The following is a 57,671-nucleotide window of genomic DNA, read 5'->3' on the forward strand; positions in this document are numbered from 1 at the left end:
CCGGTCGGGGTCGTCGCGGGTGAACACGTAGTCCCCGCCTGCATCCAGCTCGACCCGGAGCGACGGGTCGGCTCCGAGGGCGGCGAACGCCTCACGGGAGGCCGCGCGCAGGCGCGCCGCGAGCTCGGGATCCCCGGCGCGCACGCGCTCGAAGTCGTCCGTCAGGGCGAGACCGCCTTCGCCGCGCCACTCGGGCTGCGGCGATCGGGCGAGGGCCCGCGCGGCGCGTGGCGAGTCCATGCGCCAGCGCACCTCGAAGCGGTCGCTGCGGTCGGTGCCGCTGATCGCGTCGCGGAGCTCACCGTAGAAGTCGGGCAGGAACGCCACCACCTCCGCGCCGAGCCGCACCAGGTTGAGGCGCGCGTTGCGCCGGATGAGCGGGTCGTACGTCCACCGCATCTCCGTGACGCCGTGCGCGAGGGAGACCGCCCGCTGCCGGAGCTTCAGTGCGACGCCGATGCCGCGACCCCTGGTCGCCGGGTCGACGGCGTTCATGTGCGAGTGCAGGTGCACGCCGCCCGCCCAGCCGAGGAAGCCGAGCGTCGCGCCGAGGGGCGGCTCGGCGGCATCCGGGCCGTCGTCGACGGCCACTAGCACGGTGTTCCCCGCGTGCGCGAGCGCCTGCAGCGTCGCGCGATCCGGTCCGCGGCCCTCGCCCCAGGTGGCGGCGAAGCGATCGAGGACGGCGTCGAGCTCGTCGGTGCGGGCTGCGCGGGTCCGGATGCCGGCGCGGGCGTCCGCGGCATCCGCGACGGCGATGGCGTCGGCCACGACCGGCGCCGCCACCTCGTGCGACAGGGCGGTCACGCCAGCCGATCCTCCATGCCCCACGGCTGGCCGTAGCCGCCGTCGGGCTCGGGCCTGGCCATGAGGTCGAGGAACGGAACGGCGTCGAACGCCTCGGGCCCGAGCACGCCGCTGCCGGTCCACACGCCGGTGGCGAGCAGCTCGAGGGCGACGACCGGGTTGAGCGCGGTCTGCCAGACCACGCACTGGGACTCGTACTCGGCCATGGTCCACGCGTTGTCGGCGACGTGGTACAGGTACACCTCGCGCGGGCGGCCGTGGGTGCCGATGCCCGTGACCCAGAGCCCCGCGCAGGTCTTGCCGGTCATCCGCGGGCCGATCGTCGCGGGGTCGGGCAGGGCCGCCGCCACCACGTCGCGGGGAGCGACCTCGACGGGGCCGTTCTGCGACCGCACCCGGATCGGCGTCGTCGAGTCGAGTCCCAGCAGGTGCAGCACCCGCAGCACGTTGATGAACTCCTCGCCGAGCCCGTACTTGAAGGTGACCCGCCTCGCGTCGACCCAGCGCGGCATGAGGAGAACCTCCTCGTGCTCGACGTTGACGCACTCCACCGGGCCGATCCCCTCGGGGAACTCGAACACCTCGGGCTCGCTGAACGGCGGGGTCGTGAACCATCCGGCGTCCTTCTCCCACACGACGGGCGGGTTCAGGCACTCCTCGATCGTCGTCCAGATCGAGAACGACGGCGCGAAGATCTCGTTGCCGTCGTCATCGGTGACGACGAGGTTCGCACCGTCGCGCACCCCGAGCTCGTCGACCAGCTCGAACAGGTGATCGGCCGCGTAGCGGGCGAACACGTCGGAGAGGCCCGGCTCGACGCCCATTCCCACGAGCGCGAGGCGTCCGGCGGCCTGCCAGTCGCCCGCCTGCGCGAACTGGTCGTCGCCGAGCTTCACGCCGGTCTGCGCGTGGGGGTCGGTCGGGTGGGGCTCCGACAGGCTCATCGCCATGTCGACGTAGTCCGCTCCGGCGGCCAGGGCGCCGGCGAAGATCGACGGCACGAACTTCGGCTCGACGGCGTTCATCACGTGCGTGGCGAGGTGCTCGCGGGCGACGGATGCCACGACGTCGGGGTCGGACGCGTCGATCTGCGCTGTGGCGAACCGGCCGGCGACGTCGTCCCCGTGCTTCGCCCGGATCCAGTCGACCGTGCGCGTCGCCCTCCCCTCCTCGTAGTCGCTCACGACGATGAGCTCGAAGAAGTCGCGGCGGGCCGCGATCTTGGCGATGGCATCTCCGACGCCTCCGGCGCCGACGAGGAGGATCCGCATGGGTCGACGCTATCGCGACGCACCCCCCGCGTCGATGCGCTCGCCGGCGTCGGCGGGTGCGCGGTCAGCAGAAGCCGCCGATGCCCTCCCAGGCCACGGCCGGGCTCCCGACGCCGTCGCGCTGGACCGCCGCCTCGATCAGGCCGTAGGGGCGATCGGCCGCGAAGAACACCTCGTTCGGGTTGTCCAGGCCGAAGGGCGAGAGGTCGACCACGAAGTGATGCTTGTTCGGCATCGAGAAGCGGATCTCCGCGATCTCGGGGTGGCGCTCGAGCACGCGGCGGCCCATGTCGAAGAGCGTGGCCTGCAGGCCGGCGGAGTACCCCTCGGCGAAGGCCTCGAGGAGCAGGGCGCGCACGCCGGCGTACACCGCGTCGTAGTCGACGTCGTGGCGTCCGTAGCGCCAGCGGGCCGCGACATCCGTGGCGAGGATGCGGTCGTGGGTCTCGGGCAGGGTCGTGTACCGGTCCTTCGGGTAGCCCTCGAACCCCGACTCGGTGGTCTTCAGCACCGTGAGCTCCTTGAGGCCGGCGATGACGTGCCGGTCGGCGCCGTCGGCGACCACCACCGCCGTGCGCACCTCCTGGCCGCTGCGCACGAACGCGTGGTCGTGCTCGCCGTCGCCCACCCGGATGCGCTGCCAGGCGAATCGCTCCGCTTCCCACCGCCCCCCGGAGACCCAGTCGAACGAGCCCGTGAAGTGGTCGGCGAGCCGCAGCAGGAACGCCTCGGGCGAGCCGATGCCGTCGCGGGCGAAGGCGAAGATCGTGTTCTTCTGCGTGTCGGTGGCCACGACGTGCGCGTTGTCGCCCGCGAGGTGCGCCGCGGCGAAGTCGCCGCGCAGCTGCGACGTGACGTTGAGGTCGTCGATCCCGTGCCTGGCGGCGTCGCGCGTGACCTTCACCACGCGCACCTCCGCCTTGCCGTACTGGTTCGGGCCGAGGACGATCGCGGGCTCGGACATGGGCTCAGCTCCCTCGATAGGTGGAGTAGGCGAACGGGCTCAGCAGCAGCGGGGCGTGCACGTGGCGTCCGTCGTCGGCGACGAGCACGGTGAGCACGACCTCGGGGTAGAACGTCTCGGCGCCCCGCGCGCGGAAGTACGCGCCGGTGTCGAACCGCAGCCGGTACTCCCCGGACGCCGGCTCGTCGGGTCCCAGCGTCGAGATCCGCCCGTCGGCATCCGTGGCGCCCGTGGCGATCGACGACCAGCCGTCGCCCGCGCGGACGTACAGCTCGACGGCGACGCCGGCCGCGGGGCGCCCGGTGGTGGCGTCGAGCACGTGCGTGGTGATCCGGGAGGTGCTCATGCGAAAAGTCCCTTCAGTCGGAGGACGGCGATCTGGCGCAGCTGGTCGGCGACCACGGGTTCCTCCTCGGCCGGCGTGTGCCCGAGGCGCTCGGTGAGCGCGGCGAGGATCTCGGCGGCCGAGCGTCCCGCCGCCCTGATCAGGAACACGCGGCCGAACCGCTGCTCGTAGGCGAGGTTCCCCGCGGCGAGCGCGGCCGCCGCCTCCGCGTCGCGTGGGTCGACGCCCGCCTGCTCGGCGCGCGACATGGCGGCTTCGGCAGTCGCCCCCGCGGCCCGCTCGCCGATGCGGGGGTGGTGGGCGAGGGCGCCGTCGACCTCGCGGGCGGTGAACGGGTCGGCGGCCGCCTCGGCCCACGCCACGAGCTCGACGACGGAGCCGTAGGGGCGCCCGGCGGCCAGCTCCTCGCACCAGCGCGGGATGTCGAGGCAGGGCCGGAGCGCCTCGATCGCCGCTTCGCGACCGAGGGCGTTGAACTCCTCAAGCCTCATCGCTCGCCCCACCCTCCGATTGTGCCCGTCGCAGCAGCCGCCCGCGCGGGTTCGTCGGGTCGACCGGCGTCCCGGCGAGGTAGGTGGCGCGCACCACCCCCGCGAGCACCCGGCCCTCGTAGGGCGTGATCGGATGCCGGTGCTCCAGCGCCGCGGCGTCCACCGTGAAGGTCGCGTCGGGCGCCACCACGGCGAGGTCGGCCGCGAACCCCGTGGCGATCGCGCCCTTCCCGCCGAGGCCGACCCGGCGTGCGGGCGCCGCCGACATCCACTCGACGACCCTGGCCAGCGGGATCCCGCGGCGGCGCGCCTCGGTCCAGACGACGGGCAGCCCGAGCTGCAACGATGCGATGCCGCCCCATGCCTCGGCGAAGTCGCCGTGGCCCGCCAGCTTCAGCGAGGCCGGTGCCGGCGAGTGATCGGACACGACGAAGTCGATCGTGCCGGACTCGAGTCCGGCCCACAGCCCGTCGCGGTTCACCGCACCGCGGATCGGCGGGCAGCACTTGAACGCGGTGGCCCCTGGGGCGATCTCCTCCGCGGTGAGCGTGAGGTAGTGCGGGCACGTCTCGGCGCTGAGTCGCACGCCCTCGCGGCGTGCGGCGGCGATCGGCTCGAGCGCGTCCGCCGCGCTCAGGTGCAGGATGTGCGCGCGGGCGCCGGTGCGCTCGGCGGCCGCGATGACGGCGCCGATCGCGGTGAGCTCCGCCGCGGGCGGGCGCGACGCGAGGAAGTCCGCGTAGGCACGGCTGTGCGGATGCGGCGCCGCCTCGATGACGCCGGCGTCCTCGGCGTGCACGATGAGGAGCGAGTCGGTGGCGACGAGCACCCGCATCGCGGCCTCGAGCTCCCCCACCGAGACCGCGGGGAACTCGGGAACGCCCGAGTCGACGAGGAAGCACTTGAAGCCGAACACGCCCTCGTCGACGAGCGGCCCGAGCTCGGCCCGGTTGTCGGGCACCACGCCGCCCCAGAATCCGACGTCGACGAAGACCGCCCCCTCGGCGGCCCGGCGCTTGACGCGAAGCGCCTCCGCCGACGTGGTCGGCGGGATGCTGTTGAGCGGCATGTCGATGATCGTCGTGACGCCCCCGGCCGCGGCCGCACGCGTCGCGGTCGCGAACCCCTCCCACTCGGTGCGGCCGGGCTCGTTGACGTGCACGTGGGTGTCGACGAGCCCCGGGATCAGCACCTCGTCGTCGGCGAGCCGCACCGAGCGCACCGCGGGCAGTCCCGTGCCGAGCGGCGCGACCCGCGCGATGACGCCGCCGTGAACAGCCACCTCCGCGGGGATGAACTCTCCGTCGACGAGCACCCGCTCGCCGGCGACCACGAGGTCGTGGGGTCCGGATGCCGCGGGCGCGGCCGCCTGCGGCATCCGCTCGCTCAGCCCCATCGGCTCGCGGCCCGCCCGGTGCCCGGATCGGTGAGCCGCACCTGGCGGTTCACGTCCTTGTAGAGCAGGTAGCGGAACGGGCCCGGGCCGCCCGCGTAACAGGCCTGCGGGCAGAAGGCGCGGAGCCACATGAAGTCGCCCGCCTCGACCTCGACCCAGTCGCCGTTGAGCCGGTAGACGCCCTTGCCCTCGAGCACGAAGAGCCCGTGCTCCATGACGTGCGTCTCGGCGAACGGGATGGAGCCGCCGGGCTGGAACGTCACGATGTTCACGTGCATGTCGTGCGCGAGGTCGTCGGGATCCACGAACCGGGTCGTCGCCCACGCCCCCTCCGTGTCGGGCATCGGCTCCGGCGCCACGTCGGCGTCGCTCGTGACGAACGACGTCGGCGCCGGGATGCCCTCGACGTGCTCGTACGCCTTGCGGATCCAGTGGAACGACGTGGGCTCGTCGCCCTCGTTCGCGATCGACCAGGGCGCGCCCGCGGCGAGGTAGGCGTACCCACCGGGGCCCAGCACGTCGCGTTCGCCGTCGACGTCGAGGGTGAGCTCACCGGTCGTGACGAACACGACGCCCTCGACGCCCTCCTCCCGCTCGGGTCGCTCGGCGCCTCCGCCCGGCCCGATCTCGACGATGAGCTGGGCGAAGGTCGTCGCGAAGCCCGCGATCGGCCGGGCGAGGATCCACGAGCGGGTGCCCGTGAAGCCCGGCAGCCTGCTCGTCACGATGTCACGCAGCACGCCCTTCGGGATCACCGTGTACGCCTCGGTCACGATCGCGCGGTCGGTGAGCAGTTCGGTCTGCGCAGGCAGTCCGCCCTGCGGGGTGAAGTAGCTCATGGGACCTCCTCGTCCGTGGGCGGTGCGGTGCGGCATCCGCTCATGTCGTCGTGCGCCGCTGGGTCGCGAGGGCGGCCAGCGCGCGCTCGTCGATGCCGGTGTCCGCGGCGACCTCCGCCGCGGTGATCGCGCCGCACTGCACGCCGCGGCGGACGAACCCCGCGAGTGCCCGCACCGTCGCCGGCTCGTCGAGCACCGCGCCGGAGGTGCGGTCGTGCACGTGGCGCAGGCGGGCGGATGCCTCGGGGTAGCCGTCACGGTAGTACGCGTACGTGGCGATGAACCGGGTGGGCAGCTGCGCCGGGTGCAGGTCCCACCCCTGCGGGAACCCGCGCTCGAGCGACCGGCGCACCAGCCGGGCGTGCAGCCGCCACCCCTCGGGTGCACGATCGCCGACCGGGAGGACGTTCGTCGAGCCGTCGGAGAGGCGGATGCCGGTGCCGGCCACGGCCACCTGCATGACGTTCTTCGCGTGGTCGGCCGCCGGATGGTCGAGCGATTGGTACGGCGCTGCGATCCCCACCGCGGCGCTGTAGTCGTAGGTGCCGTAGTGCAGCCCGGCGATGCGGCCGGGCGCGGCGATCGCGAGCCGCGCCACGGGTGCGACGCCGTCGGCGCCCAGCACGAGCTGCGGGGTCTCCACCTGCACCTCGAATCGGAGGCGGCCGTGCGGCAGGCCGTGTGCGCGCTCGAGCGCCTCGACGGCGTCGACCATCGCCTCCACCTGCGCGACGGTCGACACCTTCGGCAGCGTGAGCATCAGGCCGTCGGGCAGCACGCCCTGGTCCATGAGCGTCGTGAGGAACAGGTCGAGCGTGCGGATGCCGCGAGCCCGCGTCGGCGCCTCGAACGACTTGAAGCGGATCCCGATGAACGGCGGGGCGAAATTGGCGCCCGTCGCGGCCGCGACGCGCTTCGCGGCACGCACGGCGTCGGCGTCCTCGAGGTGATCGCCGCGGTCGCCGTAGCCGTCCTCGAAGTCGACGCGCAGGTCCTCGATCGGCTCCCGTGCGAGCTTCTGCTCGACGAGCGGCGCCACGGCCGCCGCGACCTCGGGGGCGATGCCGACGTCGACGGCGAGCGCCTCCACGCCGCCCGCAGCGGCCGCGGCCTGGCGCGCCGCCCTCCCCCACTGGATCGGCAGCTCGGGGGTGTAGCGGTCGGCAGGCACGTAGACGGTGTGCACCGGCTGGCGAGTGCCGTCGTCGCCGGGGTAGACGGCCGCCAGCAGCCGGTCGGTCGACGCGAGACGGGCGTCGATCGCGGCGAGCACGACGGCGGGCAGCACGGCGCGCACCCTCACTCCAACAGCTCGTACGCGGGCAGGGTGAGGAAGTCGACGTACTCGTCGGCCAGGCAGAACTCGGCCATCAACCGGGCTGCCGGCTCCGTGTAGGCGGCGAACCGCTCGGGCGTCGTCTCGGCGCGGAGCTGCGCGACCTCCTCGTCGAGCACGGTGCGCACGAGCTCGGGCGTCATCGTGCGCCCGGTGTCGGCGAGCACCACGTCGTGGCGCAGGTGCTGCCACACCTGGGAGCGGGAGATCTCCGCGGTGGCGGCGTCCTCCATGAGGCTGTGCAGCGCCACCGCCCCGCTGCCCGCGAGCCAGGCCGCGGTGTAGGCGACGCCCACGGAGAGGTTCGTGCGCAGGCCCGCCTCGGTGACCGAGCCGCCCGCGGAGGCGACGTCGAGGAGCTGCGCGGGGGTCACCTCGACCTCTGGCCGCTGCCGGTCGAGCTGGTTGGGCCGGTCGCCGAGCACGCCGTCGAAGACCTCCCTGCAGACCGGCACGAGGTCGGGGTGCGCGACCCACGAGCCGTCGAAGCCGTCGTTCGCCTCGCGGGTCTTGTCGGCACGCACCTTCTCGAAGGCGACCGCCGTGGCCTCGGGGTCGGCACGGTTGGGCACGAACGCGGCCATGCCGCCCATCGCGACGGCACCACGCCGATGGCAGGTCTTCACGAGCAGCTCGGTGTAGGCGCGCATGAAGGGGGCGGTCATCTGCACGTCGGCCCGGTCGGGCACGATGAACTCGGGGCCGGCATCGCGGAAGACCTTGATGAGGCTGAACAGGTAGTCCCAGCGTCCCGCGTTCAGCCCCGACACGTGCTCGCGCAGCTCGAACAGGATCTCGTCCATCTCGAAGGCGGCGGGGATCGTCTCGATGAGCACGGTCGCGCGCACGGTGCCCCGTGGAATGCCGAGCGCCTCCTGCGCGAACTCGAACACGTCGTTCCACAGCCGCGCCTCGAGGTGGCTCTCGAGCTTCGGCAGGTAGTAGTACGGCCCGTCGCCGTTGTCGATGAGCTGCCGGGCGGTGTGGAAGAAGTGCAGGCCGAAGTCGACGAGCGATCCCGAGCCCCGCTCGCCGTCGACGAGCACGTGCTTCTCGGGCAGGTGCCAGCCGCGCGGGCGCGTGACCACGGTCGGGCGGCGAACGTCGGAACGGAGGGCGTAGGCCTTGCCCTCGGGCGACGTGTACTCGAGCGTGCCGCCCGCCGCGTCGCGCAGGTGCCGCACGCTGCCGACCACGTTGGGCCAGGTCGGGCTCGACGCGTCCTCGAGGTCCGCGAGCCAGACGCGCGCTCCGGAGTTGAGCGCGTTGATCGCCATCTTCGCCGGCGAGGCCGGGCCGGTGATCTCCACCCGCCGGTCGGCGAGCGCCGGCGGCGGCGGCGGCACGCGCCAGTCGCCGCTGCGGATCTCCTCGGTCTCGGGGAGGAAGTCGAGGCGCTCGCCGTGGGCGATCCGTTCGCGGCGTCGTGCCCGGGCGACGAGGAGGTCGCGACGGCGGGGATCGAACCGATGGTGCAGCGCCTCCACGAAGGCGAGCGCCTCGTCGGTGAGGATCTCCTCGCCGCCCGGGACCTCGATGTCACGGGCGATCTCGATGGTCATGCGGCTGCCGCTCCCTTCCGGGCTTCACGCTCCCCACGCTGTCCTCATCTTGGCGCAGATGCGCCCACGGCGTAACCGGATCGCGGGGAAGGCGGCGGCGTAGACTCCGAATCCAAGGAGTGCGAATGGATCACATCGGCGTGATGGTCAACGGACGACGACACCCGCTGCAGGGCGTGTCGGCCCACTCGACCGCGCTCGACTGGCTGCGCGGGATCGGGCTGACCGGATGCAAGGAGGGGTGCGCCGAGGGCGAGTGCGGCGCGTGCGCGGTGCTGCTCGCGATGCCCGACGACCACGGCGGCACGCGGTGGACGGCGGTCAACGCCTGCCTGGTGCCCGTCGCGGCCCTCGACGGCCAGGAGGTCGTGACGGCCGAGGGCCTCGGCAGCCCGGAGGCGCCGCATCCCGTGCAGGCGCGCCTCGCGGAGGCCGGAGGCTCGCAGTGCGGCTACTGCACGCCCGGCTTCGCCTGCAGCATGGCGGGCGAGTTCTACCGGGCCGGACGCGCGGCGGGCGACGCGGCGGAGCCGCAGCCCGCCGACGCCGAGGACACCGTCGACGGCCGCGCCGACGCGCACCACGGCCCCAACGGCTTCGACCTGCACGCCCTGAGCGGCAACCTGTGCCGGTGCACGGGATATCGCCCGATCCGGGACGCCGCGTACGCCCTCGGCGAGCCCGAGGCCGGCGATCCGCTCGCCGACCGGCGCTCCCGCCCCGCTCCCGACGTCGTGGCGACCCGGCTCGACGGGCCCGACGGGCGGTTCGTGCGCCCGGCGTCGCTCGACGAGGCGCTCGGCCTCATGCGCGACGAGCCCGACGCCATGGTGGTCGCCGGCACGACCGACTGGGGCGTCGACGTGAACCTCCGCGGCAGGCGCGCGCCGCTCTCGATCGCCATCGAGCGGCTGCCGGAGCTGCGCACGCTCGACCTCGGCGACGCCGGCATCGAGATCGGCGCCGCACTCGCGCTGTCGGAGGTCGAACGCCGCCTCGACGGCGCAGTGCCGCTGCTCGCCGAGCTGTTCCCGCGGTTCGCGTCGCCCCTCATCCGCAACCGCGCCACGATCGGCGGCAACCTCGGCACCGCCTCGCCCATCGGCGACACCGCCCCGGCGCTGCTCGCGCTCGAGGCCCGCGTCGTGCTCGTGTCGGCCGCCGGCGAGCGCGAGGTCGACCTCGCCGACTACTTCACGGGCTATCGCGAGACCGTGCGCAGGCCCGACGAGCTCATCCGAGCGGTACGGATCCCGCTGCCGCTCGCGGGCATCTTCGCGTTCCACAAGGTCGCGAAGCGCCGATTCGACGACATCTCCAGCGTCGCCGTCGGCCTCGCGCTCGACCTCGACGACGGCGTGATCGCGGGCGCACGCATCGGGCTCGGCGGCGTCGCGGCGACCCCGATCCGCGCACGGGCGACCGAGGCGGTGCTGGTCGGGCGACCGTGGACCCTCGAGACCGCCCGCGACGCGGCATCCGTGCTCGGCACCGAGGGCACCCCGATGTCCGACCACCGGGCGAGCGCCGAGTACCGCTCGCTGATGCTCGGCACTGCGCTGCTGAAGCTGCACCGGTCCACGCCGCTCACGCCCGAGGGGGTGCCGGCATGAGCGAGCTCGCCGCACGCCCCATCGACCCCGTGGTCGGACGCCCCACGCCCCACGAGAGCGGCGCACTGCACGCCACCGGGCACGCCGTGTACACCGACGATCTCGCCGCTCGCGCGGGCGACGCGCTCACCGCGTGGCCCGTGCAGTCGGAGCAGGCGCACGCGCTCGTGACGCTCGACGTCGCGCCGGCGCTCGAGGTGCCCGGCGTCGTACGGGTGCTCACCGCGGCCGACGTGCCGGGAGTCAACGACGCGGGTGTCAAGCACGACGAGCCGCTCTTCCCCGGCGAGGCGATGTTCCACGGGCACGCCCTCGCCTGGGTGCTCGGCGAGACGGCGGAGGCCGCCCGACTCGGCGCCGCCGCGGTGCGCGTCGAGTACGAGACCCTGCCGTCGGTCATCACCGTGCCCGAGGCGATCGAGGCGGGCTCGTTCCAGGGCATCCCCCGCACGATCCGCCGCGGCGATCCCGAGGCCGCGCTCGCCACCGCGCCCCACGTCTTCGAGGGGGTCATCGAGATCGGCGGGCAGGAGCACTTCTACCTCGAGACGCACGCGTCGCTCGCCCGGGTCGACTCCGAGGGGCAGGTCTTCGTCGACTGCAGCACCCAGCACCCCTCCGAGACGCAGGAGATCGTCGCGCACGTGCTCGGACTGCCGAACAACCGGGTGACCGTGCAGGCGCTGCGCATGGGCGGGGGGTTCGGCGGCAAGGAGATGCAACCGCACGGGTTCGCGGCGATCGCCGCGCTCGGGGCCATGCTCACGGGCCGTGCGGTGCGACTGCGGCTCAACCGCACGCAGGACCTCACGATGACCGGCAAGCGGCATCCGTTCCACATCGTGTGGACCGCCGGGTTCGACGACGACGGCCGCATCGTCGCGCTCGCGACGACCCTCACCTCCGACGGGGGCTGGAGCCTCGACCTCTCGGAGCCCGTGATGGGCCGCGCCCTCTGCCACGTCGACAACGCGTACTGGATCCCCCACTTCGTGGCCCAGGGACGCGTCGCGAAGACGAACAAGACGTCCCAGACCGCGTTCCGCGGGTTCGGCGGGCCGCAGGGCATGTTCGTGATCGAGGAGGTGCTCGGGCACGCGGCGCCGGCGCTCGGCATCGATCCGGCGTCGCTCCGCGAGCGCAACCTCTACCGCCCCGGCCAGACGACGCCCTACGGACAGCCCGTGCGCCACGCCGAACGGCTCCGCACGATCTGGGAGGAGCTCCGCCGCTCGAGCGACTTCGACGCCCGCCGGGCTCGCATCGCGGCGTTCAACCACGAGCACGACGACGTGAAGCGGGCCCTCGCAATCACGCCCGTGAAGTTCGGCATCTCGTTCACCCTGACCGCCTACAACCAGGCCGGCGCCCTCGTGCACGTGTACAAGGACGGCTCGGTGCTCGTGAACCACGGCGGCACCGAGATGGGTCAGGGCCTGCACACGAAGATGCTGCAGGTCGCCGCCACGGCGCTCGGCGTGCCGCTCGAGACGGTGCGGCTCGCCCCGACGCGCACCGACAAGGTGCCCAACACCTCGGCCACCGCCGCCTCGTCGGGCGCCGACCTCAACGGCGGCGCGGTGAAGCACGCCTGCGAGCAGATCCGCGACCGCATGGCCGCCGTCGCCGGGCGGATGCTCGGGGTCGACCAGCGCGACGTGCGTTTCTCGGGCGGGCGGGTCGCCGGCCTCGGGCCGGTTCCGATGGGCACAGGCGGACCCTGGTTCACGTTCGCGCAGGTCGCGGACGCCGCCTACCACCAGCGCGTGCAGCTCTGGGCTGCGGGCTTCTACCGCACCGAGGGCCTGCACTGGGACACCGAGCGGATGCAGGGCGAGCCGTTCAAGTACTTCGCCTACGGAGCGGCCGCGACCGAGGTCGAGGTCGACGGGTTCACCGGCGCGCACCGGATGCTGCGGGTCGACATCCTGCACGACGTCGGCGACTCGCTCTCGCCGATCATCGACCTCGGCCAGGTCGAGGGCGCGTTCGTGCAGGGCGCCGGATGGCTCACGCTCGAGGAGCTGCGCTGGGACACGACCGACGGCCCCGGTCGCGGTCGGCTCCTCACCCAGTCGGCGAGCACCTACAAGCTGCCGAGCTTCTCCGAGATGCCCGAGGAGTTCAACGTACGCCTGCTCGAGCACGCCGCGGAGGACGGCGCCGTCTACGGGTCGAAGGCCGTCGGCGAACCGCCGCTCATGCTCGCGTTCAGCGTGCGCGAGGCGATCCGGGAGGCGGTCGGCGCGTTCGGGCCCGAGGGTCGCAGCGTCGAACTCGGCTCGCCCGCGACGGGCGAGGCGACGTTCCGCGCGATCCTCGCCGCTCGCCGGGACGAGGACGATCGCACGGATGCCGCGTCGGGCGCCACGACCGCGACCGGCGCCACCACCGGCGCTCCCCGACCGCTCGTGCCCTCGGACTCGTAGTCGGAGCGGACCGTGGACTGGGTCGACGCCGTGCAGCGCCTGCGCGCGTCGCGCACGGCCGCCGTGATGGTGACCGTGGCGATGGTGCGGGGGCACGCTCCCCGCAACGGCGGCGCCAAGATGGTGGTCTGGCGCGACGGGTTCTTCGGCACCGTCGGCGGGGGCAACCTCGAGGCGACGGCGACCCGCCGGGCCCGGGAGATGCTGGCGGACGCCACCGCCGAGCCCGAGCTGCTCACGCTCACGTTGAGCGACAAGGCCGTCACCGACTACGGCGTGCAGTGCTGCGGAGGAGAGGTCACCATGCTGCTGGAACCCGTGCCGGTCGTGCCGGCGGTCGCGATCTTCGGGATCGGCCACGTCGGGCTCGAGCTCGCCCGCATCCTCGCCCGGCAGCCGATCGAGCTCACGCTCGTCGACTCGCGGGCCGAGATGCTCGCGCCCGAGCGGATCGGCGCGCCCGGCTCGAGCGGACCCTTCGCCGATGCCGTCGCGACGGTCGCGCTGCGGCCGCTCCCGGTGCCCGAGGCAGCGCTCGCCGACCTGCCGGCCGGTGCCCACGTGCTCGTCATGACCCACGACCATGTCGAGGACCTCGCGATCGTCGAGGCCGCGCTGCGCGTCCCCGGCATCGGCTCGATCGGACTCATCGGCTCGCGCTCGAAGTGGGCGCGCTTCACGAAGGAGCTGCGGGAGGCCGGCCTCGGCGACGGCGACCTGGCGCGCGTGTCGACCCCGATCGGCATCGACGGCATCCGCTCGAAGGAGCCGGCGGCCATCGCGGTGAGCGTCGCGGCCCGGGTGCTGCAGCTCGTGGAGGAGGCCGCGGCGGCGCCCGTGCGGTGAGCCCGCGGCATCCGCGGCTCGCGCCCCTTCGCGGCGGAATCCTGCTCGCCCGGCGCACCCCGCCGCGCCCCTTCGCGGCGGAATCCTGCTCGCCCGGCGGAATCCGCGACGCGCGGGATTCGGGCGGCGCACCGGGATTCCCGCGGGCTCCCGCGGGTGCGGCGTGCGGCGTCAGAGCCCGAGGCGCGCGAGGTACGCGTTGCGGAACCGGCCCTCGGGATCGAACCGGGCGCGCAGGGCGGCGAAGTCGTCCCATCGAGGGTAGCGGCGCCGCACCTCGTCGCCCGGCAGCGTGGAGACCTTGCCCCAGTGCGGACGCGCGGTGGCGGGCAGCGCGGCCTCGATGGCGGGCAGCAGCGCGGTGACGGCCGGCTCGTCGCGCACCCACGTGAAGTGGAGGGCCACGACGTCGACGCCGTAGGCGGCGCTCAGCCACAGGTCGTCGGCCCGCACCGTGCGCACCTCGCACACCTGCAGGAGCGGGGCGATGCGATCGGCGAGCCCGCGCACCGCCTCGAGCGCAGCGACGGCGTCCGCCCGGGGCACGAGGTACTCCGACTGCAGCTCCGCCCCCGCCGACGGCGTGAACCCGAGCCGGAAGTGCGGCAGGCGCTCGAACCACGGGCCGGGTGCGCCGAGCTGCTCGGTGCACGCGTCGGCCGGCAGCCCGATGATCGGATGCCGCGCCTGCGTCGCCGGGTGGGCGCCGAGCCGCTCGACCACCGCACGACGCCGTTCCGCGGCATCCGTGTCGAACGGCAGCCGCTGCTTCACCCACAGCTGGTCGGCGACGTCGGTGCGCGACCACCGCGTGAAGATGCTGACGCTCGTGCCGAGCCCGGTGACTGCGTCGAGGTCGGCGAGGATCGCGTCCCAAGCGGGTGACTCGTACACCGCCTGCGCGACGTCGTAGGTCGGCTCGACGTCGAGCTCGAGGGAGGTGACCACTCCGAGCGCGCCGAGGTGCACGACCGCGCCGGCGAAGTCGGCGTCGCCGCGCACGAGCTTGCGCAGCTCGTGCACGACCGCGCCGGCGAAGTCGGCGTCGCCGCGCACGAGCTTGCGCAGCTCGCCGCCCGGGGTGACGAGGCCGATGCCCCGCACCGCGGTGGCGAGCGAGCCGATCCCGTCGCCCGAGCCGTGCGTGCCGGTGGCCACGGCGCCCGCGACCGAGATGTGCGGCAGCGACGCGAGGTTCGCGAGCGCGAGGCCCTGCCGGTGCAGCACCGGCGCGAGGTCGCCGTAGCGAGTCGCGCCCGTGCACCGCACGGCGCCCGGCGCGCTCGACACGTCGACGTGCACCGGCAGCCGGTCGGTCGCGATGAGCGTGCCGTCGGTGTCGGCGAGGTCGTTGAAGGAGTGGCGCGTGCCGAGCGCTCGGAACTGGCCGTCGCCGGCGAGCACCTCCCGCAGCTCGTCGACGGACGCCGGGTGCACGACCTGCCGCGCGCGGTAGGTCAGGTTGCCGGCCCAGTTGCGTTCCATCGTCCTCCTCACCAGCGCAGCACCGGCCATCCGTCGGCGTCCCACCCGAGCGGGACCAGCGCGAGCTGGAACTGCCCGTTGAGGTCGCGGTCGTAGTAGTGCAGGGCCATCATCCCATCGGCGACGGACTGCCCGCCGGGGCCGATGCGGCGTCCGGCGGTCTCGAGCAGCACGGTGCCGCCGTCCTCGAGCAGCGGCACGCCGTCGCGGTCGATGAACGGCCCGGTCGGGGCATCCGCCCGGCCGACGGCGACCTTGTAGGTGCTGTCGGCGCCCTGGCAGCAGTCGTCGCGCGAGACGAACAGGAACCAATGGCCGTCGTGCTCGAGGAGGTGCGGCGCCTCGATCGCGTTCGGCGGGGCACCCCGGTCGGCGAGGCGCAGCGGCTCGGCCTCGTCGGCCCGCAGTCCGCTGGGCCACTCGAGCTCGACCATGCGGATGCCGCTCCAGAACGAGCCGAACGACATCCACGGCGTGCCGTGGTCGTCGACCACGCCCGGGTCGATGGCGTTGAAGTCGTCGCCCGGCGCGGACGCGATCACGGGCCCACGATCGACCCAGTCGTAGGCGGGATCGTCGGGGTCGAGCGTGGTGTTCGTCGCGAGCGCGATGACCGACGCGTTCTTGCCGAACCGCGACGCCGAGTAGTACAGGTACCAGGTGCCGTCGTGCTCGACGAGCTCGGGCGCCCAGAGGTTGTCGACGCCGGGCACGGCCTCGTCGATCCACTCCGGCTTCTCGTCCCAGACCTCGCCCTCGTAGCGCCACGACCGGCCGTCGGACGATGAGCGGACCTGCACGTTGCCGTCGGCCACCGTGCCGTTCCCGGTCGAGTACACGTACCAGGTGTCGCCGTCCCTGGCCAGGGCCGGGTCGTGCGTCGACAGGTCGCCCGAGAGGTCCCAGGCGCCGCTCGTGGCGCAGCCGGCGAGCGCGAGGGTCACGGATGCCGCGAGCAGCACGCCGAGGCCGAGGCGGCGCGCTGCTCGTGCGGCGGGGCGCGGCGGCATGGACGACCGCCGCGACCCGCCGCGCCTCAGCCGAGCGAGATCGCGGTCCACGACACCGGCGGCAGAGTCACGGTCAGCTCGCCCCCGTCGATGCGCACCGAGTCGTTCGACCGCGGCGCCACCCGCTCGGGTTCGGCCAACGTGTTCCTGGCGTACACGTCGTCGTCGGCGAGGGTGTGCGACTCGAGCACCGACAGGTCGCCGAGGGTCGCGATGTCCACGATGAGCGTCAGGGGCTCGTCCTGGCTGCGGTTCACGAGGAAGACGGCGGTGCGCCCGGTCTCGGCGTCATGGGTGGCGACCGCATCGACGAGGGGGACCTCGCCGTACTCCTTCGTCTCGTAGGTCGGCGCGTCGAGCTTCAGCTCCAGCGCCTCGCCCTGCGCGAGCCGCGACGTGATCGAGAACGGGAAGAACGTGGTCTGCCGCCAGGCCGGGCCGCCGGGCTCGGTCATGATCGGCGCGATCACGTTCACGAGCTGGGCGAGCGAGGCGCTCGTCACGCGGTCGGCGTGCTTCACGAGCGAGATCATGAGGTTGCCGAACACGACGGCGTCGGCGACCGAGTAGACGTCCTCGAGGAGGCGCGGGGCGATGGGCCAGTTGTCGAGGCCCTCGATCCGGTCCACGTTCTGGAACCGGGAGAGGTACCACACGTTCCACTCGTCGAACGAGATGTCCACGGTCTTCTCGCTGCCGAGCACGGCCTTCACGTGGTCGGCCGTCGCGACGACGGTCTCGATGAAGCGGTCCATGTCGACGGCCGAGGCGAGGAAGCTGCCGAGGTCGCCGTCCTTCTCCTCGTAGTAGGCGTGGCACGAGATGTAGTCGACGTCCTCGTACGTGTGCGAGAGCACGACGCGCTCCCACTCGCCGAACGTGGGCATGTGCGCACTCGACGAGCCGCAGACGACGAGCTCGATGGACGGGTCGAGCTGGCGCATCGCCTTCGCCGTGCGCGAGGCGAGCTTGCCGTAGTCCTCGGCCGAACGATGTCCGAGCTGCCACGGACCGTCCATCTCGTTGCCGAGGCACCACATCTTCACGCCGAACGCATCGGTGCGCCCGTTCTCGATGCGGCGCTGGGACAGGGCGGTGCCGCCCGCGATGTTCGAGTACTCCAGCAGGTCGAGCGCCTCGAGCGTGCCCCGCGTGCCGAGGTTGACCGCCAGCATGAGCTCGCTGTCGACCTTGTCGAGCCACGACGCGAACTCGTGCAGCCCGACCTCGTTCGTCTCGGTCGAGTGCCAGGCGAGGTCGAGCCGGCGGGGCCGCTCCTCGCGAGGGCCGACGCTGTCCTCCCAGCGGAACCCCGAGACGAAGTTGCCCCCGGGGTAGCGGATCGTGGACACCCCGAGCTCCTTCACGAGCTCGACGACGTCGGCCCGGAAGCCGTCGGCGTCCGCGGTGGGATGGGTGGGCTCGTGGATGCCGTCGTAGACGTGCCGGCCGAGGTGTTCGACGAAGCCGCCGAAGACGCGCCGGTTGACGGGCCCGATGGTGAAGTGCGGGTCGATGGTCAGGCGTGCGGTGGGCATGGACTGCTTTCTGTGTGAGGAGCGGTGGATCTGCGGCAGGCCCCGCGCCGGGGCATCCGCTGGCTTGTGAGGTTGCGGCCTACTTGATGCTGCCGATCGCGAGCCCGCCCTGCCAGTACCGCTGGAGGAACAGGAACGAGAGGATGAGCGGCAGGATCGACACGAACGCGCCCGTCGTGATGAGGTTCCACACCTGCTCGCCGCCGGCGCCGGCGTTCGAGAGCGCGGTCCACCGGTTCAGGCCGACGGTGACCGGCAGCAGCTCGGGGTCGGTGAGCACGGCGAGCGGGAGGAAGAAGTTGTTCCAGGTGCCGACCACCGAGAGCAGCAGCACCGTGACGATCGCGGGGCGGAGCAGCGGCAGCGCGACCTGGAAGAACGTGCGCAGCTCGCCCGCCCCGTCGATGCGGGCCGCCTCGAGCATCTCGTCGGGCACGGCGTCCTGCGTGTAGACGCGCATGAGGTAGACGCCGAACGGGCTGAGCAGGCTCGGCAGGATGACAGCCCACGGCGTGTTGATGATGCCGTACTGGCTGAGCAGCATGAACGTGGGGATGACGAGGGCGGTGAGCGGCACCATGACCGAGCCGAGGATGATCGTGAAGACCGCCCCACGGCCGCGGAAGCGGTACTTCGCGAACCCGTAGCCGGCGAGGATCGCGAGCACGGTCGCCCCGATGCCGCCGGCGAAGGCGTAGACGAACGAGTTGGCGAGCCACCGCCAGTAGATGCCGCCCTGGTGCGTGAAGAGGCCCGCGATGTTCTCGAAGAGCGCGAAGTGGTCGTCGAACCAGAAGGCGCTCGAGCCGAACAGGCCCGAGGTGTTCTTCGTGGCCGCGACGACGAGCCACCAGATCGGGAAGACGAAGTAGATCGCCAGGATGACGAGGAAGGCGTGCGAGCCGATGCGGCGTCCGCCGTTGCGGTTCCGGCGGTCCTTCACGCTGCGGTCCTCCCGCGAGGGGAGTCCGGTCACGGTGGTGCCGGGTTCGTCGCGCACGTCGGCGCGGGGGGCGAAGACGCTCATGACTTGAGTCCGCTCTGCTTGCGCGTGAGGAAGAGGAAGACGAACGAGCCGGCGAACACGAGCATGCCGAGCGAGAACGCGATGGCCGACGCGTAGTTGAACTGGCTGTAGGAGAACGCGAGCGAGTACGCGTACATGTTCGGGGTGTAGGCCGCGTCGATCGCGCCCTGCGCGATGTTGCGGAGCACGACCGGTTCGGTGAAGAACTGCAGGGTGCCGATGAGGGCGAAGGTGATGACCATCACCACCGAGGAGGAGATCATCGGGACCTTGATGCGGATCGCCGTCTGCCACCCGTTCGCCCCGTCGATGCGTGCGGCTTCGTAGATCGACGGGTCGATCGATCGCAGGGCCGCGTAGATGACGACCATGTAGTAGCCCGACCACTGCCACGTCACGATGTTGACGAGGCTGGCGAAGACGGTGTCGGACGCGAGGAAGTCGGGAGTCGGCAGGCCGACCAGGTCGAAGAGCGTCGCACCGGGTCCGAACCTCGGGCTGTAGAGGAAGCTCCACATGAGCGCGCCGATCACGACCGGGATCGCGTACGGCGCGAAGATCAGCAGCCGCGAGAGGCTGGCCAGGCGGGTCACCAGCGTGTCCAGCACGAGCGCCGCCGCCATCGCGACGATCAGCTGGGCCGGGATCATCACGATCGCGAACGCCGCGACCCGGAGGAGCCCTTCGAGGAACAGCGGATCGGTGAACGCCTTCACGTAGTTCTCGATACCCGTGAACTTCGTACCGGTCGCGAGCGTCGAGGTGAACAGGCTCATGCCGAAGGCGTAGAACAGCGGGAAGATCAGGAAGAGGGCGAACACCAGGAGGAACGGGGAGACGAACAGCCACCCCCACCGCTGCCGGCGTCGCTCGAGCTTCGATCCCCCTTCGGGTGCGCGCCGCCGCGCGGGCGCCACGGCCGCCGCCGGGGGCGCCGCCAGGGTCGAGTGCGTCGTCATGTGTCGCTTCCTTCGTCGGAGCGGGCAGGGTGCCGCGTCCCGGCATGGCGCCGGGACGCGGCATCCGCTCACTGGAGGGTGAAGCCCTGCTCGGTGGCGTACTGCTCGAGCGAGGCCTGCAGGTCGTCGAGGGCCTGCGTCGAATCCTTCTCACCCTGCACCATCGCGTAGAGCTCCTCGGTCAGCTGGTCGTAGGCGTAGTTCTGGAAGGGGCTGAACGTGAAGCCGGTGTACCCGGCCGCCGCCTCGAGGAACACGTCCTTGTTGATCTGCTGCCCGCCGAAGAACGGGTACTCGAGGTCGCGGAAGTAGTCGGACTCGAGGATGGGCTTCCAGAGCGGGAACAGGGCGGCCTTCTCGATGCCGAGCTTCCATGCCTCCTCGGTGCCGAAGACCTCCTTGGCGACGACCGCGGCCGCCTCCTTGTCCGCCGCCTGGCTCGTCACGGCGAATGTCGAGCCGCCCCAGTTGATCTGCACCGGGTTCGCGGGGTCCCACTGGGGAACCGGCGCGGCCTTCCACTCGGCGTCGGAGTCGGCGTCGGAGAGACCGCCGAGGTAGCCCGGTCCCCACGCGGCCGCGACGTAGATCGCGTAGCTGCCGTCGACGAGCTTGGTGTTGTAGTCGGCGGTGAACGCGTCGTCGGTGGCGACGAGCCCGTCCTTCACGAGCTGGTCCCAGTACGCGAGCACGCTCTTGGAGCCGTCGTCGTTCACGTCGATGCCGATCGAGGTCGGCTCGGCGTTGTCATAGGCGAAGGGGACCGAGCCCGCCTGGGCGAACAGCGCCTGGTTGTAGGCGCGGCCGTTCGTCGGGAAGTCGGCGAGCACGCCGGGTGCACCGGCGTCCTTCAGGGCCTGCGCCGCGGCGGCGAACTCGTCCCACGTGGTCGGGACGGCGATGCCGTACTGGTCGAGGATGTCCTTGCGGTACAGCATGCCCATGGGGCCGCCGTCGACCGGGATGGCGTAGACCGCGTCACCGCTGGAGACGTCCTTCCAGGCGCCCTCGGTGTAGTCGCCCTTCACCTCGTTCGCGCCGAACTCGGTGAGGTCGACGAGCGCGTCGCGGATCGAGAAGCTCGAGAGCACCTCGGACTCGAGCATGATGACGTCGGGGGCGCCGGAGCCGGACTCGACGGCGGTCGAGAACTTCGTGTACTCATCGTTGCCCTGGCCGGCGTTGGTCCAGCAGATCTGGACGTCGTCGTGGGACTCGTTGAAGAGGTCGACGACGTCTTCGAAGGCGGGGTACCACGCCCACACGCTGACCTGGGTCGCGTCGGGCTTCTGGATCTCGTTGGTGCAGGACGCTTCGGCCTCGCCGGCCGAGCAGCCGGTGAGAGCGGCGGCGGCCACGGCGACGACGCCGGTCGCGGCCAGGATCTTCGACTTCATAGCTGTGTGCATTCCTCTCGCGGTGCTGACACCGTTGTCTGGGCGATGGGGCTCGAACGCCGCCGCGAGGGGACTCCGCGGTGAGTTCCGAGTCTTCTACAACGTTGTAAAGTAAACGTTGTAGAGACATGGTGCCGCGCCGCGCGCTCGCTGTCAAGCCGGATCGGAGATCGCTGTCCTGGCATCCCTCGGAGCGGCCGCGTCTGCACCGGCTTCGCCGGCCAGGGCGGACTCGCGCTCGGCAATGCTGAACTCCGCGAGGAGCAGCCGCGGCGGCCCGGCCGCGAGGGGGTCCTCGATGCGCTCGAGCAGCGTCCGCACCGCAGTGCGGGCGATCCACTCCTGACCGGGATCCACGGTCGTCAGCGACGGGATCGAGTAACGCGCCTCGTCGAGGTCGTCGAACCCGACGACCGCGACATCGTCCGGCACGCGGCGGCCGGACTCCTGCAGTGCGCGCATGGCGCCGAGGGCGAGCGTGTCGTTGAGGCCGAAGACGGCATCGAACTCCGCGCCCCGGTCGAGGAGCTCGCGCATGCACCGCGCGCCGTTCGCGCGATGCCAGAGCGTGGTGTACCCGATGATCGACTCGTCGTACGGGATCCCGGCGTCCTCGAGCGCCTCGCGGTAGCCGCGCAGCCGCAGCCCGGCCGACCCGATCACCTCGCCCTCGTGCGCGCCGATGATGGCGATGCGCCGCCGCCCGGAACGCAGCAGGAACTCGGTCGCCGCCCTCGCCGCCTCGACGTTCTGCATCGTGACGTGGTCGGCGGGGCCGTCGAAGATCCGTTCGCCGAGCACCACCAGCGGGTACGGCACGTCGAGGTGAGCGACGTCGTCCTGCCCCATGCCGAGCGGGCTGAAGATGAGCCCGTCGGTCATCTTCAGTCGCGGGCTGCGCAGGAGGTCGAGCTCCCGATCGCGGTCGCCGCCGGTCTGCTCGACGAGCACGACGGCGCCGGCCTCCTCGGCGGCCTCGATGACGGATGCCGCGAGCTCCGCGAAGTAGCTGAGCCCGAGTTCGGGGACCGCGAGCGCGATCGCCCCGGTGCGGCCGGAGCGCAGGCTCCGGGCCGTGAGGTTCGGGGTGTACCCGAGCTCGGCGATGGCCCGCTCGACCCGGTCCCGGGTGGCGGGCCTGATGTGCGGGTAGTCGTGGATGACGTTCGACACGGTCTTGATCGACACGCCCGCGAGCCGTGCGACATCGTGCAGCGTCGCCACCATATGTGAGCCTCCTCAGCCGTTCGCGGCGAGTCTACAACGTTGTAGTCGTCGTATTCCCGCCGCCTCGCGCAGCGATCACGACTCGAGGTCGCGCTCCCGCGCCGGGGGCGTGATGTGGGCCTGCGCACGCGCGGCATTCCGCTTCGAGACGCGTTCGATCCAGGCGAGCCGCTCGCGCTCGAGCTGCGTGGCGAACGCGGCCCAGAGCACGAGCGCCGCGCCCGCGCCGACGAGGAGGCCGCCGAGCGTGTCGGACAGCCAGTGCGCGCCGAGGTACGTGCGGCTGACCGCCATGAGCACGGTGTACGCCGCCCCGGCGATCCACACCGCCACGATCGGCACGATCACGCCGATGGCGACGGCGATCGTCGCGGCGTTCGCCACATGCCCCGACGGGAATGAGCCGAAGTCCGAGTGCACGAGGATGTCCTCCGGCCGGGCGCGCCCGAAGAGGTTCTTCAGGAGCTGCACCACGCCGGCGCTCGCCGCCGAGGCGACGATGAAGTACAGCGCCCCCCACGGCCGCCGGCAGATCAGCAGCACGACCGCGGTGAGGATCGGCACGACGAACACGCCGACCACGCCGCCCCCGAGGTCGTTCATGAAGAAGGCGAAGATGTCGCCGACCGGGCCCCGCGCCTCGAAGACGTCCTCGGCCCACTCCTCGTCGAACTCGAAGGGCGATCCGTCGGACCGCGCCATGATCACGAGGCCGAGGAGCGCCGCCATGACCACCGCGCCGACGCCGGCGATGAGTGGCGCGCGGCGTCCGAGCCGCTTCGCGCGAGCCTCCCGCTGCGCCGGGCGCAGGTCGTCGCCCGGGGTGGCGGTCGCGTCGTGGCCGGCGGCCTCGGCCGCGGTGTCGGGCGCCTCGGCCGCGGTGTCGGGCGCCTCGGCCGCGGTGTCGGGCGCCTCTGCCGCCGTATCCGGCGCCTCGGCCGCCGTGTCGGGCGCCTCGGCCGCGGTGTCTGGCGCCTCCCCGTCGGGCGTCGGCTCGTCGTCGCGCTCGGTCATCCCCCAACGCTAGCCGGGACGACCGGTGTGCGGACGAGCGGCACGCGCGTCCCGGGATCCGCACGCGGCATCCGCACGCGGCATCCGCCCCCGGTCAACCGCGCCGGAGGACGAACCGGCCGGCGCGGCATGACCTCGCCGTCAGTCGCTGAGCGGCGGCACCGTCTTCGGTCGCACGAGCGCCCAGAGCGCCGCGATCGCGACGACTGCTGCGAGCACCATCACGAACGCCATGGGCACGGCGCTGCCGACGCCCATGAGGCCGATGAGCGGGGAGATGAGGCCCGCCAGCCCGAAGTTCAGCGCGCCGAGGAGCGATGCGGCCGTGCCCGCCTCCGCACCGTGGTGCGCGAGGGCGAGCACCTGCACGGCGGGGAAGGCGAATCCGCACGCGAGGATGTAGATCCACAGCGGGATCGCCGTGCCCCAGAACCCGGCCCCGCCGCTGTCGAGCACCATGATGGCCACGGCCATCGAGAGGTGCACGACGGTGGTGATCGCGAGGATCCACTGCGGCTGCACCGGCCCGCGCATCAGCCGGGAGCTCGTCTGCACGCCGATGATGATGCCGATGGAATTGACGGCGAAGAGCAGTCCGTACTGCTGCGCGCTGAACGCGTAGACCTCCTGGAACAGGAACGATGAGGTCGAGAGGTATCCGAAGAGGCCGGTGAACGTCATGCCGCCGATGATCGCCGCGCCCAGGTACACCCGGTCGCGGAAGAGCGCGGCGTAGCGGTCGCGCAGCGTGGAGTGGCCGGCCACGTGCCGACGCGACTCGGGGAGGGTCTCGACGATGAAGAACGCGACGGCCACGAGCACGGCGGCGCCGTAGATCGCGAGCACCACGAACACGCCGCGCCAGTCCATCACGCCGAGCAGCTGCGAGCCGATGACCGGCGCGAGCACCGGCGCGAGGCCGTTCACGAGCGCGAGGCGCGAGAGCATGCGCACGAGCGGCTTGCCGCCGAACAGGTCGCGCACCATCGCCATCGCGACCACGCCGCCGGCGGCGGCGCCGAAGCCCTGCAGCAGGCGGAAGACGCTGAGCCAGACGATGTCGGGCGCGAGCGCAGCGGCGACGGATGCCGCGATGTGCAGCGCCGTGGCGAGGATGAGCGGCAGGCGGCGACCCACCTTGTCGCTCCATGGGCCGACGATGAGCTGGCCGAATCCGAAGCCGACCATCGTGCCGGTGAGCGTGAGCTGGACGGCCGCGGCGGAGACGCCGAGCTCGTCCTGCAGCACGGGGAACGCGGGCAGGTACAGGTCGACCGTGAACGGTCCGAGCGCCGTGAGCGCGCCGAGGACGAGGACGTAGACGAGGCGCTGGCGGCGCGAGAGGAGGTCGCCGGGATGCGCGACCGACGAGTAGTCGTCGGGCCGGATGATGGGGATGGAGGCGGTTGAGGACATGCGGATCCTGGGCGTGCTCGAGTGCGGCGGCGCACGCCCTCGGACGCCGGGAAACAGGAACGACGGCGTCCGCGGGGACGCCGTCGTGAGGCGATCTCGGCCGGCATGGCCTCGAATCGATTCGACTACGTGCAAGTGTAGCGGATCACCCCCCTCGCCCCGCAACCGCGAAGCGACTGGGAATACGCATCCCGAAGGCGGCGGGTGCTGCTCAGGCCGCCTCCTGGAGCGGGTCGGCGAGCAGGCGCTCGAACGCCAGCTCGGCCGCGCCGATCGCCAGCCGGTCCTCCCCGAGCGCAGCCACGCGGATGTCGAGGCCCTCGGCCGCGGCCGGCATCGCCTGCTCGGCGACGGCGGCGGCGAGCGCGGCCGGGTCGCTCTCGGCGACCGTGGCGAGGAAGCCGCCGAGCACGACGAGCGAGGGGTTGAGCACGTTCACGGCGTTGGCCAGTGCGGTCGAGAGGATGCGCCGCTGCCGCGCCAGCTCGTCGGCGACCTCGGGCGACTCCGAGCCCGAGAGCGCCGCGGCGAGCGTGGGCTCGTCGGCCGCGTGGAGTCCGACGACGCCGAGCAGCCGCTCGCGGCTCACCTCGTCCTCGAGTACGCCGCCCGCGGCCCGCCGGTCGCCCTGCGCCGCGATGCCCGGTCGGTTCTGGCCGAACTCGCCGGCATAGCCCCCCGAACCGCCGACGGGCGCTCCGTGCACGATGAGGCCGCCGCCGATGCCGCTCGCGCCGCCGTTGAGGTACACGATGTCGTCGACGCCGCGTCCGGCGCCGAAGAGGTGCTCCGCCACCGCGCCGAGGCTCGCATCGTTGCCGATGAAGGCCGGGAGGCGGGCAGCCTCTTCGACGAGCGCACGGAGCGGTGCGTCCGTCCACTCGAGGTGCGGGGCCAGGCGCACGAGTCCGTCGGACGCCCGGACGAGGCCAGGCACGGCGAGGCCGATGCCCACGATGCGAGCCCGTCGCAGCACATCGGACCGCCAGCGCTCCACCACGTCGGCGATGAGCTGGGCCGTCTCGGCCGGGGTCACGAGGTGGTCCATCTCGTGGCGCTCCCGCACGACGATCGCGCCGTCGAGCCCGACGGCCGCGATCGTGACGGCGTCGACCTCGGGGTTCACCGCGACGGCGATCACGCCGGGGTGCGGTGCGACCACGGGCGACGGGCGTCCGACGCGGTTGGTGGGATCGGGGGCGCGCTCCTCCACGAGTCCCGCCTCGACGAGCTCCGCCGAGAGTGCGGCGACGGTGGAGCGGTTGAGCCCGGTGACCTGCGTCAGCCGGGCGCGGGAGAGCGGCCCCTCGAGGTGCACCAGCCCGAGGAGTTTCGAGAGGTTTCGACGGTGCACCCCGTCGAAGGTGCCGACTCGCTCTGCCACGCGACCACTCTAGGGGCGGCGCCGAGTAGGCCCCCGGCGACGCGCCGAATATGTTGCGCTTGACCCCAAATGCGCGTGCACGTAGTATTCGAGTCGTCCAGATCACTTTCGACGCAAATGTCGAAACTTTCGAGAGGTTCAATGATGAACAGACGCAGCATCCCCCGGCTCGTCACCCTGGGTGCCGTGACCGCACTTGCCGTCGGCACCCTCGTCGGGTGCAGCGCCGGAGGCGGTGACACGGGCGACGGCTCGGTCAACCTGACCTTCTGGCACAACTCCACCACCGGCGACGGCAAGGCCTATTGGCAGCAGACGGCCGACGACTTCGAGGCGGAGAACCCCGGCGTCGAGATCGAGATCCAGGCGATCCAGAACGAGGACATGGACGGCAAGCTCCAGACCGCCCTGAACTCCGGCGACGCCCCCGACATCTTCATGGCCCGAGGCGGGGGCAAGCTCGCAGCCGTCGTCGAGGCCGGTCAGGTGCAGGACCTGACTGATGCGCTCTCGGACGACACCAAGGCCGCGCTCGGCGAGGCATCGCTCGCCGCGCTCTCCGTCGACGGCAAGGTCTACGGCGTGCCGTCGTCCGTGCTGCCGGGCGGCATCTACTACAGCAAGGACCTGTTCGCCCAGGCGGGCATCACCGAGGTGCCGACGACGTTCGACGAGCTCGGCGAGGACGTCGACAAGCTCAAGGCTGCGGGCATCGCCCCGATCGCCCTCGGCGCCAAGGACGCCTGGCCTGCGGCGCACTGGTACTACTTCTTCGTGCTGCGCGAGTGCTCGCAGGACGTCGTGGCCGCGCTCGCGACGGACCCCAGCTTCACGGACGACTGCTTCCTGCGGGCCGGTGAGGACCTCGCGGACTTCGCCGCCACCGAGCCGTACAACGACGGCTTCCTCACCACGTCCGCCCAGCAGGGGGCCGGCTCCTCCGCGGGCCTCATCGCCAACCACAAGGCGGCCATGGAGCTCATGGGCGCATGGGACCCGGGCGTGATCGCCTCGCTCACGCCCGACGAGAAGCCGCTCGCCGACCTCGGCTGGTTCCCCTTCCCCGCCGTCGACGGCAGCGAGGGCGGTGACGGCGCGATGATGGGCGGCGTCGACGGCTACAGCTGCCACGTCGACGCTCCGAAGGAATGTGCCGAGTTCCTCGAGTTCGCCTCGCAGAAGCAGCAGCAGGAGGGCTACGCCGAGGCCTTCGTCACGCTGCCCGCCAACAAGGACGCCCAGAGCGTGGTCACCGATCCCGCACTGCAGGAGGTGCTCGCCTCGTACAACGACGCACCCTACGTCTCGGTGTGGCTCGACACGCTGCTCGGCCAGAACGTCGGCAACGCGCTCAACGTGGGCGTCGTCGACCTGCTCGCCGGCAAGGGCGACGCCCAGGGCATCGTGGACGCCGTCGAAGACGCCATCAAGAAGGGCTGAAAGGCCCTCGCACCATGAGCGTTCGCACCAGCACTCCCGCACCGACGCGAGGGCCGGCCGACGACGCGCGGGTCGGGGACGACGAGTCGTCCCCGACCCCCGGTCGGGCCGACGACGCGGCGCCCTCGAACCCGCGGCGCGGCCGGCGCGACTGGGCGAAGTCCGCCGAGATCGCCGTGCTCGTCGGCCCGGCCCTCGTCGTCTTCCTCGGCTTCGTCATCTTCCCCGTGGTCATGGCCGGCTACTACGGGTTCTTCCGGTGGAAGGGCTTCGGGCCGCCGACCGACTTCATCGGCCTGCAGAACTACGTCACGATCTTCCAGGACCCCACGTTCCACGAGGCCCTCTGGCACAACGCCGTCATCGTGGTCATGTCCCTCGTACTCCAGGGCCCGATCGCGCTGCTGCTGGCGCTGCTGCTCAATCGCCCGATGCGGGGGCAGTCGGTGATCCGCGTGCTCATCTTCGTGCCCTATGTCCTCGCAGAGGTCGTCGTCGGCACCGGCTGGAGCCTCATGCTCCAGAGCGACGGAGCGCTCAACGGGCTGCTCGAGAAGATCGGCCTCGGCGCGCTCGCCCAGGACTGGCTCTCGAATCCCCAACTGGCGATCTGGACCCTCCTGGCGATCATCACCTGGAAGTACGTCGGCTTCGCCGTCATCCTCTTCCTCGCCGGCCTGCAGGGCATCCCGCAGGAGCTCACCGAAGCCGCCCAGATCGACGGCGCCTCCTACTGGCAGATCCAGCGCCGGATCACCCTGCCGCTGCTCGGCCCGACCCTGCGCATCTGGGCGTTCCTGTCGATCATCGGATCGCTGCAGCTGTTCGACCTCGTCTACATCATCTGGGGCCAGTACATCGCGTCGACCGCGGGCACCTCCACGATGGCGACCTACATGGTCGCCAACGGCCGCAACGCCGGCAACTACGGGTACGGCAACGCCGTGGCGGTGGTGCTGTTCCTCATCTCGCTCCTCGTCGCCCTCATCTACCAGCGCTACGTGCTGCGCCGTGACACGGCAGGCGCCCTCACCGAACGGAGCGAGCGATGACCGCCTCGACCATCGCCATCCCGCGGGCCAGGCGTCCGCGCGGCAACGCACCGCTGCCATGGGGCAGCCCCGCGATATACTTCGGCGCGTTCGTCGTCATCGCGCTCATGCTGGCGCCGATCCTCTACATCATCGTCGGCGGCTTCCGCACCAATTCGCAGATCACCGCCGATCCGTCCGGGCTGCCCTCCCCCTGGGTGACCGAGAACTACGCGGGCGTGCTCGGCAGCACGACCTTCTGGGGTGAGGTGGCCAACTCCACCGTCGCCGCGGTCGTCACCACGATCGGTGTCGTCGCGCTCGGCCTCATGGCCAGCTACGTGCTCGCCCGGTACCGGTTCCGCGCGCGCGGCGTGCTCTACGCGGTCTTCGCCGCGGGCCTGATGTTCCCGATGACGGTGGCGATCACCCCCCTGTACATCGTGGTGCGCAACCTCGGGCTGATGAATTCGCTCGCCGGCATCATCCTGCCCCAGATCGCCTTCGCCCTGCCGGCGACGATCATCATCCTCGTGCCGTTCCTGCGCGCGATCCCCGACGAGATCGAGGAGGCCGCCTCGATCGACGGATGCTCGCGCCTCGGATTCTTCTGGAGGATGGTGGTGCCGCTGGCGCTGCCCGGCGTCATCACCGTGGGAATCCTGGCATTCATCGCGAGCTGGAACAGCTACATCCTGCCGTTGTTCATCCTGAACAACGAGGCCTCCTTCACCCTGCCGCTCGGCGTGCAGGCGTTCGCGTCGCAGTACTCCGTGGACACCGCCAAGGTGCTCGCGTTCACCTCCCTGTCGATGATCCCCGCCCTCATCTTCTTCAGCATCTTCGAGCGCCGCATCGTCGGCGGCCTGACGGGGGCGGTCAAGGGATGAGCGAGCCGGTGACGGATGCGGCGGACGCGATGGCGGCCGCCACGATGACGGATGACCCCACGAAGCGAGAGACCAGCACCATGACGGATACCCAGGCGACGGCTACCCCCACCACGGGCGCCCGCGCCACCGATGCCCGGGCGACGACGGTGGCGCCGTGGCGCGACCGGTCGCTTCCCGCCGATGCACGCGCGGGTGCGCTCATCGCCGAACTCGCCCTCGAGGAGAAGGTCGCCCAGCTCTACGGCATCTGGATCGGCGCCTCCGATGACGGCGCCGACGTGGCCCCGCACCAGCACGAGATGAGCAGCGCGGTGGATCTCGATGAGCTGCTGCCCAAGGGGCTCGGCCAGATCACGAGGCCCTTCGGCACCGCGCCGGTCGATGCGGCGGTCGGGGCGCAGTCCCTGGCCCGGCTGCAGGAGCGCATCGTCGCGTCGAGCAGGTTCGGCATTCCGGCGCTCGTGCACGAGGAGTGCCTGGCGGGCTTCGCGGCATACGGCGCGACCGCGTATCCGGTGCCGTTGTCGTGGGGCGCCACGTTCGACCCCGGGCTCATCGAGCAGATGGCGCGCCGCATCGGCGCGGACATGCGCTCGGTCGGCGTGCACCAGGGGCTCGCTCCGGTGCTCGACGTCGTGCGCGACGCCCGGTGGGGCCGCGTCGAGGAGACCATCGGCGAGGACCCGTACCTGGTCGGCACCGTCGGCACGGCGTACGTGCGCGGGCTCGAGGCATCCGGCATCGTGGCGACGCTCAAGCACTTCGTCGGGTACTCGGCGTCCCGGGCGGGGCGCAACCTGGCGCCCGTGTCGGTCGGCGCGAGGGAGCTCGCCGACGTGCTGCTGCCGCCGTTCGAGATGGTGATCCGCGATGCGAAGCCGCGTTCGGTGATGAACGCGTACACCGACCTCGACGGCATGCCCACCGCGGCCGACCGCGACCTGCTCACGGGCCTGCTGCGCGAGACCTGGGGCTTCGAGGGCACCGTCGTCGCGGACTACTTCTCGGTGGCCTTCCTCGAGACCCTGCACGGCACGGCCGGCGACCTCGGCGAGGCGGCCGTGGCGGCGCTCGAAGCGGGCATCGACGTGGAACTCCCCACGGTGCACGCGTTCGGCGAGCCGCTCGTGCGGGCGGTCGCCGACGGCCGCGTCGACGAGGAGGTCATCGATCGGGCCCTCCGCCGAGTGCTCGTGCAGAAGATCGAGGCAGGCCTGCTCGACGAGGCGGTGGCGACGGCCCCTGCCGCGAAGGGCACGGTCGACCTCGACTCGGTCGGGAACCGCGCCCTCGCGCGCCGCATCGCCGAGCAGGCCATCGTGCTCCTCCACAACGACGGCACGCTCCCCCTGGCCGAACCCGCGCGCATCGCCGTGATCGGCCCGACCGCCGACGATCCGCTCGCCGTGCTCGGCTGCTACGCATTCCCGACGCACGTCGGCGTGCACCACCCGGGAAGCGGCGCGGGAATCGAGCTTCCGACCCTCGTCGACGCCCTTCGCGCCGAGTTCCCGGCCGCCGAGATCACCGTCGCACCGGGCACCTCCATCGACGGCGGCGAGATCGCCGGCATCGCGGACGCGGTCGCGGTCGCGGCTTCCGCGGATGTCGTGGTGCTCGCCCTCGGCGACCGCGCCGGCCTGTTCGGCCGGGGCACGAGCGGCGAAGGATGCGACGCGGAGACCCTCGACCTGCCCGGCGCCCAGGCGGCGCTGCTCGAGGCCGTGCTGGACGCCGGCACGCCGACCGTGCTCACCCTGCTCGCGGGCCGCCCGTACGTGCTCGGCACCGCACCCGAACGTGCCGCAGGCATCCTGCAGGCGTTCTTCCCCGGCGAGGAGGGCACGCGCGCCGTCGCCGCGATCCTCGGAGGGCGTGTGAACCCGAGCGGGCGCCTGCCCGTCAGCGTGCCGGCCACGCCGGGCGCGCAGCCGTCGACGTACCTGGCTTCGACGCTCGCCCGTCGCAATGCCGTGTCGAACATCGACCCGACGGCTCGCTATCCGTTCGGCCACGGCCTCGGCTACACGTCGTTCGAGTGGCGCGACCTTCGGGTGGAGGCGTCCGAGGCGACGACCGACGGCGCGTTCCGGCTGTCGCTCACGGTGGAGAACGTCGATGACCGCGCGGGCGCCGAGGTCGTGCAGCTGTACGTGCACGACCCCGTCGCGACGGTCGTGCGGCCGGCGCAGCGGCTGATCGGATTCCAGCGGGTCGAGCTCGAGCCCGGGGCATCCGTGCGCCTCAGCGTCGAGGTGCCGGCCGACCTCACGTCGTTCACGGGTCGGGCGGGCCGGCGCATCGTGGAGCCGGGGTCCCTCGTGCTGGGCTTCGGGCGGTCGAGCGCCGAGCTGCCGCTGCAGGCGACCGTCGAGCTCGTCGGGCCCGTGCGCGTGGTGGACCACACCCGGGCGCTGCATCCCGCGTGGACCGCCGAACCGCTCGGGCTGCCCGACTCGCCGTGACGGCCGCTTGCAATCCGGTGCTGCCGGGGTCCCACCCCGATCCGAGCATCTGCCGAGTGGGCGACGAGTTCTTCGTGGTGACCTCGACCTTCGAGTACTTCCCCGGGCTGCCGGTGCATCGCTCTCGCGACCTGGTGACCTGGGAGCTCGTGGGCCATGCGGTGCACCGCGACGACCAGCTCGACCTGTCGACGGTGCCGGCCTCGGGCGGCCTGTTCGCGCCGACGATCCGCCACCACGCCGGACGGTTCCACGTCGCCTGCACCCTCGTCGGCGGCCGCGGCCGTCAGGGCAGCTTCGTGTTGACCGCGACGGACCCGGCGGGACCGTGGTCGGATCCGGCGTGGATCGAGGATGCGCCGGGCATCGACCCGTCGATCCTGTTCGACGACGACGGGCGGGCGTGGTGGTGCGGCACCCGGCTCGCCGATCCGGGCGACTGGCCCGAGCAGACCGAGGTGTGGGTGCGCGAGCTCGACCTCGCCACGATGTCGCTCGTCGGCGACGAGCACGTCGTCTGGCACGGCGCCGTCGAGGGTGCGGTCTGGGCCGAGGGACCGCACCTCTTCCGCCACGCGGGCGAGGTGCTGCTCCTGGCGAGCGAGGGAGGCACCGAACGCCACCACGCCGTGAGCGCGGCGCGCGGGGCGAGCCCGAGCGGACCCTTCACCGGGTCGCGGGCGAACCCGCTGCTCACCCACCGTCATCTCGGGGGCGACGTCCCGGTCGCGAACGTCGGCCACGCCGACCTCGTCGACGACGGTCGCGGCGGGTGGTGGGCGACCGTGCTCGCGACGAGGCGACTGCCGCTGGACGGCGCTCGCGCCGACGCGCTGCAGGGCCGCGAGACCTGGTTGGTTCCCGTGGTGTTCGAGGACGGCTGGCCGGTGTTCGCGCCGGGCACCGGCCGGTTGGCCGAGGAGGTCGACGTGCCGTGGGCCGGTGCGCACGCGATCGACGCACGGTCGCTCGTCGACCACTTCGACGGGCCGAGGTCGCATCCGGAACTGGTGTCGGTTCGCACCGCGCCCGGCGTGCACCGGGCCGGCCTCGGCGAACGGCGTGGGCACCTGCGCCTCCACGCCGTCTCCGGTGGTCTCCACGAGCCGGCGCCGCACGCATTCGCGGGCTTCCGCCTCGAGCAGCCGGTCGCAACGCTCGCGACGGTGCTCGAGGCACCGGATGCCCCATCGCCCGGCGTGCTGGCCGGGCTCGCGCTTCGGCTGTCGGACCGCCGACACCTGACCCTCGGCGTGCGCGCCCGCGCGGCAGGCCCCATCGTGGAACTCCTGCTCCACGTCGACGGCGAGGACCGTGTGCTGGGCGTCGCCGAGGTGCCCGCCGGGCGGCTCGGCCTGGTTCTCGAGGTCGACGGGTTCGACGCCGTCGCCCGGGTCGAGGTCGGCGAACGCCGCATCGTGGTCGGCACGGCGGACCTCTCGCCGCTCAGCCCGAGTGAGGGCGGAGGATTCGTCGGGGTCGTCGGCGGGGTCTTCGTCGTCGACGACACCGCTGCCGACGGACACGATGCCGCGCCGGCGGCCTTCGCCGATTTCGATGTGCTGAGCCTGGTGCACGCGCCGGCGGGATGATCTCGTCGGCCGGCGAGTTGAGCGGCTACGCCGGCGGCGCCGTGCTCTCCCGCACGACGAGGCTCGTCGCGAGATCCATGCGCGGCGTCGGCGCTGCCCCGGCCGCTCCCGGCACGGCACCGGGTTCGTCGCGCTCATCGAGCTCGTCGGCGAGCCGGATCGCGAGCCTGGCCGCCTCCTCCCCCATGCGGCGGAGCGGCTGGTGCACGGTGGTGAGCCGTGGGGTGAGCCAGCGGGCGAGCGGGATGTCGTCGTAGCCGACGATCGAGAGCTCCTCGGGCACGCGGATGCCGCGCTCGCGAGCCGCCTCCATGACGCCGAGCGCCTGCATGTCGCTGCCGGCGAAGATCGCCGTGGGCCGGTCGGGCCGTCCGAGCAGCTCGCGGGCGCGTTCGCGGCCGCCGCTCACGTGGAAGTCGCCGAACCGGATCCAGTCGGGATCGATGGCGAGGCCCGCGGAGTTCATCGCCGACCGGTAGCCGTCGACCCTGGCCAGCGAGCACATCATGTCCTCGGGGCCGGTGATCGCGGCGATGCGCGTGTGGCCGAGCTCGATGAGGTGACGCGTGGCGGCGAGGCCGCCCGACCAGTTCGCCGAGCCGACCGACGGCGCGTCGGGCGAGGGGTCGCCGGCCGGGTCGACGATGACGAACGGGATGGCCCGCGAGTGCAGGCGCTCCCGGTACTCGGGCGCGAGCTCCGAGAACACGAGGACGATGCCGATCGGCCTGCGGCGCATGACGCCCTCGATCCAGTCGGGGTCGGGTGCGTGCCGGCTGCCGCTCACGGTGAGCACCACGCTGAGCCCGTGCTCCTTCGCGACGTGCTCGACGCCGCCGATGAGCTCCATCGACCAGATGGGGTCGAGCTCGTGGAAGACGAGCTCGATGAGCTCGGCCCGAGACTCCGATCGTCCTCCGCCCCGACGGCGGTACCCCCGCTCGGCGAGGAGCCGCTCGACGCGGGCACGCGTGGCCGGCGAGACATCCGCCCGGCCGTTCAGGACCTTCGAGATGGTCGACAGCGAGACGCCCGCCTCCTCGGCGACGCTCGCCAGTGTGACCCGGTGGTCGGCCATCTCACGCTCCATGTTTCGAAGCCTAGCGCCGAAACTTGCGACACGGCGGCGGCACCCGACCTGCCTGCCGTTCGAGACGGCGGACTTGCATCCGTCCCACCTCGTGCATTATGTTGTAACTGCCAACAAATCATCGATGACGCTGAAAGGCGGATCCCCATGGCCAGCGCGCCCACCCGCGACGACAAGTTCTCCTTCGGCCTGTGGACGGTCGGCTACAACGGCACCGACCCGTTCGGCGGCCCAACGCGCAACGCGCTCGACGTCGTGCACGTCGTCGAGAAGCTCGACGAGCTCGGCGCCTACGGCCTCACCTTCCACGACGACGACCTGTTCGCCTTCGGGTCGACGGATGCCGAGCGCCAGAAGCAGATCGACCGCCTGAAGGGCGCCCTCGAGGCCACGGGCATCATCGTGCCGATGGTCACCACCAACCTGTTCAGCGCACCCGTCTTCAAGGACGGCGGCTTCACGTCGAACGACCGGGCCGTGCGCCGCTTCGCGCTGCGCAAGGTGCTGCGCAACATCGACCTCGCCGCCGAGCTCGGCGCGAAGACGTTCGTGATGTGGGGCGGCCGCGAAGGCGCGGAGTACGACGCCGCCAAGGACATCCGCTCTGCCCTCGAGCGCTATCGCGAGGCCGTGAACCTGCTCGGCGACTACGTCACCGACAAGGGCTACGACCTCCGCTTCGCGATCGAGCCGAAGCCCAACGAGCCGCGCGGCGACATCCTGCTGCCGACCGTCGGCCACGCGCTCGCGTTCATCGACTCGCTCGAGCGTCCCGAGCTCGTGGGCCTGAACCCCGAGGTCGGTCACGAGCAGATGGCGGGCCTCAACTTCGCCGCCGGCATCGCGCAGGCGCTGTACCACGGCAAGCTCTTCCACATCGACCTCAACGGGCAGCGCGGCATCAAGTACGACCAGGACCTGGTGTTCGGCCACGGTGACCTGCACAACGCGTTCGCGCTCGTCGACCTGCTCGAGAACGGCGGCCCCGGCGGAACGCCGACCTACGAGGGTCCCCGCCACTTCGACTACAAGCCGAGCCGCACCGAGGACGAGACGGGCGTCTGGGACTCGGCCGCCGCGAACATGCGCACCTACCTGCTGCTCAAGGAGCGGGCCGCGGCCTTCCGCGCCGACCCCGAGGTGCAGGAGGCGCTCGAGGCCGCGAAGGTGTACGAGCTCGCGCAGCCGACCCTCGGCGAGGGCGAGTCGTACGACGACCTGCTCGCCGACCGCTCGGCGTTCGAGGACTTCGACGCGAGCGCGTACCTCGGCGGCAAGGGCTTCGGCTTCGTGCGCCTGCAGCAGCTCGCGACCGAGCACGTCCTCGGCGCGCGCTGACGGTGCGGCGCGGCATCCCCCACTGCATGCGCCCATCCGCCTGCGCCACTTCGGCGGCCGCCGCGCCAGGCCGGCGGACACCCACCCACTCGCCTCCCCGCTTCTGCGCCACTTCGGCGGGCGCCGCGCCAGTTCGAGTGGCGCGGACGGCGTCGAAGTGGCGCAACGATGAGCATGGCCCGCTGAGGGCAACGATGAGCATGTCCCGCTGATGTCCCGCTGAGGAAGGAGCACATCCCATGGCACTCGTCGCCGGCGTCGACTCGTCGACCCAGTCGTGCAAGGTCGTGATCCGGGATGCCGCGACCGGGGCGCTCGTGCGCTCCGGTCGCGCCGCGCATCCCGACGGCACCGAGGTGGACCCCGCCGCGTGGTGGGGTGCCCTGCTGTCGGCGTTCGCCGATGCCGGGGGGCTCGACGGCGTCGACGCGATCTCGGTCGGTGGGCAGCAGCACGGCATGGTCGTGCTCGATGCGGAGGGGCGGGTCATCCGCGACGCCCTGCTCTGGAACGACACCCGCTCGGCGCAGGCGGCGCGCGACCTCATCGACGAGGTGGGCGCCGACGCGTACGCCCACCGCACGGGCGTCGTGCCCGTCGCGTCGTTCACGGCGACCAAGCTGCGGTGGCTGCGCGACGTCGAGCCGGCGAACGCCGAGCGCGTCGCCGGCGTCGCGCTCCCCCACGACTGGCTCACCTGGCGCCTCCGCGGCTACGGACCCGTCGGCGAGTCGCCGCTCGGCCCGCAGCTCGACCAGCTCACCACCGACCGGTCGGACGCGAGCGGCACGGCGTACTGGGGCGCCGACGGCTACGACCGAGACCTCCTCGTGCGTGCGCTCGGCCACGACGCGACCCTCCCGCGGGTGCTCGGCCCCGATGAGGCGGCCGGGCGCACGCCCGACGGCATCCTCGTGGGCCCGGGCGCGGGCGACAACGCGGCGGCCGCACTGGGGCTCGACGCGGCATCCGGCGACGTGGTGGTGTCGATCGGCACGAGCGGCACGGTCTTCGCCGTCACGGACGCCCCGATCGCCGACGCCTCGGGCACGGTCGCGGGGTTCGCGGATGCCACGGGGCGATTCCTGCCGCTCATCGCCACGCTCAACGCGGCGCGCGTGCTCGACGCGACCGCGCGCCTGCTCGGCGTCGATCATGCGGAGCTCGGCCGGATCGCGCTGGACGCCGAGCCCGGGGCATCCGGGGCCGTGCTCGTGCCGTACTTCGAGGGCGAGCGCACCCCGAACCTGCCCGATGCGACCGCGTCGTTCTCGGGACTCACGCTCGCGAACACCACGCGACCGTCGATCGCGCGCGCTGCGATCGAGGGCATGCTCTGCGGACTCGCCGACGGGCTGGACGCCGTTCGCGCGCAGGGCGTCGATTCGCAGCGCGTCCTGCTCATCGGCGGGGCCGCGCAGAACCCCGCCGTGCGACAGGTGGCCGCGCAGGTCTTCGACGTGCCGGTGACGGTGCCCGCACCCGGCGAGTACGTGGCCGACGGCGCCGCCCGCCAGGCGGCGTGGGTGCTCACCGGCGAGCGGCCGTCGTGGCCGGTCGAGACGGCCGAGGAGCTCGCCCCCGACACGCGAGCCGTGATCCGCCGGCAATACGCGGCGGCCGCAGCGGCCGCGGTGACGGCGGGCTGACGGCCGGTTCGGCTGACTCAGGCGAGCGCGGCCTCGACGACGTCGGCCAGCTCGGCGCCGCGCCCGAGCCTGCGGGCCGTCTCGAACCGCGACGCGTCGGGCCCCGCGAGCACGCGCTCGAGGAACGGCTCGAAGAACGAGAGCGGCGAGCGGATGGGCAGGCCCTTGCGCGCCCGGATGTCCTCGGCCGCGCCGAGCATTCGACCGGCGCGCTCGACGTCGCCCGAGGTGGTCGCGACCGCGAACATCCCCTCGAGCGCATCGGCGATGCCCTACTCGTGGCCGATGGTGGAGGCGAGGAGGAGCTGCTCGCCGAAGCACTCGCGAGCACGGTGGGGCTCTGCCGCCAGCAGGTGGGCCCATCCGAGGTGGCTGAGCGCGATCGCCTGGCCGAGGGTGTCGCCGATGCCGCGCGCCACCGTGAGGCTGGTCTCGAACCGCCTGACGGCGTCGTCCGCCCGGCCCTGCGCGAGCCGGACCCGGCCGATCATGACCCCGGCCATCGCACCGCCGAACGCGATGTCGTACTCCTCGGCGAGCTCGAGGGACCGCCGGGCGCTCTCCTCCATGCCATCGAGGTCGGGCGGCTCCTGCGCGAACTGCGCGACGGCGAGTGAGGCGAGCGCGAGGGCCTCGCCGCGGCAGTCACCCCCACGACGGAAGTAGTCGACGCACCGGAGCATGGTCGGCACGATCGACTCGTCGGAAGTGCTCCAGTACCGGATGGAGTTCCGGCAGTACTCGGCGAGCACCCGCGCCCGCTCGCTGAGCTCGACGCCCGGTTCGAGCAGCCGGTCCATCCACGTGAGGAGTTCGCCGGACCGGCCGCCGCCCCACCAGAACGTGTAGAGCGACCACGCGATCTCTGCGACGGCATCGAACCGACGCATCGCGAAGAGGTGGTCGACCGCGGCTCGCACCTCGTCGTGCTCGTCGAGGAGGCGCGTGATCCCCTCGACCTGACCCTGCCAGGTCGCCGACGCTCCGGCCGCGACGGCGAGTCCGACGTAGAAGTCGGCGTGCCGTTCCTGCGACTCGGCCAGCTGCCCGCGCTCGGCGAGCCGGTCCCGGCCGTACTCGCGCACCGTGGCCAGCATCGTGAACCACGCCCGTGACCCGCGATCCTGCTCACGGACGAGGCTGCCGTCGACGAGCGCGCCCAGCGCCTCGACGGCGTCCGCCCCGCCGAGGCCGTCCCACATCCACTCGACCGCATCGAGTCCGAACCCGGCGCGGAACACCCCCAGGCGCAGGAGCAGTTCGCGCTCGGGATCCGAGAGCAGCTGCGCGCTCCAGTCGATGGTCGCCCGCAACGTGCGCTGGCGTTCGGGGAGGTCGCGCGCACCGCCCACGAGCAGGGGCAGGGCGTGGTCGAGCCGCTCGATGAGCGCGGCCGGCGTGAGCACCCGCAGTCGGGCGGCTGCGAGCTCGAGGGCGAGCGGCACGTTGTCGAGCGCGCCGCAGATCGCGACCACCTGCGCGGCGTTGTCGTCGGTCAGCTCGAAGTCGGGCTTGACCGCCCGTGCGCGCTCAGCGAACAGCTCGGCGGCCTCTGGCGACGGGAGCGGACCGAGCGGCACGTTCTGCTCGCCGCGCACCCTGAGCAGGATCCGGCTGGTCGCGAGCACAGATGCCGCGGACGCGGCGAGCAGCGCGCTGAACTCGGGCGCGGCCTCGACCACCTGCTCGACGTTGTCGAGCACGAGCAGCAGCCGGCGTCGACCGAGCGCCCCCGCGAGCTGCTCCGCGAGCGGCCGATCGCCCGTGTCGCGGATGCCGAGCGCGTTCGCGACCGCCGTGATCACGAGTCCGGCGTCGAGCACGGGCGCGAGGTCGACGAACACGACGCCGTCGGGGAACATCGCCTCCACCGCGCGCGCTGCCGCGACCGCCAGGCGGCTCTTGCCGATTCCGCCCGGCCCGGTGACGGTCACGAGCCGCTGTGCGTCGTCGGTCAGCATCCTCGTGACGGTCGCGAGCTCGCCCTCGCGACCGACGAGCCGGGTGAGCGGCGACGGCGGCCGCACCGGTTCCGTCGAGAAGACCTCCGCGGCGGGTTCCCCGAGTGGAGCGTGCCGGCCCCCGGCCGCGTCGAAGCGCTCGGCGAGCAGCGTCGCGAGGTCGGCGGTGACGAGGTCCGCGAGCTCAGCGGCATCCGTGAACGCGACGTACGACGCATCGTCGTCGTCGCGGATCCGCTCGAGCAGCTCGTCGAGGCGGTCCTGCCGGTGGTCGCTGCGCTTGAGGTAGATGAGCTTCGGGATCTCGGGCGCGAGGTTCCATTCGTCCTCGAGACCCGACATCTCCTCGCCGGGGGCGATCCAGCCGTACTGCTCCCAGTAGACGCCGACGAAGATGTCGCTCTGCTCGAGGTAGGCGCGGTACAGCTCCCGCGGCGGGTGCGGCCGGGCGCCGAGCTCGAACATCACCGGCGCCAGGGCGAGCCGTTCGATCGCCGCCCGCGCCGCGCGCCGCTCGGGCGCCAGCTCCTTCAGCGTCGAGCTGACGAACACGCGCAGGCGCTGGTCGGGCGTGCGGATGCCACCGGCGACCGGGCTCATGCCTCACAGTCTCACGGCACGCGAGCGGGGCTGTCCAGCATCCGCCCCACCCCAGAACGGATGTCGCCCGGGCCTCGCCCACCGACGGACCGCACCCGGGAGGAACCGCTTCCCGGCGTACGATGAGCGTGGGACGTCACACCGTGACGCCCCGGAACGTTCCAGCGAGGGAGCGATGATGTCCGATTCGAACGATCCCGTCGGACCCGACGAGACCGGCGGCGAGCCCACCGATCGCGTCGAGGGAAGCTACACCGAGGTCGACGGCGAGGAGCCGCGCGAGCGCACGGTCGAAGGCGACTACGCCCGCACCGACGGCGTGTCCGTCGACGAGTCGTCCGAGGGCGACTACGCCTCGACCGAGCGGAATCCCGACACCCACGATCCGTCCGAGCCGCACGGCGACTACGTGCGCACCGAGCCGCCGAAACCGCACCCAGGTCCGCACAAGGTCTGAGCGGGCGCTCCGCCGACGACCGAAGACGGTCGGCCGATCACGCCAGCGCGAGCTCCACGACGTCGGCGAGCACCGCATCGCGGCCTTCACGGCGCGCGATCGCGAATCGATCGGCCTCCGGGCCGGCGACCACGCGATCGAGGACCCGCTGGTGGAATGAGAACGCCGAGCCTGCGAAGAGGCCCTTGCGCTCGCGCACGTCTTCGGCCGCTCCGAGCAGCCGGCCGGCGAGCTCGATGTCACCCGTCAGGGCCGCGAGCGCGAACAACCCCTCGAGGGCATAGGCGGTGCCGTCCTCGTGCCCGACCGACGACGAGATGAGCAGCTGCTCGGAGAAGCACGTCCGGGCTCCCCCGAGATCGCCGAGCATCACGCGAGCCCACCCGAGGTAGTTCAGCGCGATGGTCAGGCCGAGCTTGTCGTCGATGCTCCGCGCGATGGCGAGGCTCGCATCGAAGAGCTCGATCGCCTCGTCGGTCCGGCCGCGCATGAGGGCCGTTCGACCGAGCAGGTTCCCGATGATCGCGCGGCCGAAGGCGTCATCGAGGTCCTCGACCAGCTCGAGTGCTCGCCGGAGCGCGGCCTCGGCGCCGTCGAGGTCGGGCGACGCCATCGTGAGCGGCGCGAGCGCCAGCGATGCGAGCACGAGGGCCTCGCCGAATCCGTCGCGCTCCCGCTCGAAGTAGTCGGCGCACCGCACGAGCACCGGCACGATCGCCGGATCCGGCGACTGCATCGCGGCGATCGAGTTCTCGTAGTAGAGCGCGATGGTGCGGGCGCGCTCGGAGAGCTCGTCCTCGTGCTCGAGGAGGCGGCCCATCCAGACCCGGACCTCGCCGTGTTGGCCGCCGACCCACCAGAACCAGTACAACGGCCACACGCATTCGATGACGTCGTCCCACCGGCGTTCGTCGATGAGGTGTCCGATGGCGGCTCGCAGCTCCTCGCGCTCGTCGACGAGGCGCGACATCCAGACGGCCTGCCGGGGATTGACCAGCTCGCGGCCGGCGTCCGCCGCGAGCCGCACGAAGTACTGGGCGTGCCGGTCGGCGCACTCCGTGAGGGTGCCGCGATCCTCGAGCCGATCCCTCGCGTACTCCCGCACGATCGCGGGCATCGCGAACCACGCTCGCGCCCCACGGTCCTGCTCGCGGACGAGGCTGCCGTCCACCAGGGCGCCGAGCGCCCCGACCGCATCCGCACCGTCGAGCCCTGCCGACATCCACTCGGCCGCTTCGAGCCCGAACCCGCCGCGGAAGACGCCGAGGCGCAGCAGCAGCTCGCGCTGGTCGTCGTCGAGCAGCCGGGTGCTCCACTCGATGGTCGCCTGCATCGTGCGCTGGCGTTCGGGCAGGTCGCGCGCCCCGCCCGCGAGCAGCGCCAGGGCGTGGTCGAGGCGGTCGACGATCGCGTCGGGCGTCAGGACCCGGGCGCGAGCGGCAGCGAGCTCGAGCGCGAGCGGCGCGCCGTCGAGCGCGTCGCAGATGGCGTCGACGGATGCCGCGTTCTCGTCGGTCAGCACGAAATCCGGCTTGACCGCCCGCGCCCGCTCCACGAACAGCTCGGCAGCGACCGCCGTGGGCAGCGGACCGAGGTCGACGTTCTGCTCGCCGCCGATCCGCAGCAGGATCCGGCTCGTGGCGAGCACCGAGACCGAGGTGCTCGCGAGCAGGGCGCTGAGCGCGCCGGCTGCGTCGACCACCTGCTCGACGTTGTCGAGGACCAGCAGCATGCGACGGTCGTCCAGCGCCCTGGCGACCTTCTCGGCGAGCGGCGACTCGCCGGTGTCCCTGATCCCGAGCGCGTGCGCGATCGCCGGGATCACCTGCTCCGGGTCCTCCACGGGGGCGAGGTCGACGAACGCGACGCCGTCGGGGAACGCGTCCTCGACGGCGCGAGCGCCGGCGACCGCGAGCCGGCTCTTGCCGATGCCGCCCGGGCCCGTGATGGTCACGAGCCGGTGCTCCTCGTCGGTGAGCAACCGCGTCACCGCCTCGAGCTCGTCCTCACGTCCGAGCAGGCGGGTGAGCGGCGACGGCAGCCCGATCACCTCGGTCGAGGTCACGGGTGCCGCCGCCTCGAGGAGGTCGGCGCGTCGCGGGCCTGCCGCGTCGAACCGCTCCGCCAGGAGCGTGGCGAGGTCGGCGGTGAGCAGCTCGGCCAGTTCCTCGGCATCCGAGAACGACACGTACGACGCCGAATCGTCCTCTCGGATGCGGGCGAGCAGGTGCTCGAGACGGGACTGCCGGTCGGTGCTCGCCTTGATGTAGATCAGCTTCGGGATGTCGGGCGCGAGATCCCATTCGTCCTCGAGGCCCGACACCGGCTCACCCGGCGCGACCCAGCCGTACTCCTCCCAGTACACGCCGACGAAGATGTCGCTCTGCTCCAGGTAGGCCCGGTACAGGGATCGCGGCGGGTGCGGACGAGCGCCGAGCTCGAACATCACCGGGGCGAGGGCGAGCCGTTCGATCGCCGAGCGGGCGGCGCGGCGCTCGGGCGCAAGCTCCTTCAGCGTCGAGCTCACGAACACGCGCAGCCGCTGGTCGGGTGTCCGGATGCCACCGGCGGCGACCGCGTTCATGCGTCACAGTCTCCCGGCACGCTCGTGCGGGTGTCCAGCGCCCCGACCACCCCAGAACGCCCGCGTCACCCCGGGCCGGCCCGGGTGGGTGCAGCCTCCGTGAGGGCGAGGTCGAGCATCTCGGCGAGATCGGCGCCTCGCCCCGCTCGTCGCGCCGCCTCGAAGGTCGCCGAGCCGCCGTTCGCCAGCGCACGCTCGAGGATCCGTCCGTGGACGGAGAAGGTTCCCCCCGTCGTCAGCCCCCTGCGCAGACGCACGGCCTCGGCCGCGCCGAACAGCAGGCCGGCGCGTTCCAGGTCGCCCGTGGCCGCCGCGACCGCGGACATCGCCTCCAGTCCGTAGGCGAAGCCCTCCTCGTGGCCGATGGCCGTGGAGATGCGCAGCTGGTCGGTGAACCACGTGCGTGCGCCGTCGGGATCGTCGTCCAGGAGCCGCGCCCACCCGAGGTGGTTGAGGGCGATCGCCTCGCCGAGCGGATCGTCGGCGCCGCGGGCGATCGCGAGGCTGTCGTCGAGGAGCTCGACGGCTTCAGGGAGCCGTCCGCGCGCCAGCACGGCCCGAGCGAGCATGATCCGCACCATCGTGCGCCCGAAGGGATCGCCGAGGTCGTCGACGAGCGTGACGGACTGCGCGATCGCCCGCCCTGCGGCATCCGGCTCAGCGTGCGGATCGGCCGTCAGGGCGACCGCGAGCATGGCGAGGGACAGGCTCTGCCCCAGCCGGTCGCCGTCGGTGCGGAAGTACTCGACGCACTCGGCGAGGGCCGGCGCGACCGCGGCGTCGGGCGTCTCGCCGAATCGGAGGGAGTCGGTGCAGAACAGCGCGATGATCCGGCTGCGGTCGTCGAGGGCGTTGCCGGGCGCCAGCAGCCGGGACATCCACCCGCGGACCTCGCCGAGCTGGCCGCTGACCCACCAGAACCAGTACAGGTTCCACGTCAGCCCCGCCACCTCGCCGAACTGTCGAGTGGCGACGAAGTGGTCCACCGCCGCACGCAGCTCGTCGCGCTCATCGGCGAGCCGCGACATCAGGCCGATCTGCCCCGTCCAGGTCGACTTCCGCGCGGACGCATCGGCGAGGGCGGCGTAGAACCGCGCATGCCGTTCCTCCATCTCGGGCAGGTCGCCCCGCGCGTCGAGCTCCTCGCGGCCGTACTCGCGAACGGTCGCGAGCATCGTGAACCACGCGCGCTCGCCGCGATCCTGCTCGCGTACGAGGCTCCCGTCGACGAGCACGGCGAGCGCGTCGACCGCATCGGCCCCTGCGAGGTCCGCGGCCATCCACTCCGCCGCATCGAGGCCGAACCCCGCGCGGAACACGCCGAGGCGCAGCAGCAGCTCCCGTTCGTCCGGTCGAAGCAGCCGGGCGCTCCAGTCGATCGTCGCGCGGAGCGTCCGCTGCCGCTCGGGGAGGTCGCGGTCGCCGGCGGTGAGGACCGTCAGGGCGTGGTCGAGCCGTTCCGCCAACGCGGCGGGAGTGAGCACCCGCAGGCGGGCCGCGGCGAGCTCGAGCGCGAGCGGGGCGTTGTCGAGCGCGGTGCAGATCGAGGTGATGTCGGCCGCGTTGTCGTCGGTGAGGTCGAAGTCGGGCTTCACCGCGCGGGCGCGATCCACGAGGAGGTCGGTCGCGGCCTGCGGTGCGAGCGGGCCGAGTGCGAGGCTCCGTTCGCCGCCGATGCGGAGCAGGATCCGGCTGGTCGCCAGCACCGAGACCGACGAGGCGCGCAGGATGCCCGCGAGCACGGGCGCCGCCTCGACGACCTGCTCCACGTTGTCGAGCAGCAGCAGCATGCGCCGGTCGGCGAGCGCGAGCGCGAGGGTCTCGGCGATCGTGCCGTCGCCCGGGTCGCCGGCGCCGAGCGCCCTCGCGACGGCCGCGGTCACGAGGGCGGGGTCGAGCACGGGGGCCAGGTCGACGAAGACGACGCCGTCGGGGAACGACCCTTCCACCTCGCGCGCCGCGGCGATCGCGAGCCGGCTCTTGCCGATGCCGCCCGGGCCGGTGAGGGTGACCAGCCGGTCCTCGTCGACGGTGAGCATCCCGACGACCGTCGCGAGCTCCTCGTCGCGGCCCACGAGGCGGGTCAGCGGTGACGGCAGGCCGACGCTCTCCGGGCGCGCCGGCGATGCCGCATCCGGTTCCGGCGCGTGACGCAGGTCGGCGGCATCGAAGCGCTCGGCCAGCACGCTCGCGAGGTCCGCCGTGACCAGGTCGGCGAGCTCGGCGGCATCCGAGAACGCGACGTACGACGCGTCGTCGTCCTCGCGGATCCGGGCGAGCAGGGCCTCGAGCCGCTCATCCCGGTGCTCGGTGCGCTTGAGGTAGACGAGCTTCGGGATGTCGGGGGCGAGGTTCCACTCGTCCTCGAGTCCCGACACGTCCGCTCCCGGTGCGCTCCACCCGTACTGCTCCCAGTAGATCCCGACGAAGATGTCGCTCTGCTCCAGGTACGCCCGGTACAGCTCGCGCGGGGGATGCGGCCGCGCACCCAGCTCGAACATCACCGGCGCCATCGCCAACCGCTCGATCGCCGCCCGCACCGCGCGCCGCTCGGGCGCCAGCTCCTTCAACGTCGAGCTGACGAACACCCGCAGGCGCTGGTCGGGCGTGCGGATGCCACCGACGGCCGTGGTCATGCGGCCAGTCTCGTGCCGCGCGGCGCCGACTGTCCAGCGCGCCGGCCTGCAGGACCGCCGCGGTCGGGTCCGTGCCGGGCGGTTCGCCTCAGTCGGATGCCCGCGCCAGGGCCGCGCCCGCCGCCTCGAGCCAGCGCAGGGGTTCGGCCATGGCCGCAGCGCCGCTGCCGGCGAGGTCGACGAGGGCGACGGATGCCGCGAATCCTCGCGGCTCGGCCGTGATCGCGCCCGCGACCAGGGCGGTCGGCACGCGGGCGTCGCGCGCGAGGCCCGCCACGACCGTGGGCGCCTTGCCCGCCTCGGACTGCCCGTCGAAGCGCCCCTCGCCCGTGATCACGAGGTCGGCCCCGACGATGACCTCTGGCAGGCCGACGGTCTCGGCCACGAGCGCCGCACCACCGCCCATCTGCGCTCCCCAGGCGAGCAGGCCGAAGCCGGCACCGCCGGCCGCACCCGCACCGGCCGCTGCCGCGAGCGGCTGCATCGCGGTGGGCACGAGGTCGGCCAGCCGGGCGAGGTTCGCCTCGAGCACGTCGACGGTGGCGGCATCCGCGCCCTTCTGCGGTCCGAACACGGCCGCGGCGCCGAGCCCGCCGAGCAGCGGGTTGGTGACGTCGCCCAGGATCACCGCGCCGCCGTGCGGCAGGGGACGAACGCCCGACAGGTCCACGCGGTCGAGCAGCGCCAGGCCGCGGTTGCCCAGTGGCACCGGCGCGCCGGAGTCGTCGAGGAACCACCCGCCGAGCACGGTGAGCGCCCCCGCGCCCCCGTCGCTGCACGCGCTGCCGCCGAGCGCGAGCAGCAGCCGCTCGACCCCGGCATCGAGCGCTGCCGCGATCGCCTCACCGAAGCCGGCACTGTGCGCATCGAGCGGTTCGAGCGGGTCGAGCATCGTGAGGCCGGAGGTCGAGGCCAGCTCGACCACGCCCGTGCCGTCGGGCAGCAGCAGCCATGACGTCTCGGCTGGCTCCGAGACCGGGCCGCGCACGGTGACGGGCATGCGACGGGCGCCGGGCACCGCCGAGGCGAACGCGTCGAGGGTGCCCTCTCCCCCGTCGGCCATGGGGCGCTCGACGAGCTCGTCGTCGGGCCGCACGGCTCGCCATCCTGCCGCGAGGGCGGCTGCGGCATCCGCTGCGCTCGCCGTGCCCTTGAACGAGTCGGGCGCGATGACGATGCGGCTCACGAGGCGTCGAACGTCGGCGCGGGCACGTGCGAGAGCCACTGCAGCGCGCGCGTGAGAAGCTCGCGGTGCTCGGACGACTCGTAGGAGCGCGCGTCGTGTCCGAGCGCGTCGTAGACGACGCGCGATCGGCCGAGCTCGCGGGCCCAGATGATCGGATGCCGCATGCCGTCCTCCTCGTGCTCGGCGATCCGCTCGATCACGCCGTCGAGTCGCAGCGCCGAGTACCGCTCGTCGACCACGGCGAAGTCGCTGAGCCCGTCGGCGATCACGTGGGTGCCGACGATGTGCACGCGCGCCTCGCCGATCGGCGGATGCCACGAGTATCCCTCGATCCAGCGCCCGCCGAGCGCGTGGCCGAAGGCGGGGAGCTCGGGCAGCGTGGACGCCGACGCGTGCACGGCCAGGACCCCGATTCCCCGATCGAGCGCGGCGTCGAGCCCGGCCGCTGCGGCGTCGAGCTCCTCGTCGGTCGGTTCGGGCGGTTCGCCGGTGCCCTCGGGCAGCGGCGCCTCGGGATTGCCGGCGTTCACGACGAGCAGGTCGGCCTCGCCGAGCGCCGCGAGACCGGCCAGGAGGTCGTCGCCCACCTCGACGCGGTAGCCCGCACCCGCGACGATGCCGGCGAGCGCGGCACTCGTCTCGGCGAACGGGTGCCACGCGTCGGCGTACCGGCCGGAGCCGCTGAGGATGACCGCGCGCATGTCGCCTCCTCCGCTCTCGCGTGCATCGTAGCCCCGGAGAGCGTTCGCCGTCATCGCTCGAGCACCAGCGCCCAGTCGTAGGCGCCGAGTCGCACCGACGACACCTGTGCGCCCGATTCGGCGTCGATCCCCGAGACGGGCACGTCGACGGGCTCGCCGCCGTGGTGCACGAGCGTCACGAGCTCCCCACGGCGGGCCGCCTCCACGTGCTCGGGGAGCCCGGCGACCACCGGCTCGACGCGCGCGTCGGCGAGCACGTGGTCGACGACCGCCTGCACGCCCGCCTCGTCGGGCACCGTCGCCAGGTAGCGGGCGACGCCGCGTCCCGCGCGGCGCGCGGTGAGGGCCGGATGCCCCGCGCGGCGGCCGCTCGTGAACGAGGCCTCCACCGTGGCATCCGCCGCCGCGATCTCCTCGGCGAGCAGCGTGCCCGACGAGTCCGGCAGCGCGTCGCCCGCGAACCGCGCGACCCGTTCGCCGGGCACGGTCGGGGGCGCGGACGGCGCGACGAGCGCGCCGAAGTCCTCGAGCCGCACCCCGCAGAGCGCGCCGAGCTGCGTGAGGAACCCGCCCTCGCGGAAGCGGTCGAGCTCGTCGACGACGTCGGTGAAGGGACCGGCGAGCAGGTGTCCGCCGTCCTCGACGAACCCGGTGAGGGCGGCCGCCCCCTCGTCGCGGAGCAGGTACAGCAGCGGCGCGATCGCGAGCGCGTACTGCCCGTCGACGCGCTCGGGCGCCACGATGTCGACCTGCACGTGGCGGCGATGCAGGGCGCGGTACCACCGCTGAACGACGTCGAGGTAGTCGAGCACGTTCGACGGGTGATCGGATGCCTCGACCGCCCACCAGTTCTCCCAGTCGAACACGAGCGCCACACGGGCGTCGCGGGCCCCCGCGGGAAGGGGCGGCAGGGCGGCGAGTCGCGCGCCGAGGGCCGCGGCCTCGCGCCAGGTGCGCGTGTCGCGACCGGCGTGCGGCAGCATCGCCGAGTGGAACTTCTCGGCGCCGGCTCGTGACTGCCGCCACTGGAAGAACAGGATGCCGTCGGCGCCGCGCCCGATCGCCTGGGCGCTGAGGGCCGCCATCTGGCCGGGCGCCTTGGGCGCGTTCGACGGGCGCCAGTTCAGCGCGTTCGTCGCCTGCTCCATGAGGATCCACGGCACCTCGGGCTTCAGGGATCGAACGAGGTCGCGCTGGAACGCGGCGGCCCGGAATGACTCGGCGTCGTTCGGGTCGGGGTAGGCGTCGTCGCTGATGAGATCCAGGTGCTCGGCCCACTGCGCGTAGTTCGCCGGCTTGAACGCGCCCATGAAGTTCGTGGTGATCGGCTGCGTCGCCCCGGCCTTGCGGATCAGGTCGCGCTCCATGAGGTAGCACTCGAGCAGCATGTCGCTCGTGAAGCGGCGGTAGTCGAGCAGCTGGCCGGGGTTCAGGCTGTAGGGCGCCTTGCGCGGTGGGAACACCTCGTCGAAGCTCCCGTAGCGCTGCGACCAGAAGTTCGTGCCCCAGGCCTCGTTGAGGGCGTCGACCGTGCCGTGGCGATCGGCGAGCCAGCGCCGGAACGCATCGCGCGCGGCATCCGAGAAGTCCATGTTCAGGTGGCAGCCGTACTCGTTGTTGACGTGCCACATCACGACAGCCGGATGCGTCGCGTACCGCTCGGCCATCGCCGTCACGAGCTCGGCCGCGAGCCGACGGTACACCGGCGACGACGGTGCGAACTGCTGGCGGCTGCCCGGCCAGTACACCGCCCCGTTCTCGTCCTGCGGGAGGATCTCGGGATACGCTGCGCTGGCCCACGGCGGCGGCGAGGCCGTCGCCGTGGCGAGGTCGACGGCGATGCCGCCCTCGTGCAGCAGGTCGATGACGTGGTCGAGCCACGCGAAGTCGAACTCGCCCTCGCGAGGCTGGATGCGCGCCCACGAGAAGATGCCGAGGCTCACCATGGTGACACCGGCCTCGCGCATGCGGGCGACGTCCTCGGGCCAGAGCTCCTCGGGCCACTGCTCGGGGTTGTAGTCGGCGCCGTAGTGCATCGGGGTCCTCCATCGTCGGCAGGGCTGGGAAAGCGCATTCCGAGTCTAGCCGGGTCGCCCCCGCGATGCGACGTCCCGGCGCAGCGACGTCGCGCTTGGACACTGCGTCGAAACGTCCATGCGATCGACCTGATCCGCCATGGGAGGCACGAATTCCGCGCGGCTGCTTCGCCGTGCGACCCGCGTCACGGCGCCAGCATGCGGCGCACCCACGCCTCGCGCGTCTGCACCGCGGTCCGCGACACGGCCGCCGCCGGCACGATGGTCTGGAAGCCGTGGAAGCCGCCCGCCCAGACATGCAGCTCGGCGCTGCCGCCCGCCGCCCAGATGCCGCTCGCGAAGCCCACGGCCTCGTCGCGGAACACCTCGGCACTGCCCGCCTCGATGTAGGTCGGGGGCAGCCCGCCCAGCTCGGTCGCCCGAGCCGGTGCGGCGTACACGGACACGTCGGCGGTGCCGCGGCGAGCACCCAGCAACGCCGTCCATCCGGTCTCGTTGCTCGTGCGATCCCAGATCCCGACGCCGTCGACCTGCGTGGCCGAGGTCGTCGCATTGCGATCGTCGAGCATCGGCCACATGAGGAGGAGGGCGGCCGGCATGGGGCGGCCGCGATCGCGGGCGAGCAGCGTCGTGCCGGCGCTCAGGCCCCCGCCCGCGCTCTGGCCGCCGATCAGCACGCGCTGCGGGTCGAAGCCGAACTCCGCTGCCCGGCCGACGAACCAGTCGAACCCCGCCGCGCAGTCCTCGACGGGCACCGGGTCGGTGAAGTCGGGCGCCAGCCGGTACTCGACGGTCGCACCGACCGCGCCGTACTCGAGGACCCAGTCGACGAGCATCGGGGCCATCGACGCGCGGGTGCCGCCGACCATGCCGCCGCCGTGGACCAGGTAGGCGCCGGGACCGTCCGCGCCCTCGTGGTCGGTGCGCCGGAGCACCGAGACCGTGACCTCCCCGCCGCCGTGACCGGGCACGGCGTGGTCGGTCACCTGCACGGGCCGCCCGGCGATGACCTCCGCCATCGACGGCGGATGCGTGGTCGCCGCCCGGAACTCCGGGATCGAGGCGGGGCGAAGGGTCGTGAAGTACGCCGGCGCCCCGCCGAGCGCGGGCTCGAGCTCGGCGTCGAACGGCGGTCGTGCTGCTGCGGTCATCTCGATCCTCCGGTCCGGTCACTCGCTCGGTGACCGATGGACCCCATCATCGACCCGATCGACCCTTCGGCGGGGCCTCAGTTCGGGAGCACGAACGTCGTGACGGCTCGTCCGTCGCGAGCGCGCGCGGATGCCGCTGGCCCGTCGACCACCGCCACGAGCCCGTCGGGCGTGGCCCACGCGCGCCACCACGTGGCATCCGTCACCTCGACCGCGTCGGAGTCGATCACGCGCCGGCCGATCGTGTGCGGCTTGACCGCCGTCATCCACGGCGCGACGCCCTCGAGCGTGCGGCGCTGCACGTCGGGGATCTCCCCCGCCGCCGTCGGCCCGACGTTGAGCAGCAGGCGCCCCCCTCGGGAGACGACGTCGGCGTAGAGGCGCGCGAGCTCTCGCGGCGAGAGCGTGAGCGACGCGTCCTCGACCCGGTTGTAGCCGAAGGAGAAGCCTAGGCCGCGGCAGTGCTCCCACCCGGCATCCGCCTCGTGGTCGGTGTCGTGGTCGTACTCGCTCGTGCGGTAGTCCCACACCTTTGCGCCCCAGCGATCGTTCACGATGCCCTCGGGCACGGCGTCGCGGTAGTGCGCGAGCAGCGACTCGATCGAGTGCGGTCCCGGCTGCTTGGCGGCGTCTGGCCAGTCGATGTCGTTCCAGATCAGGTCGGGGCGGTAGCGGTCGACGAGGTCGGCGACGTGCGCATGGGCGTACGCGGCGTACGCGGCGTCCGTGGGCCGGAGTGCGGCGACGTCGTCGCTCGAGCGGTGCGGCGGGAGGTCGGTGAACGACCAGTCGAGTCCGCCCGAGTAGTACACGCCGAAGCGAAGGCCCTCGGCGCGCACGGCATCGGCGAGCGGCGCGATCAGGTCGCGGCGCGGTCCGCGCGCGACCGTGGTGAGGTCGCCGGAGCCGGGCGCGTCCCAGAGGGCGACGCCGTCGTGGTGCTTCGTCGTCGGCACGACGTAGTCGGCCCCCACCGCGCGGAAGAGCCGCGCCCAGTCGGCGGGGTCGTAGGCCTCGGCCCGCCACGCGTCGAGGAAGTCCTCGTAGGGGGCGTCGCCGTACGTGAGGGCGTGATGCTCGGCGGCGGGCGACCCCTCGAGGCGGATCGTGTTCGCGTACCACTCGGCGTAGGCGTTGTGGGCGAACCACTCGTCGTCGGGCACCGCGCCGAGCGCCCGCATGGGCTCGGCCCACGCCGGCACCGAGTACGGCCCCCAGTGCACGAAGATGCCGAGGCTCGCATCCCGTGCCCACTGCGGCAGCGGCCGTCGCGGTGCGGTCACGCGTCGTCGACGTCCCGCGAGCGGCGAGGACGCTCGGGCACCGCCACGATCGCGAGCGCGATGCACCCGAGCGCGGGGATCACGAGCGGGGCGAGCTGCCAGGTGACGACACCGGCGAAGACGCCCGTGGCCACGAGGTACGCCGCACCGGCCGGGTCCGCTCGCACCGCGCCCGGAATGCCCCTGAGTGCGCCGAGCCAGCCGACCTTCGGCGACCATCGGCCCGCGGCGAGGAACAGCGCCAGCACGAGGGCGGCGAGGCCGACCCACCCGACGACGGCGACCACCGGTCCGCCCGGCAGCACGCCCGAGCCCGCGAGGTCGATGTCCAGGGCGAGCACGGCCGCGATGACGGCGGATGCCGCGCCGATCCCGATCCCGCCCAGCAACGAATCCCGTGCGTCGCGCCAGAACCACACGAGCGCCGAGTCGTCGGCCTTCAGGTACCGCCGCAGGTGCCGCACCCCGGCCGCGAGCGCCGCAGGGATCGTGATGATCGGCAGCGACACGATCGCCATCATGATGCCGATGAGCAGCACCTCGCCGAGGAGCCCGAACGCGCTCCGCGCGCCCGGGAACCTCGCGGTGGTGGCCGAGTCGTCGTGCGTCGGCCCGCTGCCCGAGAGGGCGGCACGACGTGCGGCGCGGTCGGCGGCTCGTGACATCCGGGGGCCTAGCCCTTGAGTCCCTGGGTGGCGACACCGGCGACGAGGAAGCGCTGGAACACGATGAAGAAGATCAGGATCGGCACCAGGGCCAGGAACGACACCGCGGCGGTCGCGCCGTAGTCGGAGGTCGAGGTGGCGTCGTTGTAGAGGCGCAGCGCGATCGGGAGCGGGTACTTCTCGGGCGAGTTCACGTACAGCAGGGGGCCCAGGAAGTCGTTCCAGGTCCAGATGAACGTGAAGATCGCGGAAGTGATCAGGGCGGGCTTGATCAGCGGCAGGATGATCGAGAAGAAGATCCGGAGGTGCCCGGCACCGTCGATGCGCGCCGCCTCGTCCATGTCGCGGGGGATGTTGCGGATGAACTGCACGATCAGGAACACGAAGAACGCCTCGGTCGCGAGGAACTTCGGCAGGATCAGCGGCCAGTACGTGTCGACCAGTTCGAGCTTATTGAACATGATGTACTGCGGGATGATGATCACGTGGAACGGCAGCAGCAGCGTGCCGATCATCGCCGCGAACAGGATCCCGACCCCGCGGAACCGGATCCGCGCGAACGCGTACGCGGCCAGCGCCGACGAGAGCAGGGTGCCGATGACCGCCATGATCGCGATGAAGAACGAGTTCGCGAAGAACCGCCACAGCGGGGTGCCGGCGATGCCCTCGACGACCTTCACGTAGTTGTCGACGGTCGGGTTCTCGGGGATCAGGCCGGGATTCGAGGCGAACTCGCTCGACGGCTTGAACGTGGACAGGAACAGCCAGAGGAGCGGGTAGAGCACGATCGCGGTCAGCGCGAGCAGCGCCACGAACCAGATGATCGTGTTGACGGTCTTGCGCTTGACGCGGCGGCGGGGCTGGGTCGTCGGTTCGAGGGCGTTCTCGACGACCTCGACGCGTGGGGCTTCGAACGTGGTCATCGGTTCTCTCCGGCGTAGTGCACCCAGGACCTCTGGGTCTTGAACAGGATGAAGGCGATGATCGCCACGGCGATCACGAGCACCCACGCCATCGCCGAGGCGTAGCCCATCTGCAGGTCGGCGAAGCCGCGCTTGTAGAGGTAGAGGGTGTAGAAGTTCGTCATGCCGGCCGGGCCGCCCGAGCCGTTGGAGATGATGTACGCCGACGCGAACACCTGGAACGCGTTGATGATCTCGAGCAGCAGGTTGAAGAAGATCACGGACGAGAGCATCGGGATGGTCACGTTGCGGAACCGGTGCCATGGCCCGGCGCCGTCGACCTCGGCGGCCTCGTAGAGCTCCTGCGGGATCTGCTTCAGGCCCGCGAGGAAGATCACCATCGGGGCGCCGAACTGCCACACCGCCAGCAGGATCATCATCGGGATCACCAGCTGGACGTTCCCGACCCAGCCGCCGATGTCGATGCCGAAGAAGCTCAGCGAGTTGTCGACCGGGCCGTCGTTGGAGAACATCGCCCGCCACACGATCGCGACCGAGACGGATGCGCCGATCAGCGACGGAGCATAGAACGAGGAGCGGAAGAAGCCCGAGCCGCGATCCCGGTAGTTCAGCAGCATCGCCACGCCCAGCGCCGCGGCGAGCTTGATCGGGGTGCCGACGAGCACGTACACGAGCGTGATCTGCACCGACTGGATGTAGTTCGGGTCCTCGGTGAACATCCGCACGAAGTTGTCCAGGCCTACCCACTCGGGCTCGGTGAACAGGTTGTACTTCGTGAAGGCGAGGTAGAGCGAGAAGATCATCGGGCCGACGGTCAGGCCGAGGAACCCGATCAGCCACGGCAGGAGGAACCCGTACCCGGCCACCGTCTCCCGGCGGTTCGCCTTGCGCCTGCTCGCCGACGACGGCACCTTGCGCCCTTCATCGCGCCTGACCTGGCGCATCGCCTGCCGCACGCTTCTCGACCCGGCTTCCGCCGTGACGATCGATTCGGTTTCCGTGCTCACGTTGGTTCTCCGGTTCCTGCGAGAAACAGTACTCCGGGCCCGGCGGGGTGGTACCCCACCGGGCCCGGAGTCGACTGCTTCGGCTGTTACTGGTTGAGGACGACGTCCATCTCGTTGAAGAACTGCTCGACGGCCTCGTCCACGGTGAGGGTGCCGAACCCGAGCTCCTGGCCGAGCTGGCGGAACTTCTCCTCGAGGGTGCCGTAGCCGACGATCGGCACGGGCGGGGCGTCGCCGAGGCGCTCGGCGATCGACTCCTCGTAGTCGCGGATCTGCTGGCCGATCGGGTCGAGCTCAGCGCCCTCGAGCATCGTCTCCGAGGCGGGGAGGCCTCGGTTGGTGCCGAAGATCGCGCCCGCCTCGGGGCTGTTCACGAGGAAGTTGACGAGCGTGGCCGCTGCCTCGGGGTGCTCGGTCGTCGAGGCGATCGAGTGCAGCATCGAGGGCTTGAGGTACAGGTCCTGCGCGCCCTCCTCGGTCACCGGCGGGGCGACGAGTCCGAGCTCGGTGTACTCGGCACCGAGGTTCGCGAGGTAGCCGGCACCGAAGTTGTCCCAGGTCAGCTCGCTCGTGGTGAGTCCGGCGTCGAAGCCCGAGACCGGGTAGATCTCCTCGAGTCGCTGCTGCGGGATGGTGACGGCGCGAGCGTCCTCGCCCTGCTCCCAGAACGCGGCGAGGTCCTCCTCGGTGAAGTTCGGCTCGCCGTCCTCGGTGAAGAGGTCGTCACCCTTCGCGCGCTGCTGGATCTCGAAGTTCTGGATGCGACCGGTGAAGTCGGTGCCGCCCCAGAGCGAGCCGGCTCCGGCGTCGCTGACCTCCTTGACCCAGGCGGTGTAGTCCTCCCAGTCGCCGCCCTCGAACTCCTCGACGCCGACCTGCTCGAGCAGCTTCGGGTTCGTGAAGAGGCCCCACGCGTTCGTGGAGGTCGGGATGCCGGTGGTCTCGCCGTCGACGACGCCGATCGAGAGGATGTTCTCGCTCAGCGGCTCGGTGTCGATGATGTTGCCGAGGTACGGCTCGAGGTCGAGGAGCAGGCCGTTCTCCGAGTACTGCCGGAGGTAGGAGTAGTCGAACTGCATGACGTCGGGCAGGCCGCCTCCAGCCGCCTCGGTCTGGCGCTTCTCCCAGAACTCGGGGAAGCCGAGGAAGGAGGAGTTGACCGTGATGTTCGGGTACTCCTCGTTGAACGCGGCGATGGCCTCCTCGTACAGCGCGGCGCGAACGTCGTTGCCCCAGAAGGCGAGGTTGAGGGTGACCTCCTCGTCGGGGTCGTAGGTCGCGGCCGCCTCTTCGCTGCCGCCGCCTCCCGCGCAGCCCGTGAGCACGAGGGCCGCGCTCGCGGTGATGGCCGCTGCGGCCGCCGCCATGCGGCGCTTGCGAATGTTGAACATCGTTGTCCTCCCGGAAACGTCTCTGTCTGCCTGGTGCCTGTCACGCTGTGGGAAAGCGCTTCCCCAAATGTAGCCCAGCGGGGGCGGTGGGTCAACCGGATGCAGAAAATCGTTTCAATTCGTTATCGGAAGGGGTGAGGTCGATCATGCGCGTCTCGCGGAACTCCCAGTCAACGCTGGTTTCCGGACGCCAGCCCATCGCGCGGGCAGAGCAGCCGATCGTCCACAACCACCAGGGGCGCGGCGAACACGGCGCTTCGGCGCGCTTCCGCAGCGTCGCTCGACCCGAGTTCCGAGCCGTCCCAGTGGGGATGCGTGAAGTAGTAGAGCGTCGCGGCCCCACCCTGCACGACGACATCGCCGTGGCGGCCGAAGGTCTCGTCGCCCGCCCGGCAGCCCGGTTCTCCGAGGATGACCTCGTCGTCACCGCCCTGTCGCTCCCAGATCACCGCGTCGGTGGAGCGGTGCACGCCCATCCCCCGCCACTCGTCGACCAGCATCCACCACCAGCCGCCGAGCTCGAAGACGTTGGGTCCCTCGTGCGGCCGCCCGCCGATCGCGCGCCCCTCGACGCGCCACGACGCCAGGTCGTCGCTTGCGGCGACCCATGTGGTGGAATCGTCCGCCTCGTCCTTGTACCAGAGGCGCCAGCGCCCGTCGGGGCAGTGCGCCACGCACGCGTCGATGACGCGGTCGGAGCTCAACGGGACCTCGCCGACCATCCGCCACCGCTCGAGGTCGTCGCCCACGTACTCGACGATGCGGCGCGCATGTCCCTCCCAGCGATCGGGGATTCCGTCGATGACCGTGAGGTACATGCGGTACCGCTCGCCGTCGTCGATCACCTCCGGCGCCCAGTGGGTCTCCTCCCCCGTGCCGAGCCCGAGGCCCGCGACCGTTCCCGCATACCTCCAGTCGAGTGCGTCGGCCGAGCGCGCGACGCCGATGCGGGAACCGTGCACCCAGGCGACGCCGGGCTCGTCGACCGTCGCCCGTCGCTGGGTGTAGAACATCCACCACTCGCCCGTGTCCCGGTTGCGGATCACGGTCGGATCCGTCGCGCCGTCGTGCACCGGGTCGTGGAAGAGCGCGTCGTCAGGCACGGCGCAGGTCGGTGATGGGGCTCTCGAGGCTGCGGAGCCGGTCGAGATCCCGGCGGAGCGTGTCCGGGGTGACCATCGCACCGGACGCCGCGGAGGAGTAGATCGCGGTGACGATCTCGAACGACCGCGCGG

Annotated in this window: 46 protein-coding genes (2 of these 46 running past the window's edge); 11 read left to right on the forward strand and 35 right to left on the reverse strand. The window is 72.1% G+C overall.

Features of this window, described 5'->3' with window-relative positions:
* From EV187_RS02585 to aceB, 9 genes are all read right to left on the reverse strand, one after another.
* Window positions 1-807, reverse strand: the 5' portion of a protein-coding gene (locus tag EV187_RS02585; RefSeq protein WP_130351462.1) for a hypothetical protein. It extends 9 nt beyond the left edge of the window; the window shows 807 of its 816 coding nt (coding positions 1-807); the start codon lies at window positions 805-807; its stop codon lies off the left edge, out of view.
* Window positions 804-2,078, reverse strand: coding sequence for a saccharopine dehydrogenase family protein (locus EV187_RS02590; RefSeq protein WP_130351463.1), 1,275 nt, complete (start codon window positions 2,076-2,078; stop codon window positions 804-806). The genes EV187_RS02585 and EV187_RS02590 overlap by 4 nt, the downstream gene beginning before the upstream one ends.
* A 64-nt stretch (window positions 2,079-2,142) precedes the next feature.
* Complete coding sequence (pucL, locus tag EV187_RS02595; protein WP_130351464.1) at window positions 2,143-3,042, reverse strand: factor-independent urate hydroxylase; 900 nt, start codon at window positions 3,040-3,042, stop codon at window positions 2,143-2,145.
* Window positions 3,043-3,046: 4 nt separating this feature from the next.
* Complete coding sequence (gene uraH, locus EV187_RS02600) at window positions 3,047-3,388, reverse strand: hydroxyisourate hydrolase (RefSeq protein ID WP_130351465.1); 342 nt, start codon at window positions 3,386-3,388, stop codon at window positions 3,047-3,049.
* On the reverse strand, window positions 3,385-3,879 hold the full coding sequence (gene uraD / locus EV187_RS02605) for a 2-oxo-4-hydroxy-4-carboxy-5-ureidoimidazoline decarboxylase (RefSeq protein ID WP_130351466.1): 495 nt from the start codon (window positions 3,877-3,879) through the stop codon (window positions 3,385-3,387). The genes uraH and uraD overlap by 4 nt, the downstream gene beginning before the upstream one ends.
* Complete coding sequence (gene allB, locus EV187_RS02610) at window positions 3,869-5,275, reverse strand: allantoinase AllB (protein ID WP_207221711.1); 1,407 nt, start codon at window positions 5,273-5,275, stop codon at window positions 3,869-3,871. Before allB ends, uraD begins: the two co-directional genes overlap by 11 nt.
* Entirely contained in the window at window positions 5,266-6,114 is an 849-nt protein-coding gene (locus tag EV187_RS02615) for a bifunctional allantoicase/(S)-ureidoglycine aminohydrolase (protein WP_130351467.1), read from the reverse strand. Before EV187_RS02615 ends, allB begins: the two co-directional genes overlap by 10 nt.
* Window positions 6,115-6,154: 40 nt before the next feature.
* A complete protein-coding gene (locus EV187_RS02620) occupies window positions 6,155-7,411 on the reverse strand; it encodes a DUF6986 family protein (protein ID WP_423190873.1) in 1,257 nt (418 codons plus the stop codon).
* A 2-nt stretch (window positions 7,412-7,413) separates the two neighbouring features.
* On the reverse strand, window positions 7,414-9,012 hold the full coding sequence (gene aceB / locus EV187_RS02625) for a malate synthase A (RefSeq protein ID WP_130351468.1): 1,599 nt from the start codon (window positions 9,010-9,012) through the stop codon (window positions 7,414-7,416).
* Between the two features lie 125 nt (window positions 9,013-9,137).
* On the opposite strand from aceB, the gene EV187_RS02630 reads away from it, so the two are divergent.
* Genes EV187_RS02630 through xdhC form a run of 3 tightly spaced genes read left to right on the forward strand, consistent with a single transcriptional unit; the run spans window position 9,138 to window position 13,900 of the window.
* Window positions 9,138-10,625 (forward strand): xanthine dehydrogenase small subunit, encoded by a 1,488-nt coding sequence (locus EV187_RS02630; protein ID WP_130351469.1) that lies wholly within the window; start codon window positions 9,138-9,140, stop codon window positions 10,623-10,625.
* Window positions 10,622-13,054: a xanthine dehydrogenase molybdopterin binding subunit gene (gene xdhB / locus EV187_RS02635; RefSeq protein WP_130351470.1), complete on the forward strand. Its 2,433-nt coding sequence runs from the start codon at window positions 10,622-10,624 to the stop codon at window positions 13,052-13,054. The genes EV187_RS02630 and xdhB overlap by 4 nt, the downstream gene beginning before the upstream one ends.
* Window positions 13,055-13,066: 12 nt before the next feature.
* Window positions 13,067-13,900 carry a xanthine dehydrogenase accessory protein XdhC gene (gene xdhC, locus EV187_RS02640; RefSeq protein WP_130351471.1) on the forward strand — a complete coding sequence of 278 codons (834 nt, stop codon included), beginning with the start codon at window positions 13,067-13,069 and terminating at the stop codon, window positions 13,898-13,900.
* Between the two features lie 171 nt (window positions 13,901-14,071).
* On the opposite strand, the gene EV187_RS02645 is transcribed toward xdhC, so the two are convergent.
* From EV187_RS02645 to EV187_RS02690, 10 genes are all read right to left on the reverse strand, one after another.
* On the reverse strand, window positions 14,072-15,385 hold the full coding sequence (locus EV187_RS02645; RefSeq protein WP_130351472.1) for a D-arabinono-1,4-lactone oxidase: 1,314 nt from the start codon (window positions 15,383-15,385) through the stop codon (window positions 14,072-14,074).
* 8 nt (window positions 15,386-15,393) lie between these two features.
* Window positions 15,394-16,395: an arabinan endo-1,5-alpha-L-arabinosidase gene (locus EV187_RS02650; RefSeq protein ID WP_130351473.1), complete on the reverse strand. Its 1,002-nt coding sequence runs from the start codon at window positions 16,393-16,395 to the stop codon at window positions 15,394-15,396.
* 26 nt (window positions 16,396-16,421) lie between these two features.
* Window positions 16,422-17,933 (reverse strand): arabinosylfuranosidase ArfA, encoded by a 1,512-nt coding sequence (gene arfA, locus EV187_RS02655; RefSeq protein ID WP_130351474.1) that lies wholly within the window; start codon window positions 17,931-17,933, stop codon window positions 16,422-16,424.
* 79 nt (window positions 17,934-18,012) lie between these two features.
* On the reverse strand, window positions 18,013-18,960 hold the full coding sequence (locus tag EV187_RS02660) for a carbohydrate ABC transporter permease (protein ID WP_130351475.1): 948 nt from the start codon (window positions 18,958-18,960) through the stop codon (window positions 18,013-18,015).
* Window positions 18,957-19,919, reverse strand: a complete 963-nt coding sequence (locus EV187_RS02665) for a carbohydrate ABC transporter permease (RefSeq protein ID WP_130351476.1) — start codon at window positions 19,917-19,919, stop codon at window positions 18,957-18,959. The genes EV187_RS02660 and EV187_RS02665 overlap by 4 nt, the downstream gene beginning before the upstream one ends.
* A gap of 68 nt (window positions 19,920-19,987) precedes the next feature.
* Window positions 19,988-21,316 carry an ABC transporter substrate-binding protein gene (locus EV187_RS02670; RefSeq protein ID WP_130351477.1) on the reverse strand — a complete coding sequence of 443 codons (1,329 nt, stop codon included), beginning with the start codon at window positions 21,314-21,316 and terminating at the stop codon, window positions 19,988-19,990.
* A 153-nt stretch (window positions 21,317-21,469) separates the two neighbouring features.
* Complete coding sequence (locus tag EV187_RS02675) at window positions 21,470-22,543, reverse strand: LacI family DNA-binding transcriptional regulator (protein WP_130351478.1); 1,074 nt, start codon at window positions 22,541-22,543, stop codon at window positions 21,470-21,472.
* 75 nt (window positions 22,544-22,618) lie between these two features.
* On the reverse strand, window positions 22,619-23,557 hold the full coding sequence (locus tag EV187_RS02680) for a phosphatase PAP2 family protein (protein ID WP_242609394.1): 939 nt from the start codon (window positions 23,555-23,557) through the stop codon (window positions 22,619-22,621).
* Window positions 23,558-23,698: 141 nt separating this feature from the next.
* Entirely contained in the window at window positions 23,699-24,973 is a 1,275-nt protein-coding gene (locus EV187_RS02685; protein WP_130351479.1) for a multidrug effflux MFS transporter, read from the reverse strand.
* A gap of 211 nt (window positions 24,974-25,184) precedes the next feature.
* The gene (locus tag EV187_RS02690) at window positions 25,185-26,357 is read right to left on the reverse strand and encodes an ROK family transcriptional regulator (protein WP_130351480.1); all 1,173 of its coding nucleotides are present in this window, start codon (window positions 26,355-26,357) and stop codon (window positions 25,185-25,187) included.
* Window positions 26,358-26,498: 141 nt separating this feature from the next.
* Here EV187_RS02690 and EV187_RS02695 point away from each other — a divergent pair, with 141 nt between their 5' ends.
* From EV187_RS02695 to EV187_RS18280, 5 genes are read left to right on the forward strand one after another with little or no spacing between them, the layout of a single operon-like run.
* On the forward strand, window positions 26,499-27,797 hold the full coding sequence (locus EV187_RS02695) for an extracellular solute-binding protein (RefSeq protein ID WP_423190864.1): 1,299 nt from the start codon (window positions 26,499-26,501) through the stop codon (window positions 27,795-27,797).
* Window positions 27,798-27,811: 14 nt separating this feature from the next.
* Window positions 27,812-28,849, forward strand: coding sequence for a carbohydrate ABC transporter permease (locus tag EV187_RS02700; protein WP_130351482.1), 1,038 nt, complete (start codon window positions 27,812-27,814; stop codon window positions 28,847-28,849).
* Entirely contained in the window at window positions 28,846-29,718 is an 873-nt protein-coding gene (locus EV187_RS02705) for a carbohydrate ABC transporter permease (protein WP_130351483.1), read from the forward strand. The genes EV187_RS02700 and EV187_RS02705 overlap by 4 nt, the downstream gene beginning before the upstream one ends.
* Window positions 29,715-32,186, forward strand: a complete 2,472-nt coding sequence (locus EV187_RS02710; RefSeq protein ID WP_242609395.1) for a beta-xylosidase/alpha-l-arabinosidase — start codon at window positions 29,715-29,717, stop codon at window positions 32,184-32,186. Before EV187_RS02705 ends, EV187_RS02710 begins: the two co-directional genes overlap by 4 nt.
* Window positions 32,187-32,242: 56 nt before the next feature.
* Window positions 32,243-33,778, forward strand: coding sequence for a glycoside hydrolase family 43 protein (locus tag EV187_RS18280; protein ID WP_242609396.1), 1,536 nt, complete (start codon window positions 32,243-32,245; stop codon window positions 33,776-33,778).
* 25 nt (window positions 33,779-33,803) lie between these two features.
* On the opposite strand, the gene EV187_RS02720 is transcribed toward EV187_RS18280, so the two are convergent.
* The gene (locus EV187_RS02720; protein ID WP_130351484.1) at window positions 33,804-34,868 is read right to left on the reverse strand and encodes a substrate-binding domain-containing protein; all 1,065 of its coding nucleotides are present in this window, start codon (window positions 34,866-34,868) and stop codon (window positions 33,804-33,806) included.
* Between the two features lie 147 nt (window positions 34,869-35,015).
* On the opposite strand from EV187_RS02720, the gene xylA reads away from it, so the two are divergent.
* Both xylA and xylB read left to right on the forward strand, forming a co-directional pair.
* Window positions 35,016-36,206, forward strand: coding sequence for a xylose isomerase (gene xylA / locus EV187_RS02725; RefSeq protein WP_130351485.1), 1,191 nt, complete (start codon window positions 35,016-35,018; stop codon window positions 36,204-36,206).
* 239 nt (window positions 36,207-36,445) lie between these two features.
* Window positions 36,446-37,855 (forward strand): xylulokinase, encoded by a 1,410-nt coding sequence (xylB, locus tag EV187_RS02730; RefSeq protein WP_130351486.1) that lies wholly within the window; start codon window positions 36,446-36,448, stop codon window positions 37,853-37,855.
* A 17-nt stretch (window positions 37,856-37,872) separates the two neighbouring features.
* On the opposite strand, the gene EV187_RS02735 is transcribed toward xylB, so the two are convergent.
* Both EV187_RS02735 and EV187_RS02740 read right to left on the reverse strand, forming a co-directional pair.
* Window positions 37,873-38,103 (reverse strand): hypothetical protein, encoded by a 231-nt coding sequence (locus EV187_RS02735; RefSeq protein WP_130351487.1) that lies wholly within the window; start codon window positions 38,101-38,103, stop codon window positions 37,873-37,875.
* 24 nt (window positions 38,104-38,127) lie between these two features.
* A complete protein-coding gene (locus EV187_RS02740; RefSeq protein WP_130351488.1) occupies window positions 38,128-40,416 on the reverse strand; it encodes a DUF4062 domain-containing protein in 2,289 nt (762 codons plus the stop codon).
* 178 nt (window positions 40,417-40,594) lie between these two features.
* Here EV187_RS02740 and EV187_RS02745 point away from each other — a divergent pair, with 178 nt between their 5' ends.
* Window positions 40,595-40,873 carry a hypothetical protein gene (locus EV187_RS02745; RefSeq protein ID WP_130351489.1) on the forward strand — a complete coding sequence of 93 codons (279 nt, stop codon included), beginning with the start codon at window positions 40,595-40,597 and terminating at the stop codon, window positions 40,871-40,873.
* Window positions 40,874-40,910: 37 nt separating this feature from the next.
* Here the strand turns inward: EV187_RS02745 and EV187_RS02750 are convergent, their stop codons facing one another.
* The 13 genes from EV187_RS02750 to EV187_RS02810 form a co-directional block, all read right to left on the reverse strand.
* On the reverse strand, window positions 40,911-43,457 hold the full coding sequence (locus EV187_RS02750; protein ID WP_130351490.1) for an ATP-binding protein: 2,547 nt from the start codon (window positions 43,455-43,457) through the stop codon (window positions 40,911-40,913).
* A 65-nt stretch (window positions 43,458-43,522) separates the two neighbouring features.
* Complete coding sequence (locus EV187_RS02755; RefSeq protein ID WP_130351491.1) at window positions 43,523-46,093, reverse strand: ATP-binding protein; 2,571 nt, start codon at window positions 46,091-46,093, stop codon at window positions 43,523-43,525.
* Window positions 46,094-46,181: 88 nt separating this feature from the next.
* Entirely contained in the window at window positions 46,182-47,279 is a 1,098-nt protein-coding gene (locus EV187_RS02760; protein ID WP_130351492.1) for a glycerate kinase, read from the reverse strand.
* Entirely contained in the window at window positions 47,276-47,980 is a 705-nt protein-coding gene (locus EV187_RS02765) for a ThuA domain-containing protein (protein ID WP_165391081.1), read from the reverse strand. Before EV187_RS02765 ends, EV187_RS02760 begins: the two co-directional genes overlap by 4 nt.
* A 50-nt stretch (window positions 47,981-48,030) precedes the next feature.
* A complete protein-coding gene (locus tag EV187_RS02770; RefSeq protein WP_130351494.1) occupies window positions 48,031-50,016 on the reverse strand; it encodes a beta-galactosidase in 1,986 nt (661 codons plus the stop codon).
* Window positions 50,017-50,201: 185 nt separating this feature from the next.
* Window positions 50,202-51,167, reverse strand: coding sequence for an alpha/beta hydrolase (locus tag EV187_RS02775; RefSeq protein ID WP_130351495.1), 966 nt, complete (start codon window positions 51,165-51,167; stop codon window positions 50,202-50,204).
* 77 nt (window positions 51,168-51,244) lie between these two features.
* Window positions 51,245-52,450: an alpha-L-fucosidase gene (locus tag EV187_RS02780; protein ID WP_130351496.1), complete on the reverse strand. Its 1,206-nt coding sequence runs from the start codon at window positions 52,448-52,450 to the stop codon at window positions 51,245-51,247.
* Window positions 52,447-53,115 carry a hypothetical protein gene (locus EV187_RS02785; protein WP_130351497.1) on the reverse strand — a complete coding sequence of 223 codons (669 nt, stop codon included), beginning with the start codon at window positions 53,113-53,115 and terminating at the stop codon, window positions 52,447-52,449. The genes EV187_RS02780 and EV187_RS02785 overlap by 4 nt, the downstream gene beginning before the upstream one ends.
* Before the next feature lie 8 nt (window positions 53,116-53,123).
* Window positions 53,124-54,038: a carbohydrate ABC transporter permease gene (locus tag EV187_RS02790; RefSeq protein WP_130351498.1), complete on the reverse strand. Its 915-nt coding sequence runs from the start codon at window positions 54,036-54,038 to the stop codon at window positions 53,124-53,126.
* Window positions 54,035-54,982 (reverse strand): carbohydrate ABC transporter permease, encoded by a 948-nt coding sequence (locus EV187_RS02795; RefSeq protein WP_130352199.1) that lies wholly within the window; start codon window positions 54,980-54,982, stop codon window positions 54,035-54,037. The genes EV187_RS02790 and EV187_RS02795 overlap by 4 nt, the downstream gene beginning before the upstream one ends.
* Before the next feature lie 149 nt (window positions 54,983-55,131).
* On the reverse strand, window positions 55,132-56,436 hold the full coding sequence (locus EV187_RS02800; RefSeq protein ID WP_130351499.1) for an ABC transporter substrate-binding protein: 1,305 nt from the start codon (window positions 56,434-56,436) through the stop codon (window positions 55,132-55,134).
* 170 nt (window positions 56,437-56,606) lie between these two features.
* Entirely contained in the window at window positions 56,607-57,539 is a 933-nt protein-coding gene (locus EV187_RS02805; RefSeq protein ID WP_130351500.1) for a family 43 glycosylhydrolase, read from the reverse strand.
* A protein-coding gene (locus EV187_RS02810) for a Gfo/Idh/MocA family protein (RefSeq protein WP_130351501.1) crosses the window boundary here: on the reverse strand, window positions 57,532-57,671 show its 3' portion. Its footprint extends 955 nt past the window's final position; the window shows 140 of its 1,095 coding nt (coding positions 956-1,095); its start codon lies beyond the right edge, outside the window; it ends in the stop codon at window positions 57,532-57,534. The genes EV187_RS02805 and EV187_RS02810 overlap by 8 nt, the downstream gene beginning before the upstream one ends.

This window comes from Agromyces ramosus (assembly GCF_004216665.1).
In the GTDB taxonomy this organism is placed as follows: domain Bacteria; phylum Actinomycetota; class Actinomycetes; order Actinomycetales; family Microbacteriaceae; genus Agromyces; species Agromyces ramosus.

Bases quoted from the DNA above. Each gene is read 5' to 3' on its own strand.
- EV187_RS02590 (WP_130351463.1), bottom strand. From the start codon at position 2,078: ATGCGGATCCTCCTCGTCGGCGCCGGAGGCGTCGGAGATGCCATCGCC.
- pucL (WP_130351464.1), bottom strand. From the start codon at position 3,042: ATGTCCGAGCCCGCGATCGTCCTCGGCCCGAACCAGTACGGCAAGGCG.
- uraH (WP_130351465.1), bottom strand. From the start codon at position 3,388: ATGAGCACCTCCCGGATCACCACGCACGTGCTCGACGCCACCACCGGG.
- uraD (WP_130351466.1), bottom strand. From the start codon at position 3,879: ATGAGGCTTGAGGAGTTCAACGCCCTCGGTCGCGAAGCGGCGATCGAG.
- allB (WP_207221711.1), bottom strand. From the start codon at position 5,275: ATGGGGCTGAGCGAGCGGATGCCGCAGGCGGCCGCGCCCGCGGCATCC.
- EV187_RS02615 (WP_130351467.1), bottom strand. From the start codon at position 6,114: ATGAGCTACTTCACCCCGCAGGGCGGACTGCCTGCGCAGACCGAACTG.
- aceB (WP_130351468.1), bottom strand. From the start codon at position 9,012: ATGACCATCGAGATCGCCCGTGACATCGAGGTCCCGGGCGGCGAGGAG.
- EV187_RS02630 (WP_130351469.1), top strand. From the start codon at position 9,138: ATGGATCACATCGGCGTGATGGTCAACGGACGACGACACCCGCTGCAG.
- xdhB (WP_130351470.1), top strand. From the start codon at position 10,622: ATGAGCGAGCTCGCCGCACGCCCCATCGACCCCGTGGTCGGACGCCCC.
- EV187_RS02645 (WP_130351472.1), bottom strand. From the start codon at position 15,385: ATGGAACGCAACTGGGCCGGCAACCTGACCTACCGCGCGCGGCAGGTC.
- EV187_RS02650 (WP_130351473.1), bottom strand. From the start codon at position 16,395: ATGCCGCCGCGCCCCGCCGCACGAGCAGCGCGCCGCCTCGGCCTCGGC.
- arfA (WP_130351474.1), bottom strand. From the start codon at position 17,933: ATGCCCACCGCACGCCTGACCATCGACCCGCACTTCACCATCGGGCCC.
- EV187_RS02660 (WP_130351475.1), bottom strand. From the start codon at position 18,960: ATGAGCGTCTTCGCCCCCCGCGCCGACGTGCGCGACGAACCCGGCACC.
- EV187_RS02665 (WP_130351476.1), bottom strand. From the start codon at position 19,919: ATGACGACGCACTCGACCCTGGCGGCGCCCCCGGCGGCGGCCGTGGCG.
- EV187_RS02670 (WP_130351477.1), bottom strand. From the start codon at position 21,316: ATGAAGTCGAAGATCCTGGCCGCGACCGGCGTCGTCGCCGTGGCCGCC.
- EV187_RS02675 (WP_130351478.1), bottom strand. From the start codon at position 22,543: ATGGTGGCGACGCTGCACGATGTCGCACGGCTCGCGGGCGTGTCGATC.
- EV187_RS02680 (WP_242609394.1), bottom strand. From the start codon at position 23,557: ATGACCGAGCGCGACGACGAGCCGACGCCCGACGGGGAGGCGCCAGAC.
- EV187_RS02685 (WP_130351479.1), bottom strand. From the start codon at position 24,973: ATGTCCTCAACCGCCTCCATCCCCATCATCCGGCCCGACGACTACTCG.
- EV187_RS02695 (WP_423190864.1), top strand. From the start codon at position 26,499: ATGATGAACAGACGCAGCATCCCCCGGCTCGTCACCCTGGGTGCCGTG.
- EV187_RS02700 (WP_130351482.1), top strand. From the start codon at position 27,812: ATGAGCGTTCGCACCAGCACTCCCGCACCGACGCGAGGGCCGGCCGAC.
- EV187_RS02705 (WP_130351483.1), top strand. From the start codon at position 28,846: ATGACCGCCTCGACCATCGCCATCCCGCGGGCCAGGCGTCCGCGCGGC.
- EV187_RS02710 (WP_242609395.1), top strand. From the start codon at position 29,715: ATGAGCGAGCCGGTGACGGATGCGGCGGACGCGATGGCGGCCGCCACG.
- EV187_RS02720 (WP_130351484.1), bottom strand. From the start codon at position 34,868: ATGGAGCGTGAGATGGCCGACCACCGGGTCACACTGGCGAGCGTCGCC.
- xylA (WP_130351485.1), top strand. From the start codon at position 35,016: ATGGCCAGCGCGCCCACCCGCGACGACAAGTTCTCCTTCGGCCTGTGG.
- xylB (WP_130351486.1), top strand. From the start codon at position 36,446: ATGGCACTCGTCGCCGGCGTCGACTCGTCGACCCAGTCGTGCAAGGTC.
- EV187_RS02735 (WP_130351487.1), bottom strand. From the start codon at position 38,103: ATGTTCGCGGTCGCGACCACCTCGGGCGACGTCGAGCGCGCCGGTCGA.
- EV187_RS02740 (WP_130351488.1), bottom strand. From the start codon at position 40,416: ATGAGCCCGGTCGCCGGTGGCATCCGCACGCCCGACCAGCGCCTGCGC.
- EV187_RS02745 (WP_130351489.1), top strand. From the start codon at position 40,595: ATGTCCGATTCGAACGATCCCGTCGGACCCGACGAGACCGGCGGCGAG.
- EV187_RS02750 (WP_130351490.1), bottom strand. From the start codon at position 43,457: ATGAACGCGGTCGCCGCCGGTGGCATCCGGACACCCGACCAGCGGCTG.
- EV187_RS02755 (WP_130351491.1), bottom strand. From the start codon at position 46,093: ATGACCACGGCCGTCGGTGGCATCCGCACGCCCGACCAGCGCCTGCGG.
- EV187_RS02765 (WP_165391081.1), bottom strand. From the start codon at position 47,980: ATGCGCGCGGTCATCCTCAGCGGCTCCGGCCGGTACGCCGACGCGTGG.
- EV187_RS02770 (WP_130351494.1), bottom strand. From the start codon at position 50,016: ATGCACTACGGCGCCGACTACAACCCCGAGCAGTGGCCCGAGGAGCTC.
- EV187_RS02775 (WP_130351495.1), bottom strand. From the start codon at position 51,167: ATGACCGCAGCAGCACGACCGCCGTTCGACGCCGAGCTCGAGCCCGCG.
- EV187_RS02785 (WP_130351497.1), bottom strand. From the start codon at position 53,115: ATGTCACGAGCCGCCGACCGCGCCGCACGTCGTGCCGCCCTCTCGGGC.
- EV187_RS02790 (WP_130351498.1), bottom strand. From the start codon at position 54,038: ATGACCACGTTCGAAGCCCCACGCGTCGAGGTCGTCGAGAACGCCCTC.
- EV187_RS02795 (WP_130352199.1), bottom strand. From the start codon at position 54,982: ATGCGCCAGGTCAGGCGCGATGAAGGGCGCAAGGTGCCGTCGTCGGCG.
- EV187_RS02800 (WP_130351499.1), bottom strand. From the start codon at position 56,436: ATGTTCAACATTCGCAAGCGCCGCATGGCGGCGGCCGCAGCGGCCATC.